General features: G+C 69.3%; 41 protein-coding genes and 3 pseudogenes (1 of these 44 running past the window's edge). 31 read left to right on the top strand and 13 right to left on the bottom strand.

Annotated features, from left to right (window positions below; all coding sequences use genetic code 11):
• Both AC068D_RS29415 and AC068D_RS29410 read left to right on the top strand, forming a co-directional pair.
• Positions 1-1,206: the 3' portion of a branched-chain amino acid ABC transporter substrate-binding protein gene (locus AC068D_RS29415; RefSeq protein ID WP_478826121.1), read on the top strand. It extends 21 nt beyond the left edge of the window; 1,206 of the gene's 1,227 nt are visible here — the last part of the coding sequence; the start codon falls outside the window, past its left edge; it ends in the stop codon at positions 1,204-1,206.
• 1,214 nt (positions 1,207-2,420) lie between these two features.
• Positions 2,421-3,275 carry a glutathione S-transferase C-terminal domain-containing protein gene (locus tag AC068D_RS29410; RefSeq protein ID WP_478826120.1) on the top strand — a complete coding sequence of 285 codons (855 nt, stop codon included), beginning with the start codon at positions 2,421-2,423 and terminating at the stop codon, positions 3,273-3,275.
• Positions 3,276-3,972: 697 nt separating this feature from the next.
• Here AC068D_RS29410 and AC068D_RS29405 read toward each other — a convergent pair.
• Positions 3,973-4,425 carry an SsgA family sporulation/cell division regulator gene (locus AC068D_RS29405; RefSeq protein WP_478826119.1) on the bottom strand — a complete coding sequence of 151 codons (453 nt, stop codon included), beginning with the start codon at positions 4,423-4,425 and terminating at the stop codon, positions 3,973-3,975.
• A gap of 560 nt (positions 4,426-4,985) precedes the next feature.
• Between AC068D_RS29405 and AC068D_RS29400 the strand changes: the two genes are divergently transcribed.
• Both AC068D_RS29400 and AC068D_RS29395 read left to right on the top strand, forming a co-directional pair.
• Positions 4,986-9,302 carry a HAMP domain-containing protein gene (locus AC068D_RS29400; protein WP_478826118.1) on the top strand — a complete coding sequence of 1,439 codons (4,317 nt, stop codon included), beginning with the start codon at positions 4,986-4,988 and terminating at the stop codon, positions 9,300-9,302.
• Positions 9,260-11,878, top strand: a complete 2,619-nt coding sequence (locus AC068D_RS29395; protein ID WP_478826117.1) for a SpoIIE family protein phosphatase — start codon at positions 9,260-9,262, stop codon at positions 11,876-11,878. The genes AC068D_RS29400 and AC068D_RS29395 overlap by 43 nt, the downstream gene beginning before the upstream one ends.
• A 157-nt stretch (positions 11,879-12,035) precedes the next feature.
• Here AC068D_RS29395 and AC068D_RS29390 read toward each other — a convergent pair whose 3' ends face one another.
• Positions 12,036-12,572, bottom strand: a complete 537-nt coding sequence (locus AC068D_RS29390) for a hypothetical protein (protein WP_478826116.1) — start codon at positions 12,570-12,572, stop codon at positions 12,036-12,038.
• 213 nt (positions 12,573-12,785) lie between these two features.
• Here AC068D_RS29390 and AC068D_RS29385 point away from each other — a divergent pair, with 213 nt between their 5' ends.
• Both AC068D_RS29385 and AC068D_RS29380 read left to right on the top strand, forming a co-directional pair.
• Positions 12,786-13,691, top strand: coding sequence for a LysR family transcriptional regulator (locus tag AC068D_RS29385; protein WP_478826115.1), 906 nt, complete (start codon positions 12,786-12,788; stop codon positions 13,689-13,691).
• Positions 13,692-14,056: 365 nt separating this feature from the next.
• Positions 14,057-15,052: a S8 family peptidase gene (locus tag AC068D_RS29380; protein WP_478826114.1), complete on the top strand. Its 996-nt coding sequence runs from the start codon at positions 14,057-14,059 to the stop codon at positions 15,050-15,052.
• Positions 15,053-15,188: 136 nt separating this feature from the next.
• On the opposite strand, the gene AC068D_RS29375 is transcribed toward AC068D_RS29380, so the two are convergent.
• Positions 15,189-16,181 carry a polyprenyl synthetase family protein gene (locus AC068D_RS29375; protein WP_478826113.1) on the bottom strand — a complete coding sequence of 331 codons (993 nt, stop codon included), beginning with the start codon at positions 16,179-16,181 and terminating at the stop codon, positions 15,189-15,191.
• A 558-nt stretch (positions 16,182-16,739) separates the two neighbouring features.
• Between AC068D_RS29375 and gdhA the strand changes: the two genes are divergently transcribed.
• Positions 16,740-18,080: an NADP-specific glutamate dehydrogenase gene (gdhA, locus tag AC068D_RS29370; RefSeq protein ID WP_478826134.1), complete on the top strand. Its 1,341-nt coding sequence runs from the start codon at positions 16,740-16,742 to the stop codon at positions 18,078-18,080.
• Positions 18,081-18,414: 334 nt separating this feature from the next.
• On the opposite strand, the gene AC068D_RS29365 is transcribed toward gdhA, so the two are convergent.
• Entirely contained in the window at positions 18,415-19,908 is a 1,494-nt protein-coding gene (locus AC068D_RS29365) for an ATP-binding protein (protein WP_478826112.1), read from the bottom strand.
• Positions 19,905-21,563 (bottom strand): NAD(P)/FAD-dependent oxidoreductase, encoded by a 1,659-nt coding sequence (locus AC068D_RS29360; RefSeq protein ID WP_478826111.1) that lies wholly within the window; start codon positions 21,561-21,563, stop codon positions 19,905-19,907. The genes AC068D_RS29365 and AC068D_RS29360 overlap by 4 nt, the downstream gene beginning before the upstream one ends.
• A gap of 182 nt (positions 21,564-21,745) precedes the next feature.
• On the opposite strand from AC068D_RS29360, the gene AC068D_RS29355 reads away from it, so the two are divergent.
• Together AC068D_RS29355 and AC068D_RS29350 are read left to right on the top strand one after the other, a co-directional pair.
• A complete protein-coding gene (locus AC068D_RS29355) occupies positions 21,746-22,039 on the top strand; it encodes an ArsR/SmtB family transcription factor (protein WP_478826110.1) in 294 nt (97 codons plus the stop codon).
• Complete coding sequence (locus AC068D_RS29350; protein WP_478826109.1) at positions 22,036-22,422, top strand: VOC family protein; 387 nt, start codon at positions 22,036-22,038, stop codon at positions 22,420-22,422. The genes AC068D_RS29355 and AC068D_RS29350 overlap by 4 nt, the downstream gene beginning before the upstream one ends.
• 1,026 nt (positions 22,423-23,448) lie before the next feature.
• Here AC068D_RS29350 and AC068D_RS29345 read toward each other — a convergent pair.
• Positions 23,449-23,685 carry a hypothetical protein gene (locus AC068D_RS29345; protein WP_478826108.1) on the bottom strand — a complete coding sequence of 79 codons (237 nt, stop codon included), beginning with the start codon at positions 23,683-23,685 and terminating at the stop codon, positions 23,449-23,451.
• A 355-nt stretch (positions 23,686-24,040) separates the two neighbouring features.
• On the opposite strand from AC068D_RS29345, the gene AC068D_RS29340 reads away from it, so the two are divergent.
• Positions 24,041-27,127, top strand: coding sequence for an AfsR/SARP family transcriptional regulator (locus AC068D_RS29340; protein ID WP_478826107.1), 3,087 nt, complete (start codon positions 24,041-24,043; stop codon positions 27,125-27,127).
• Between the two features lie 177 nt (positions 27,128-27,304).
• Here AC068D_RS29340 and AC068D_RS29335 read toward each other — a convergent pair whose 3' ends face one another.
• Positions 27,305-27,862, bottom strand: a complete 558-nt coding sequence (locus AC068D_RS29335) for a TetR/AcrR family transcriptional regulator (protein ID WP_478826106.1) — start codon at positions 27,860-27,862, stop codon at positions 27,305-27,307.
• Between the two features lie 287 nt (positions 27,863-28,149).
• Between AC068D_RS29335 and AC068D_RS29330 the strand changes: the two genes are divergently transcribed.
• The 12 genes from AC068D_RS29330 (at position 28,150) to AC068D_RS29275 (ending at position 42,881) form a co-directional block, all read left to right on the top strand.
• Positions 28,150-28,602, top strand: coding sequence for a DUF6463 family protein (locus AC068D_RS29330; RefSeq protein WP_478826105.1), 453 nt, complete (start codon positions 28,150-28,152; stop codon positions 28,600-28,602).
• Between the two features lie 840 nt (positions 28,603-29,442).
• Positions 29,443-30,720, top strand: a complete 1,278-nt coding sequence (locus AC068D_RS29325; RefSeq protein WP_478826104.1) for an MFS transporter — start codon at positions 29,443-29,445, stop codon at positions 30,718-30,720.
• Positions 30,721-30,873: 153 nt separating this feature from the next.
• A complete protein-coding gene (locus tag AC068D_RS29320) occupies positions 30,874-32,193 on the top strand; it encodes a lysine N(6)-hydroxylase/L-ornithine N(5)-oxygenase family protein (RefSeq protein WP_478826103.1) in 1,320 nt (439 codons plus the stop codon).
• Positions 32,190-33,248: an NAD(P)/FAD-dependent oxidoreductase gene (locus tag AC068D_RS29315; protein WP_478826102.1), complete on the top strand. Its 1,059-nt coding sequence runs from the start codon at positions 32,190-32,192 to the stop codon at positions 33,246-33,248. Before AC068D_RS29320 ends, AC068D_RS29315 begins: the two co-directional genes overlap by 4 nt.
• Positions 33,245-35,248: a class I tRNA ligase family protein gene (locus AC068D_RS29310; RefSeq protein WP_478826101.1), complete on the top strand. Its 2,004-nt coding sequence runs from the start codon at positions 33,245-33,247 to the stop codon at positions 35,246-35,248. Before AC068D_RS29315 ends, AC068D_RS29310 begins: the two co-directional genes overlap by 4 nt.
• Complete coding sequence (locus tag AC068D_RS29305; RefSeq protein ID WP_478826100.1) at positions 35,241-36,887, top strand: AMP-binding protein; 1,647 nt, start codon at positions 35,241-35,243, stop codon at positions 36,885-36,887. Before AC068D_RS29310 ends, AC068D_RS29305 begins: the two co-directional genes overlap by 8 nt.
• Positions 36,884-37,489, top strand: a complete 606-nt coding sequence (locus tag AC068D_RS29300; RefSeq protein WP_478826099.1) for a GNAT family N-acetyltransferase — start codon at positions 36,884-36,886, stop codon at positions 37,487-37,489. The genes AC068D_RS29305 and AC068D_RS29300 overlap by 4 nt, the downstream gene beginning before the upstream one ends.
• Before the next feature lie 14 nt (positions 37,490-37,503).
• Positions 37,504-38,229, top strand: coding sequence for an alpha/beta hydrolase (locus AC068D_RS29295; RefSeq protein WP_478826133.1), 726 nt, complete (start codon positions 37,504-37,506; stop codon positions 38,227-38,229).
• Positions 38,230-38,247: 18 nt separating this feature from the next.
• On the top strand, positions 38,248-39,198 hold the full coding sequence (locus tag AC068D_RS29290) for a cupin-like domain-containing protein (RefSeq protein ID WP_478826098.1): 951 nt from the start codon (positions 38,248-38,250) through the stop codon (positions 39,196-39,198).
• A 113-nt stretch (positions 39,199-39,311) separates the two neighbouring features.
• Positions 39,312-40,523 carry an ATP-grasp domain-containing protein gene (locus AC068D_RS29285; RefSeq protein WP_478826097.1) on the top strand — a complete coding sequence of 404 codons (1,212 nt, stop codon included), beginning with the start codon at positions 39,312-39,314 and terminating at the stop codon, positions 40,521-40,523.
• 128 nt (positions 40,524-40,651) lie between these two features.
• Complete coding sequence (locus tag AC068D_RS29280; protein WP_478826096.1) at positions 40,652-41,716, top strand: saccharopine dehydrogenase; 1,065 nt, start codon at positions 40,652-40,654, stop codon at positions 41,714-41,716.
• Positions 41,706-42,881 (top strand): saccharopine dehydrogenase family protein, encoded by a 1,176-nt coding sequence (locus tag AC068D_RS29275; protein WP_478826095.1) that lies wholly within the window; start codon positions 41,706-41,708, stop codon positions 42,879-42,881. Before AC068D_RS29280 ends, AC068D_RS29275 begins: the two co-directional genes overlap by 11 nt.
• A 296-nt stretch (positions 42,882-43,177) precedes the next feature.
• On the opposite strand, the gene AC068D_RS29270 is transcribed toward AC068D_RS29275, so the two are convergent.
• Positions 43,178-44,764 carry a hypothetical protein gene (locus tag AC068D_RS29270; RefSeq protein ID WP_478826094.1) on the bottom strand — a complete coding sequence of 529 codons (1,587 nt, stop codon included), beginning with the start codon at positions 44,762-44,764 and terminating at the stop codon, positions 43,178-43,180.
• A 320-nt stretch (positions 44,765-45,084) separates the two neighbouring features.
• Between AC068D_RS29270 and AC068D_RS29265 the strand changes: the two are divergent.
• A pseudogene (locus tag AC068D_RS29265) lies at positions 45,085-45,198 on the top strand (VOC family protein); the annotation flags it as partial.
• A 169-nt stretch (positions 45,199-45,367) separates the two neighbouring features.
• On the opposite strand, the gene AC068D_RS29260 reads toward AC068D_RS29265, so the two are convergent.
• Positions 45,368-45,631 (bottom strand): hypothetical protein, encoded by a 264-nt coding sequence (locus AC068D_RS29260; protein WP_478826093.1) that lies wholly within the window; start codon positions 45,629-45,631, stop codon positions 45,368-45,370.
• A 531-nt stretch (positions 45,632-46,162) separates the two neighbouring features.
• On the opposite strand from AC068D_RS29260, the gene AC068D_RS29255 reads away from it, so the two are divergent.
• Positions 46,163-48,154 carry an NAD-binding protein gene (locus AC068D_RS29255; protein WP_478826132.1) on the top strand — a complete coding sequence of 664 codons (1,992 nt, stop codon included), beginning with the start codon at positions 46,163-46,165 and terminating at the stop codon, positions 48,152-48,154.
• A 127-nt stretch (positions 48,155-48,281) separates the two neighbouring features.
• Here AC068D_RS29255 and AC068D_RS29250 read toward each other — a convergent pair whose 3' ends face one another.
• The 3 genes from AC068D_RS29250 to AC068D_RS29240 all read right to left on the bottom strand — a co-directional run bounded on the left by AC068D_RS29250 (position 48,282) and on the right by AC068D_RS29240 (position 50,893).
• Positions 48,282-49,064, bottom strand: coding sequence for an SDR family NAD(P)-dependent oxidoreductase (locus tag AC068D_RS29250; protein ID WP_478826092.1), 783 nt, complete (start codon positions 49,062-49,064; stop codon positions 48,282-48,284).
• 370 nt (positions 49,065-49,434) lie between these two features.
• A complete protein-coding gene (locus AC068D_RS29245) occupies positions 49,435-49,977 on the bottom strand; it encodes a hypothetical protein (protein ID WP_478826091.1) in 543 nt (180 codons plus the stop codon).
• Between the two features lie 268 nt (positions 49,978-50,245).
• The gene (locus AC068D_RS29240) at positions 50,246-50,893 is read right to left on the bottom strand and encodes a LysE family translocator (RefSeq protein WP_478826090.1); all 648 of its coding nucleotides are present in this window, start codon (positions 50,891-50,893) and stop codon (positions 50,246-50,248) included.
• Between the two features lie 100 nt (positions 50,894-50,993).
• Here AC068D_RS29240 and AC068D_RS29235 point away from each other — a divergent pair, with 100 nt between their 5' ends.
• The 6 genes and pseudogenes from AC068D_RS29235 (at position 50,994) to AC068D_RS29210 (ending at position 55,259) form a co-directional block, all read left to right on the top strand.
• The gene (locus AC068D_RS29235) at positions 50,994-51,647 is read left to right on the top strand and encodes an HAD family hydrolase (RefSeq protein ID WP_478826089.1); all 654 of its coding nucleotides are present in this window, start codon (positions 50,994-50,996) and stop codon (positions 51,645-51,647) included.
• Between the two features lie 324 nt (positions 51,648-51,971).
• Positions 51,972-52,511 (top strand): NUDIX domain-containing protein, encoded by a 540-nt coding sequence (locus AC068D_RS29230; protein ID WP_478826088.1) that lies wholly within the window; start codon positions 51,972-51,974, stop codon positions 52,509-52,511.
• A gap of 96 nt (positions 52,512-52,607) precedes the next feature.
• Positions 52,608-52,981, top strand: a pseudogene (locus tag AC068D_RS29225) (TSUP family transporter); the annotation flags it as partial.
• Between the two features lie 185 nt (positions 52,982-53,166).
• Positions 53,167-53,736 (top strand): DinB family protein, encoded by a 570-nt coding sequence (locus tag AC068D_RS29220; RefSeq protein ID WP_478826087.1) that lies wholly within the window; start codon positions 53,167-53,169, stop codon positions 53,734-53,736.
• A gap of 191 nt (positions 53,737-53,927) precedes the next feature.
• Positions 53,928-54,065, top strand: a pseudogene (locus AC068D_RS29215) (IS5/IS1182 family transposase); the annotation flags it as partial.
• Between the two features lie 147 nt (positions 54,066-54,212).
• Entirely contained in the window at positions 54,213-55,259 is a 1,047-nt protein-coding gene (locus tag AC068D_RS29210) for a hypothetical protein (protein WP_478826086.1), read from the top strand.
• Between the two features lie 106 nt (positions 55,260-55,365).
• On the opposite strand, the gene AC068D_RS29205 is transcribed toward AC068D_RS29210, so the two are convergent.
• The gene (locus AC068D_RS29205) at positions 55,366-55,857 is read right to left on the bottom strand and encodes a hypothetical protein (protein WP_478826085.1); all 492 of its coding nucleotides are present in this window, start codon (positions 55,855-55,857) and stop codon (positions 55,366-55,368) included.
• Positions 55,858-56,299: 442 nt separating this feature from the next.
• On the opposite strand from AC068D_RS29205, the gene AC068D_RS29200 reads away from it, so the two are divergent.
• Entirely contained in the window at positions 56,300-57,496 is a 1,197-nt protein-coding gene (locus AC068D_RS29200; RefSeq protein ID WP_478826084.1) for an AAA family ATPase, read from the top strand.
• The last annotated feature ends 175 nt before the right edge of the window (positions 57,497-57,671 follow it).

Below are 57,671 nucleotides of genomic sequence, written 5' to 3'. Positions count from 1 at the left end.
GCTGTAACCGCCGCGCTCGCTGCCGGAGCACTCTCGCTCACCGCGTGCGGCTCCCGTGATGCGGGCAAGACCAACGACGCCTCCGACGGCGGCTCCACCGTCGTCACCATCGGCTTCGATGCGCCGTTGACCGGCGACCTCTCCGCTCTCGGCCTCGGCATGAAGAACTCGGTCGACCTTGCCGTCAAGCAGGCGAACAAGAACAAGGAGGTGCCGGGCGTCACCTTCAAGATCTCGGCTCTCGACGACCAGGCGCAGCCTTCCTCCGGCCAGCAGAACGCCACCAAGCTCGTCGCCGACAAGAGCGTCCTCGGAGTCGTCGGCCCGCTGAACTCCTCCGTGGCCCAGTCCATGCAGAAGGTCTTCGACGCCGCGCAGGTGGCCGAGGTCTCCGTCAACACCAACCCGGCCCTCACTCAGGGTGACAAGTGGGACACGGGAGAGAAGGCCCGGCCGTTCAAGACGTACTTCCGGACCGCGACCACGGATGCCATCCAGGGACCGTTCGCCGCCGAGTACCTGTACAACACGGCCAAGAAGAAGAAGGTCTTCGTCGTCGACGACAAGAAGACCTACGGAGCCGGCCTGGCCGCGACCTTCTCCGCCCACTTCAAGAAGCTCGGCGGCACGGTCGTCGGCACCGACCACGTCAATCCGGAGACGAAGGACTTCAGCGCCGTCGCCACCAAGATCAAGAACTCGGGCGCCGACGTCGTCTACTACGGCGGTGAGTACCCGGCGGCGGGCCCGCTGAGCGCTCAGGTCAAGAAGTCGGGCGCCGCGATCCCGCTCATCGGCGGCGACGCGATCTACAGCGACGAGTACCTCAAGCTCACCGGCGCCCGTGGTGACGGTGACCTGGCCACGTCGGTCGGTGCGCCCGTCGAGGACCTGCCCTCTGCCAAGAAGTTCATCGAGGACTACAAGGCGGCCGGGTACAAGGAGGCGTACGGAGCCTACGGCGGCTTCTCCTACGACTCGGCCTGGGCCATCATCCAGGCGGTGAAGGCCGTGGCCAAGGACGGCAAGCTGCCCTCCGACGCCCGCGCCAAGGTCACCGAGGCTCTGCAGAAGGTCTCCTTCGACGGAGTGATGGGCAAGGTCTCCTTCGACGAGTACGGCGACGCCACCAACAAGCAGCTCACCGTCTACAAGGTCACGGGCGGTGCCTGGAAGGCGGAGACCACCGGCACGTTCGGCGGCTGAGTGACCGCGGGTCGCACGTCCTCCCTGGACAAGGCGCACCAGTAGCCGGCCGCTGTCCGGCGGTGACTCGCCCCAGGGCATGAGCCAACCGCTGATCATCTACCGCAGCAGCGGTACCCGAGGCCGGGTTGCTCCCCTCCGTACGGAGGGGAGCAACCCGGCCTCGTCGTGCTCGGTCCTCACGGAGGTCTCCGTACGATGTTGTGCCCGCGCCTCGCACCTCCGCGGCGAGAACAGGACCCACGGGCAGGTGGCCACGACATGGGTTTCCCTGTCTGCTCGGGCCGGGTGCCGGCCACGCACAACACGGCGATGCCGAGCACTGTGCGCCGTGACGGATGAACCGGCGGGATCGCGGTGGAGGGGCTACGAGCACCATCATCACTACCTCCGGGCCCACCACACACCGATCGGCGGACGGCGGGCGGCAGCAGTGTCGGCGGTGCGTCCGGCCACCCGTCCCGGCGGGCACGAACGGGCAGCCGCACCTCCGGGAAACCGGCCAGGCATAGTCCCGGTGATCCGGGGCACCAGCACGACATCCCCCCACGGGTGTACCGGCACCCGGGCCCCGGCAGCCATGTGCGGCTGCCGGGGCCCGGGGCGGCGCCCCTCCCCATGCGCAGCTGCCCACAGCCCCGGGCGATCGCAGGCGGCCTCAAGAGGACACCGCTTGACGGCTCCGCACGGCACCGGACTTGCCCGTTCCGCACGGCACCGGACCGGGAGCGATCCGCACCGCAGAGCGGGCTGAGGGACAACCTCGGCAGTACGCCGGTGCGCGCCGGCTTCCGTGGGCCGGCATGCGCCGTTCGCCTTCGTGGACGTCGTATGCACCGGGCACCGCTCGCACACGGGCCGTCGACCCCCGTCGTGACTCCGCCGAACAGGGAGTGAGGGCCCGTCCTCCAGGCGGTCTTGACGGCACCGCCGCGCGAATCGACACTCGGGACGGGAGAGCGAGCGAACGGACAGGACGTCATGAAGCCTTCAGCGGTGGCGGAAGCACACAGTGCTGTTCGGTCCTGCCTGCTCCTCACCTCCCGCCGTCACATCGATCTGCTCCGCGTCTGCAGCGCTGCGAGTCTCCGCTGAGGCCGGGGCGGCCGACAAGGCCGCCCCCGTGTCGCCGACTCCATCCGCACGCTGCAGAGACCGCTGCGCTGTGGCGTGCCGTCGTCCTACGTTGTGATCGAACAGACCCAGGGAGACGCATGTCCGCCCCATTCACGGCAGCCGCCCCGGCCTTCCACGGCCGGATCGGCTGCGACCCGAGCAGCGGTCACTACGCCGTTCCCCACCGGTACCGCCTCCATCTGTCGCTGACCTGCCCCAACTCGCTGCGGATCGCCGTCACCCACAGCCTCCTCGGCCTCGTCGACGTCCTGCCCGTCGTCACGCTCCCCGCGGTGCCCGACGGGCCGGGGGGCGGCTTCCTGGCCCTGCAGCCGCTGTACGAGGCGAGTTCACACCACCACCGCGGACCGGCGGTCGCGCCCGCGCTGAGTGACGGCTGGAGCGGCCGGATCGTCAGCACCCACACGCCCGGCATCCTGCGGGACATGGCCCTGAGGTTCGGTGCAGGCGGACCGGATCTGTATCCCTACGGCATGCAGGAGCGGCTCGACGCGGTCGGCCGGCTGTGCACCGAGCTCATCGACGAAGCGGCACAGAGCGCCGGCCGGCTCGGCATCGGGGGAGTGGCCCATGAGGAACCCCTCGGCGTCCTGCTGGACGCCCTCGGATCACTGGAACGCTGTCTGAGCGCTGAGCAGTATGTGCTCGGTGACGGGCCGACCGCGGCCGACGTGCAGGTCTGGATCACCCTCGTCCAGCTGGACACCGTGCACCGCTGGCACCTGGACGCCCAAGCGGTCCACCGGATCGCGGACCACCCGTCCCTGTGGTCCTACGCCCGCCGTCTCGCGGCCCACCCGGCGTTCGGATCCCACCTCGACCTCGACGGCGTCGCCCGCAGACACCATGCGCATTGTCGCGGGCACGAGGCAGCGGGCGCCGCGATGCAGATCGTGGACTGGGACGCCTGCACGGGTGGGAGTTCCGGCTGAGGCCTGCCCCGACCCCGGCGTGCGCCCGACGACGGCCATGGCATCTCGCCGCCTGTTCGGGGTGAGTCCGAACAAGGCGGTGAGGCGCGCCATCGCTTCACATGAATGGGACGGCAGCAACGGCGGTTGGGCCCCGTACGAGGATCAAGCCCTCGCCGCGCCCGACGATGCCGGCGTGTCGAACCCACCCGGGGTCCAGGTCTCCGGGCGCAACCATCTGCAGCTCTGCGTATGCCCGAAGTTCCACTCCCACACCGACCTGATCCAGTGAGCGTTTCCGGAAGCCTTCGCGACAGCACGTACATTCGGTGAACAATCAAGAGGACTGCCCTGACGTCCCGGTGGCCAGTGGGGGCCATCACGGCGAGCCCGGTCGCGGGCTCTCCGTCGAACAGCTGGTGCCCGCGGGCTTGTTGGGAACCTCGGCGACCGGCGCACCCGGTCATCGGAACAGGGAGCCCGCACGGACCGGATGACTGCGCATCCGCATGTCGGCGCGTACGCAGCCGGTCCGCTTCCGGACAGCGGAACTCAGCCGCGCCGGCGTCGCGATGCGGCGATCGTCCCGTCCCGGAGCAGCCGTGGGGGCACTCGCTACGGGGCTCGAGTGGTCACATGGCAGCCATCGCCCGTGCGGTCCTGCAGCGCGGCCGGCACCCGTTGTCAGCCCGCCCCGGCCCGGAACAAGGAGACCGGCTCATTCATCCGCCAGCAGGCGGTCGGTCAAGGCGTGCCAGTCGATGTGATCCGATTCCGAGCCGGCCGGGACCTGGAGGTACGTCCGGCGCAGCCAGGAGCGCAGTCCGGCACGGTCGATCTCGAACAGCGCATGGGCGTGTGCGGGGCCGAGACGGAGACGGACCCGACCGTCGCCCCCGCCGACGCGAATCGGCCAGACGAGCACATCACCCAGGCCCGACCGGGCCCTGGTCCCCGCGTCGAGCTGGTCGCGGCACAGATCCCAGGCCACCGAAACGTCGGGCGTGGGCTCAAAGGTGACCCGCACGGTGAACGGGTCGTCCGGGTCGTAGAAGAACGTCGCGGGGACCGGAACACCCGTGCCCGGGCTCCGGATCTGATGAACGGGAACCTCCCAGCACAGCCTCCCGTCGGCGGATCGGCCCCACGGGGAACGAGACCGCTTCGTCATGTGCACTACTCCTCTGATGACGGCTGGGCCTCGCGCCGCAGCACCCGGAGATCCGGATGACCGAAATCGCCGTCGCAAAACGCCGCCTTCGGCAGCCCACGCGGAGCGTGGGGGACTGACGTCCAGCGAAAGACCCTGTGGGCCCACTTCCGGAGGGATGAAGACCCCACATCGGGCCGACGCCGGTGCACCCTCACGGGGCGGCGCCGGGAGAGCTGCCGGTGCGGACGGCCACGAGGACGCGGGATGCGGCTCGGGCGTCATCGCCGTCCCTGTGGCGTAACCCGTCACCGGTTCGGCGATCCGATGCGGTTCAAGCCATGCGCATGCCTGCACAGGACACGACCCCGGCGCCCTCGCCCGCGGCATGCCCACCCGACGGGGGCACTGCCGCGGCCGGCGTTCGTTTCACCTCGGCACGCCGCGCCGGGGTACTCTGCAACTCAATTGCCGTACGACAACGGTCGTACGCGGGCCGAGACGTCGGGGGACGGCCCGCGCCGCGGGCCTGGGGGGTACCCGGCCTTCCGGTGGGTGCCGGCGAGCGAGCAGGGATGGTCATGGCTGAGACGACGGTCGAGAACTCGCGTGCGACGCCGCGGACACGCGCACGCGGCGCGGGCAAGGTGGGGGAACCGGAACTGCGGCAGCTGCTTGCCGGGCTCACCGCAGTCCGCGACGGTGACTTCGGCACCCGTCTGCCTGACGAGGCGGACGGTCTGCTCGGCGAGATCGCCACGGTGTTCAACGGCATGGTCGACCAGCTCTCGTTGTTCACCTCGGAGGTCACCCGGGTGGCCCGCGAGGTCGGCACCGAGGGAACCCTGGGCGGGCAGGCGGAGGTCCCGGGTGTGTCCGGCACCTGGGCGGACCTGACCGACTCGGTCAACGCGATGGCCGGCAACCTCACCACGCAGGTCCGTGACATCGCCCAGGTCGCCACGGCGGTCGCGAAGGGCGACCTGTCCCAGAAGATCGACGTGGACGCCCGGGGCGAGATCCTGGAGCTGAAGAAGACCATCAACACGATGGTCGACCAGCTGTCGTCGTTCGCCGACGAGGTGACGCGGGTGGCGCGTGAGGTCGGCACGGAGGGCAACCTCGGCGGGCAGGCCGATGTCAAGGGTGTCTCGGGTACGTGGCGGGACCTCACCGACTCCGTGAACTTCATGGCCGGCAATCTCACGGCCCAGGTCCGCAACATCGCCCAGGTGACGACCGCGGTGGCGCAGGGCGATCTGTCGCAGAAGATCACCGTAAACGCGCGGGGTGAGATCCTGGAGCTGAAGGAGACCATCAACACGATGGTCGACCAGCTGTCGTCGTTCGCCGACGAGGTGACGCGGGTGGCGCGTGAGGTCGGCACGGAGGGCGATCTTGGAGGGCAGGCCGATGTCAAGGGTGTCTCGGGTACGTGGCGGGACCTCACCGACTCCGTGAACTTCATGGCCGGCAATCTCACGGCCCAGGTGCGCTCCATCGCGCAGGTCGCCACCGCGGTGGCGCAGGGCGATCTGTCCCAGAAGATCACCGTCAACGCGCGGGGCGAGATCCTGGAGCTGAAGGACACCATCAACACGATGGTCGACCAGTTGTCCGCGTTTGCCGACGAGGTCACCCGTGTCGCCCGTGAGGTGGGCACCGAGGGCAACCTCGGCGGGCAGGCGACTGTGCGCGGCGCCTCCGGTACCTGGAAGGACCTCACCGACAACGTCAACGTGATGGCCTCCAACCTCACCGGCCAGGTGCGCTCCATCGCCCAGGTCGCCACCGCAGTTGCCCGCGGAGACCTCTCACGGAAGATCACGGTCGAGGCCAAGGGCGAGGTCGCGGCGCTTGCCGAGGTCATCAACACGATGGTGGACACGTTGTCCGCCTTCGCCGACGAGGTGACCCGTGTGGCCCGTGAGGTCGGCACGGAGGGCCGCCTCGGCGGCCAGGCACGGGTGCCGAACGTCGCCGGCACCTGGAAGGACCTCACCGAGAACGTCAACTCCATGGCGAACAACCTGACCGGGCAGGTGCGCAACATCGCCCTGGTCACCACGGCCGTGGCCAACGGAGACCTCTCCAAGAAGATCGACGTGGATGCCCGCGGCGAGATCCTGGAGCTGAAGACGACCATCAACACCATGGTCGACCAGCTCTCCTCCTTCGCGGCCGAGGTCACCCGTGTCGCCCGCGAAGTGGGCAGTGAGGGCCGCCTCGGAGGCCAGGCCGAAGTCGAGGGCGTGTCCGGCACCTGGAAGCGCCTCACCGAGAACGTGAACGAGCTCGCCGGCAATCTCACCCGTCAGGTACGGGCCATCGCCGAGGTCGCCAGCGCCGTCGCCGAGGGCGACCTGACACGGTCGATCACCGTCGATGCCTCCGGCGAGGTCGCCGAACTCAAGGACAACATCAACGCGATGGTGGGTTCGCTGCGCGAGACCACCCGCGCGAACCAGGAACAGGACTGGTTGAAGTCCAGCCTGGCCCTGATCTCGGGGCTGATGCAGGGCAAGCGCGACCTGGCCGTGGTTGCCGAACTCGTCATGGACGAACTGACCCCGCTGGTCGCCGCCCAGTACGGTGCGTTCTACCTGGCCGAGGACACACCGCAGGGCACCGAGCTCCGGCTCATCGGATCGTACGGGCGCCCCGCCGACGCCGCAGGGCACGGCCGCTTCAAGCTCGGTGAGTCCCTCGTCGGTCAGGCCGCGCGCAGCCGCCGCATCATTGCCGCCAACGATGTACCCGGAGACTACGTCACCATCTCCTCCGGGCTCGGCAGCACGACGCCGGGCAGCCTGATCGTGCTGCCCATCGTCGTGGACGAGCAGGTCCTCGGTGTCATCGAACTGGCTTCCTTCACCGCCTTCACCCCCGTCCACCGGGACTTCCTCGAGCAGCTCATGGAGACGGTCGGTGTCAACATCAACACCATCGTCGCCAACGCCCGCACCGACGAACTCCTCGGCGAGTCGCAGCGGCTTGCCGGTGAACTCCAGGCACGCTCCGAGGAACTGCAGGTCCAGCAGGACGAACTGCAGCGCTCCAACGCGGAACTGGAGGAGAAGGCAGCCCTGCTCGCCTCCCAGAACAGTGACATCGAGGCCAAGAACCTTCAGATCGAGCAGGCGCGCCAGGAGCTCGAGGACCGCGCCCAGCAGCTCTCGCTCGCGTCGAAGTACAAATCGGAATTCCTGGCCAACATGAGCCACGAGTTGCGGACGCCGCTCAACAGCCTGCTGATCCTGGCCCAGTTGCTGGCGCAGAACCCGACCCGCAATCTGACCGCCAAGCAGGTCGAATACGCGGGCATCATCCACTCGGCGGGCTCCGACCTGCTCCAGCTGATCAACGACATCCTCGACCTGTCCAAGGTCGAGGCCGGGAAGATGGACATCAACCCCGAGCCGGTCGAGCTGCGCCAGCTGCTCGACTACGTCGAAGCCACCTTCCGCCCCATGACCACCCAGAAGAACCTCGAGTTCACGATCAGCACGGCCCCCGGTGTTCCGGCCGACCTGCTCACCGACGACTCCCGGCTGCGGCAGGTCCTGCGGAATCTGGTCTCGAACGCGGTCAAGTTCACCGAACGGGGCAGTGTGGAGCTGCGCATCGAGCGCGCCGCCGACAATGAGCTGCCCGCCTCCGTCCACCGGGGCGGAGCCATCGTGGCCTTCCGCGTCAAGGACACCGGCATCGGCATCGCAGAACAGCAGCTCGAGGTCATCTTCGGCGCCTTCCAGCAGGCGGACGGAACGACCAGCCGCAAGTACGGTGGCACGGGCCTGGGCCTGTCCATCAGCCGTGAGATCGCCCAGCTGCTCGGCGGCGCCGTCACCGCTGCCAGCGCCCCTGGCCAGGGAAGTACGTTCACCCTGTACCTGCCGGTGGCCCGCGCCGACTTCCACGATCAGAACCACGGTGTACCCGTGCGCTCCTCCGTGGGAGTGGTACCGCCCGTCGACGAGCCGGCGGAGCGGCGGCGGGCGGCCGCCGGGAATCCCGGGCCACGCAAGGCGCGCCGATTGCTCGTCATCGAGGAGCGCCCGCGTGGGCTGCTGTCCCTCGTCGCCGAGAGCGCGGTGACCGAGCTCGCCGGAAGCGGCCGCGAGGAGATCGAGCTCATCGCGGCGGTCGGACCGCAGGAGGCGGCCGGCGCCTTGGCCGCGGAGCCGTTCCACTGCGTCGTCCTCGAACTGGACATGGCCAACAGCGAGGCGCTGCACTTCCTCGATGCGATGGACGGCGATGCCGCTCTGCGGACCGTGCCTGTGCTCGCGCACAACAACCGCCGCCTCGATGCGGCGCACGAGCGTACGTTGCAGTCGCGTGCACAACAGCGGCCACTGGAACTCCTGTCCAGTCTGGACGAACTGCGGGAGCGGATCGCTCTGCATCTGTCCGCCGAACAGCCGGGCGACGTGGTCCCCTTGGTACGGGGTGAGGAGACGCGACAGCAGGCGCCGCAGCCGGTGGACGACGGTCTCCAGGGCCGTACGGTGCTCGTCGTCGACGACGATGCCCGGAACCTCTACGCCCTGAGCGGCATCCTGGAGCTCCACGGCATCCAGGTCCTGCATGCGGAGAACGGCCGCAAGGGGATCGAGACGCTCGCCGCCCACCCGGACATCGATCTCATCCTGATGGACGTGATGATGCCCGAAATGGACGGTTACACGGCGACCACGGAGATCCGGCAGATGCCCGCACACGAAGGCCTGCCCATCATCACGGTCACCGCCAAGGCCATGCCCGGAGACCGGGAGAAGAGTCTCGCCGCCGGTGCGAGCGACTATGTGACCAAGCCGGTGGACGCCGACGACCTCATCGCATGCGTCCGCCGATGGCTCAACCCCCGCGGCACCGACGCCCAGGTGACGCCGTGACCTCGCTCGACAGCAGTGGCGACCAGCCCGGTCCCGCCCCACGCACCTCCCCGGACCAGGAGCTTCCGTTCACCGCTTCGGATGCCCCTTCCCCGGATGCCGTCGCTGCGGCGGGCCGCACGTCAGCACATGCCGCCGCAGGGCCGGCCGACGGCGCGGAAACGTCCAGGGACGGGACCGCCTCGTCCACGGGAGCCTCCCCGGGCAACGGCCCGGAGCCCGACGGAGGCGCGCAGCAGGTCTCGAGCGTCGGCCGTCTGGCCGCCACCGTGGAACGGCTGCGCGGGGAGGTGCAGGCGGCGCACGCCGCCGCCGACGGCCGGGCCCTCATCGAACTCGCCAAGGGCATCATGGTGGAGCGGCTGCGCTGCGGCCCCGCTCACGCGGCACGGCAGCTCGCCGAACTCGCGGACCGGGCCGGCCTGTCGCAGCTCGAACTGGCCGCGGACATCATCAACCAGGCCGCCCGTGATCATGTGGCCGAGGTCGTCGGCGACTTCGTCAGGAGGACGAACGGTGCCCCGGCCCAGGGTGCGGAAACCGACGCGTCCGTCGCAGTGCGCCTGCGTGCCGCCGAGAGTGCCGCATTGGCTGCGGGAGACACCCAGGCGGTGGCCGAGCCCCTCCTGGAACATGCGCTCGCCCCGCTCGGGGCCACAGCCGTGGCCGTGTGGGCCGCCGGCTCGGACGCCTCCCTCACCCTGTACGGCCACGCCGGATTCAGCGCCGACGAGGCAGGCAGGTGGCGATACGTACCGCCCGGCGTATCGACCGTCGCCCGTCAGGCCCTCAGCGAGCGCCGCACGGTCCGGATCCCGTCCCTCGCCGAAGCCGGCGTTCCCAGCATCGGGCACGCCCAGATGCCGGAAGGCGGACGAGTGGCGCTGCCCGCCGGCACCGGCGGCCGGGTGCACGGCGTTCTCGAGATCTGCTGGCCGGAGCCGCTTCAGCAGCAGGAACCGGCTGTCGTACGCCAGATCGAAGCGCTGGCCGAACTGTGCGCCCACACACTCGAAAGCCTCCCCGCCTCCGGCGCACACCCCCCGGCGCAACGCGAGCTGGCGGATGTCTCCGAGCTGGTGGACCTCGTCGACGGGCTGTACGACCCCGCTCTGGTGCTCACGCCCCACCTCGGTCCGGAGGGCCACCTCGCCGACTTCCGCATCCGCTACGCCAACTCCCGCTTCCTCGACCCGGCGGGACGCGGCCGCGGCGCGGTCAGTGGCTCCCTGCTGCTGGAGGCGTACCCCATGGCAGCCGGAGACAGCGAACTCTTCGAGAAGATCGAACGAGTCTACGCAACCGGCGAACCGTTCCGCGCTCAGCGCACGACGCTCACGGCACTCGTCGACCAGGTGCCGCTCGCTTCCGTCGCCGACCTCAGCATCAGCCGGCACGGGGACAGCGTGCTGCTCATCTGGCGCATCGAGGACGAGACCGCCCGACTTGCCAGCCTCCTCCAGCACGCGCAGCGCCTCGGACGCATCGGCGGTTTCGAGGAGAACGTGGTCACGGGGGACATCACCTGGAACGGGCAGCTCTTCACCCTCTACGGGCGGGCGGCCACCGACCATCCGGTGTCCTTGCAGGACCTGGCCGACCATGCGCACCCGGACGATGCCGTCGCCATCGGCCGTTTCCTCCAGACGGTGCTGCGTCATCGTCGTCCCACGTCGACGGCGTTCCGGCTCCAGCGCAACGACGGAGTCACCCGTCATATCCGGGTCATCGCGGAGCCCGTCCTCGACGCCGACGACCGGCTCCTCGCCGTACGCGGCGCCTACCAGGACATCTCCTCCCAGCACTGGACCGAGGTGGCGCTCGCGGCCACCCGTGACCAGCTCGCGCACACCGAACAGGAAGCGGCCGAGCGCAACCGGCTGGCGCTGCAGCTCCAGCAGGCGATCATGCCACCGACCCGGGCCCCGTTCGACGCCCCCGGCCTGCAGGTCGCCGTGCGCTACCGGCCCGCGGAGACGGAGTCGCTGGTCGGAGGCGACTGGTACGACGCCGTCGTCCTGCCGTCCAAACGCATTCTGCTCTGTGTCGGGGACATCGCCGGCCACGGCATGGAGGCGGCGACCGGAATGGTTGTCCTGCGCAACGCGCTGCGTGGTCTCGCCGTCACCGGCGCCGGCCCCGGCAAGCTGCTGTCGTGGCTCAACATCGTGGCGCACCACCTCACCGACCGGGTGACCGCCACCGCGGTGTGCGGCATTTACGACCCGGACACCCGAATCCTGCGGTGGGCCAGGGCGGGTCATCTCCCACCCGTGCTGGTGCGCGGGGAAAAGTCCGACACCCTGCCTCTGCTCCGAGGGATGCTGCTCGGTGCACTGGAGGAGACGGAATACCAGGAAGGCGAGGTCCAACTCAAGCCGGGCGACACGCTGTTGATGTACACCGACGGCCTCGTCGAGCGCAGGGACACGGCCGTCCAGGAATCCCTCAGCCAGCTGCTCGCCATGGCACAGGGGCCGGCGCTTTCGCTGGACCGCCGGCTCGACCGATTGCTCATGCACAGCAAGTCCGACACCGATGACGACACCTGTCTCATCGGCATCCAGGTGTCCTGAACACCGCTGTTCCCCGAAGTCCGGGGGGCGCCGAACTGCACCGCCTCCTCGTCCGGAGGCGGTGCGGATCCTCCTCGCAGCCGACTGAGGGCCGCATATCGGTGTGAGGGCGACGGCGGTGCGAAGGCGACGGCAGGGAGCGGCAGTTGGTCGCGCATCAAGGGACGGCGTTGCCGACGACCGCCGCCAACTCGTCGGCCGACTCGGAAGTCAGACGGTAGAAACCCTGAAGGCTGATCGAGCGCTCGAGACGGCCATCCACCACATACTTCAGACCGCGGGTCCGGCCTCGGCTGTTGCGCCAGGTCAGCCTCGCCAGAAGATCGCCGGGAATCGGCGCATCGAAGCGCACGGGCGTCGCGTCCACGTGCACCGCCATGGCGCCGCAGCCGCCGGCACCGAGCATCGACCAGTCGCCGTGCCCGGGGAAAGCCGGGTCCTGCCATGTCGCCGGGGCGGTGCCGCAGCAGTCGCGCCGCTCCATGTCGATCACCCGCATCCGGCTCACCACGAACACGGCGCACCGGTTGACGTGCAGTGCGTACACCTCGTCCCCCGCACGGGCACCCGACCAGGCGGGCAGGGAGGAATGGACGCCGCTGAAGGCGACCGGCGGCGTCTCGCCCACGCGGCCGGCCTTGCGCAGGGCACGGCACGTGTCATGGGTCCACAGGACGGAGAAGGCATCAGGCATGCCGTGATCCTATGAACGAGGACCGACAACCAGCCGTGGGACGGTGCTCCTGGAGCTTCCTGCCACCGGGCGACTGGGCGGGTGATGGGCTGCGTCCGCGGCCGGCTCGTCCGCCGGGCACCGCTTCCCTCGGCCTTCGACGTGCCCCTCTTCCGTTCGCTCCTCACCGGGGACCGGCTCGGCGTCCGACACCTGCGTCCGTAGCCTGGTCGCATGGATGTCGACACCCGTCTGCTGCGTTACTTCGTCGCCGTGGCGGAGGAGGGAAGCCTGACCCATGCCGCGCAACGGCTGTTCGTTTCCCAGCCGGTGCTGACCAAGCAGATCAAGCAGTTGGAGGCCCGGCTCGGAGCGACGTTGTTCACGCGGTCCCGGAAGGGCATGACCCTCACCGAACCGGGGCGGGTCCTGGCCGGGCGGGCAGTGGCCCTGCTGGACGAGTGGGACCGGACGCTGGAGGAGTTGAAAGCCGTGGAGAGGCGGGCTGCTCGCGTGCTGCGCGTCGGCTTCGTGGGCAGCGGCGCCAACGAGGTGACGCAGCGCATCGTGGCGGAGTTCTCCCGTCGTCGGCCGGGCTGGCGAGCCGAGTTGCGGCAGGCCGCCTGGTCGAACCCGTCCGCCGGACTGGCCGACGCAGACGCCGATGTCGCTCTGGTGCGGTTGCCTTTCCCCGGACAGGACGCGCTGCGCGTGGAGAGCCTGTTCGTCGAGCCCCGTTGCGTCGCGCTGGCCGAAGGGCACCCGTTGGCCGCGCGCGACGTGATCCCTTTCCGGGACTTGTGGGACGAGCCGTTCGTGGCAGCTCCGCCCGAAACCGGCTGGTGGCGGGACTACTGGCTGGCCGCTGATGAACGCGAGGGGCACCCGGTCCGCGTCGGCGCCGTCACCGATCAGCCGGACGAATGGCTCGGTGCTATCGCCAACGGATACGGCATCGCCCTCGCCCCCGAATCCGCCGCCCGCTTCTATGCCCGCCCCGGCGTTGTCTACCGTGCGGTCACCGGTGTCAGCCCCAGCCGGGTCGGGGTCGCCTGGCGCCCGGCAGACGACACCACCCCGGCGGTTCGGGACTTCGTCCGTTGCTGCCTGGACGTCGAGCCCACCCGCCCGCGTGTCTGATTCACGGTGACGGGATTGCGGCCGGGGGCGCTGTGGGTGCTCGCCAGGCCACCGTCCTCACCGGCCCCGCTTCGGGCGAGGAGTGGAGCGGGCGGCCCGTTGATCGGTCACACCTGGAGACCAGGCGTCGGTTCCGCAGATCCGGCAGGCAGACCCACGGGCGAGTACGCGACGCTCCGAGAACCCGCAGTACCGCCGAGGCAACCGGGCCCGACGGAAAACCGTCTTCCGGGTCACTCGGATCAAGTTCACCCAGAGGGGTCGATGTGAGGACCTGGCATCGCGTCGCCGCCGGCTTTTCGGCTGCCGCCGCGATCTGCGGATGTCTTGTCGCGGGCCGCGCAGCCTTCGCCCAAGGCGAGGTAATGACAGGGCAGGGCACGGCCGGAGCCGGTAAGCCACCGGCCCGGGCCACAGCGCCCGCCGTCGCGACGGCTGCCGCCCCTGCCCGGCCGGGCGGCAGCCCCGCCGTCAGCTGGAACCGTGACCGGATCGACCAGCGGACGCTGCCGTTGGACGGCCGGATGAAAACCCGCGCCACCGGCGAGGGTGTCACGGTCTACGTCATCGACACCGGACTCGACCTCGGCCACACCCAGTTCAGGAACCGGGCCTCTGCCGGCGCCGACTTCGTCGGCGCGAAGGACAGGGGCGACTGCGCCGACGGAGCGGGAATCGGCCACGGCACCTTCGTAGCGGGTGTCATCGCCGGGTCGACGGTGGGCATCGCGCCCAAGGCCGAGCTGGTGCGAGTGCAGGCCATTGCCTGTGCGGAAGGCGAGGGAGAGGGCGGTGGGGGACAACCGGACCAGGCGCAGACGCAGGACCGCATCGTCCGCGCGGTCGAATGGGTGACAGCCCATGCCAAGCGCCCGGCAGTGGTCAACTTGTCCCTCAACTTCCCCCGCCGGGTGGCGCGCATCGACGCGGCCGTCAAGAAGATGATCGACTCCGGTCTGCCCACCGTCGTCTCCGCCGGAAACGAGGTGACCGACGCGTGCGGTCGTTCGCCTGCGGGTGTACCCGGCGCCGTCGTGGTGGGTGCCTCGACCCGCAAGGACCGGGTCTGGAACGACGGCCGTTGGTCGGGCTCCGGCAAGGGCCGCTGCGTGGACCTCTACGCCCCGGGCGAGAACATCACGTCCGTCTACGCGGGCGGTGGCACCGGACGGTCGAGCGAGACCGCCACGTCGTGGGCCGCGCCCCATGCGACCGGTGTGATCGCCCTCTATCTGTCGAAGCATCCCCGCGCAAAGCCCTCCCAGGTTCACGACTGGATCGGCGCCCGGGCGACGAAGGGCGTACTGAAGGGGGTACCGGCGCGGACAGCCGACAGGCTGCTCCACACCGGCGGGCTCTGACCCGCCCCGTGCGGAGGGTGGCGCAGGTGAGGGCACTGCGCAGACCCGGCCCATGCAGAGGTTCCGGTCGTCGACCGTGCGCAGCACACTCACCCCGGTGCCGACAAGCAGGGACTTCAGGGGCTCTTTCGCGGCGCTAACGGGGACAGTTCCCGCCGTCGTCGAGGAGAATCCGCGACGACAGGTCGACCAGGTCCCGCAGCATCGACACGGAGGCGTCGTCACCGCCCAGACCGTCCAGCAGGCGGTGCGCCTCGTTGCGGCAGGTCTCGACACCCTGACGAAACCTGCGCACAACCCGCGGGGAGAGGAGCAGTTCCGCGAGCTCGGCTCGCGCCGTACCGGAAACCCGCGCTGCGGTGTGCAGCCCGCGGACACGCTCGCCCTCCGCGGGTGAGGACTCCTCCAGGGCGCACGCCAGCAGGTAGGTGACGGTGCCATTGACCATGTCCTCATGCCGGCCGGACAGGATGTCGTCCTGGTCGTTGCAGACCTGCCACAGGATGCCGAAGAGGCGCCCGAACTCTCGCCATCGGTCGACTCGTTCGCACGGTACTCCCGCCAGGGCCGCGGCCATCGCGGTCACCATGGCGAACGGCGCGCCCGACTTGCCCTGGTAGACGGCGACCACCGACCGTCGTGTCACGCCGCCGGCCTGACCCCGCATGTCGACCAACTGCCCCTCGGCCGCGTCGATGCCGGCCAGCACCACCTCGGCCGAGAGGGCCATGCGTATGTCGGAGGAGAGCGGCAGTGACTGGACCACGCGCAACGGGAGCAGCTGCCCGCCCACCACGGAGGCGAGCAGCCCCTCGTGGGGGCCGAGGTTGTCCGGCGCGGCCACACCTCCTCCGTCGGCCAGGTCGTCGAGGTGGCACGCTGCTGCCCACCACAGTTCGTGCACGGCGGCCACCGGTACGGCGGGCCGGGGATCGCCCGTCTCCGCGCCATGGACCAGCAGGGGCAGTCCACCCAAGGGGTACTCGAAGTCCCGTCGCCGCACGAGCTCCCCGACCGCTGTCCGTACCGCGCCCGACGGAGGGCCGAGCCGGCCCAGAGCTGCAGAGATCTCCGCGTCGATGTCCGGCTCGAACACCCTGTACAGGTCCAGGTACGCCGACGGGCTCACTCGTGGGCTCCTGGCAACGATGCGTTCACGATCACGTTTTCGATTCGATCATCTGTCGCATCGGTGGAACCAGGCCAGTTTTCAGCCTGGTCCGCCCCGCGTGGCCGGAAACGGCGCGGGCTGTCTCTCGGGCGGTGGACGGCGGTGCACCGCGGTGCACCGCGGTGGACGCCTGAAGACTTCTCGCCGTGTTGTGTCACCCGTCATCGGTGCACTGTCCCTCGGGTTCACCGCCTGATGGCGAGGTTGTGAACCTCCGCACCGGGCTGCCCGGGTTCACCGGGGCAGGGTGCTATCGGCGCCCCGGACGCACTGTGCCGGGGCCCTGCAGAGCGCGCATTCGTCGGGGATCGGCTGCCGACGCCTGCATGCTGTTCCGAACGGTGTGCGGGGTGTCGTGCCGTAACCCGGCTGTGGGTGATCGCGTTCGCCACCTGAGTCCTTACCCACGGCCCATCCGTACTCCGTGTGCAGCAGTACCTCATGTCCCGGCCGTTCGACCAGAAGAGGAACGAGACCTCGATGCCGTCGCTCTCCGTACCGTCACAGGCTCGCAGCATGCCGTCCGCCCTGGAATCCCTCCACGCGGAAGTACTGCGGCGCAATCCCGGCGAACCCGAGTTCCAGCAGGCGCTCGGTGAGGTGCTGGAATCACTTGGTCCGGTGCTGATCGCCCGCCCGGAGTATCTGGAGGCCGGTCTGCTCGAGCGGCTCGTGGAACCGGAACGGCAGATCATCTTCCGTGTCCCCTGGCAGGACGACTCCGGTGCCACGCACGTCAACCGGGGATTCCGGGTCGAGTTCAACAGTGCGCTGGGGCCGTACAAGGGAGGGCTCCGGTTCCACCCCTCGGTCAATCTGGGAATCGTGAAGTTCCTCGGCTTCGAGCAGATCTTCAAGAACGCACTGACCGAGCTCGGGATCGGCGGCGGCAAGGGCGGCAGCGACTTCGACCCGCGCGGCCGCTCGGATGCCGAAGTGATGCGGTTCTGCCAGTCGTTCATGACCGAACTGCACCGGCATCTCGGCGAGCACACCGACGTCCCGGCCGGGGACATCGGTGTCGGCAGCCGCGAGATCGGCTACCTCTTCGGCCAGTACCGGCGCATCACCAACCGCTGGGAGGCGGGTGTCCTGACGGGCAAGGGTCTCGGATGGGGAGGGTCCCGGATCCGGGCCGAGGCGACCGGTTACGGCAACGTCCTGTTCGCCGCCGAGATGCTGAGGAGACGGGGCGAAGACCTGGAGGGCCGGCAGGTGATCGTGTCCGGATCCGGCAATGTGGCCATCTACTCGATCGAGAAGGCACAGGCACTCGGCGCCCATGTGCTGACCGCATCGGACTCCAGCGGCTTCGTGGTGGACGAGAAGGGGATCGACGTCGGGCTCCTCAAGCAGATCAAGGAGGTCGAACGCGGGCGTGTCAGCGACTATGCGGAGCGCCGCGGGTCCTCGGCGCGGTACGTCCACGGCGGCCGGGTATGGGACGTTCCGGCCGATGTGGCCCTCCCCTCGGCGACGCAGAACGAACTGGACGCCGACGCCGCGCTGACGCTCGTCCGCAACGGGGTGAAGGCCGTCTCCGAGGGAGCGAACATGCCCACCACACCCGAGGCCGTGCGCATCCTCCACGAGGCCGGCGTGCCGTTCGGCCCGGGCAAGGCCGCGAACGCGGGCGGGGTGGCGACCAGCGCGCTCGAGATGCAGCAGAACGCCGTACGGGACCGCTGGAGCTTCGCCGACGTCGAAGCACGGCTGACCGGCATCATGCGGCGCATCCACGACATCACCTACGAGACCGCCGAACGGTACGACGCCCCGGGGAACTACGTGGTGGGAGCGAACATCGCCGGCTTCGAGCGGGTGGCCGACGCGATGAACGCCCAGGGTCTCATCTGACCTCAGCAGGCCCGAGGACCCCCGTCGCCGCACGCCGGCCGGCCGTCGATGCAGGGGCCGCCTCGAAAGGAGGCGGCAGGGCGCCGCGCCGGCCCGGCCGAGGTGGCGGGGGCGGCTGTCAGCGGGCGGGCCGGCAGTGATGCGGACAGCCGCAGGCCCGATTCGCCTTGCACACCACGGAACATCCTCGACCCGGCCCGTCGACCTCCCTCGACGGGCCGGGCGTCCGGGGTGCTGTACGGACCCTCGGCTTGTCCATCAACCATGGGCGGATCGCACCGGCCCACGAACCCCCTCACGGCTGCGGCCCGTTCGTCGGGCCGGGTGTCCGGTCTCAGCCGGGCACCCGGTGGGAGTTGTTGTCGTGGTCGGAGCCGATGGGCGCGTCCTGCTCCTGGGGCGGCGGGCTGAGGGGCAGACAGACTTCGAACCTCGTGTCACCGGGGTGCGATTGCACCCGGATGTCACCGCGGTGCTTGTTGACGACGATCCGGTAGGAGATGTCGAGCCCGAGGCCGGTTCCCTCACCGACCTGCTTGGTCGTGAAGAACGGCTCGAAGATCCGCGGGCGGATCTCGGGCGGGATGCCGTGCCCGGTGTCGCGCACCTCGACAATGATGCGGTCGACGTCGCGCCGGGTCACGAGGGTGAGGGTTCCGGCTCCGTCCATCGCCCCGAGCGCATTGTCGATGAGGTTCGTCCACACCTGGTTGAGCTCGGCGCCGTACGCCGGGATCGGGGGCAGGCCGCGGTCGTAGTGCTTGACCACCTTCACGCCGGACGGGATCTTCGCCTGCAGCATCACCAGTGTGGCGTCGAGGAGTTCATGGACATCGACGGGCTGCTGGGCTGCACGGTCGAGCTGCGAGTACTGGCGTGCGGCGTCCACCAGGCCCGAGATGCGGGTGACCGCGTCCTCGATCTCTCCCATCAGCAGCTCGGTGTCGATGGCGTAGGCGAGCCAGCGCACCGCTGCTTCCCGGTGCTCCTCACCCACCGCCGCTGTGGCCTCGGACAGCCATGGCGCGTCGAGCCCGCCGGCAACGAGTGTGGGTGCGAGGTCCCATCCCCGGCCGATGCCGTGGTCCTCGAGCCAGTCGGCGACTTCGTCCTCGGCGTCGGAAGCCTCGATGGCCGAGAGCGTGCGGTCGGCGTTGGCGCGTGTGATGGCCGCGTCCTGCATGGCAACCAGTTGGTGCAAACGCGTGCCGTCGAGGCGGTCGTCCGCGAGAAGCGCCAGCTTGTGGCGCATGCCCGTCACCCGGCTCCGCAAGGTGTCGGTGGCGCGTACGGCAGCCGCTGCGGGGTTGTTGAGCTCATGGGTGAGACCCGCGGCCAGGGAGCCGAGAGCGACCAGGCGCTCGCGTTCGCCGAGGATCGCGTTGCTGGCGCGGGTGCCGAAGAAGAGGCCTTCGAGCAGATGGAGGGCCATGGGGAACCACTTGCGGATGGCGTGGGCGAACTCGTCCGCGGGCACGACGAAAAACTCGGCGTCGGTGATGGCCATCAGTGTGTTGGGGTAGACCTGGTCCACGCGGTCTCCGAGGTAGGCCTGCGTCGCACCGGCGTAGACGCCGACCTGGTCCGTGCGGCTGACTTCGATGTCGTCGCCGTGGAGCCGGCGCAGAACGGCCACCGTGCCGCCGAGGAGGACGAAGAAGCAGGTCGCCGGCTCACCCTCGGAGTAGACGGGAGCCCCGGCCTGCCGGGTCTCGACCCGGCCGCGCTCGGCGAGCCATTCCAGCTGAGTGCTGTCCAGGGACTCGAAGAGGAACAATGTGCGCAGGTCGGCGGGCGCGAGCGTGAGGGGCTCGCTCTGAGGGTTCATTGCGCCTCCAGGTATCGGTGTACCAAGGAGATGGCCATCGCGCCCTCCCCGACAGCGGAGGCGACGCGTTTGACCGAATCGGCGCGGACGTCTCCGGCCGCGAACACACCGGGCACGCTGGTTTCGAGGTGGTACGGATCCCGGGACAGCGGCCACCCGGCAGGGCGGGTGCCGCCGGTCAGAAGGTCGGGGCCGGTCAGGACGAATCCCCGGGCGTCGCGGGCGATCACGCCGTCAAGCCATTGGGTGGGCGGTTCGGCCCCGATGAAGACGAACAGATGCGATGCGTCGACCGTGGTGAGGGTGTCTGTCCTGTTGTCACGCAGGACCAGACGTTGAAGGTGGTTCCTGCCCTCGCTGCCCGTGACTTCCGTGTGCGGGTGGATCGCGACATTGGCAATGGCCTCGATCTGTTGCACCAGGTAGTGGGACATGGACTGGGTCAGGCCGGCCCCCCGGACCAGAAGATGGACATGGTCGGCGTAGCGGGAGAAGTACACCGCGGCCTGGCCCGCGGAGTTCGCCCCACCGACGATGTACACGTCCTGATTCCGGCAACTGGCAGCCTCGAACGAAGCGGCGCCGTAGTAGACGCCCGCTCCGGTGAACTCGTCCAGTCCCGGACCGTCCAGCCGCCGGTACGAAACCCCGGTGGCGAGCACCACCGTATGGGCGCCGATCGTCGTGTCGTCGCTGAACCGCAGTACACGGCCTGCTCCCGCGGCCTCCAGGGAGACCACCTCACGTGCGGTGAGGATCTCGGCGCCGAAGCGCATGGCCTGTCGGCGGGCGCGGTCCGCCAGCTGGGCCCCCGACACCCCGTCGGGAAACCCGAGATAGTTCTCGATCCGGCTGCTCTGGCCGGCCTGCCCACCCGTCGCGCTGCGTTCCACCAGTACCGTGCGCAGGCCCTCGGAGGCTGCATAGACGGCGGCACCGAGCCCGGCCGGGCCTGCACCGATCACGACCACGTCGTAGAAGTCGGCGGCGGGAGTGGTGGTCAGTCCCACGTGCGCGGCCAGTTCGGCCTCGCTCGGCGCCTGCAGGGTCTTGCCGTCGGCCGTGATCACCAGTGGCACGTCGGACGCGGTGAGCCCGGCGGCTTCCAGCAACCGCATGCCCTCGGGCTCGTCCGCGGCGAGCCAGCGATACGGGACGAGGTTGCGGGCGAGGAACTCCCGTACCGCGAAGGACGGTGCCGACCATCGGTGGCCGACGATGCGGGTCTCGCCCGCTTCCTCATGAGGCTGGGAAGCCCACAGTTCCAGCAGCCCGTCCAGGACCGGGTAGAGGTTCTCCTCCGGCGGGCTCCACGGCTTGAGCAGGTAGTGATCAAGGTCGACGAGGTTGATGGCGTCGATGGCCGCGCCCGTGTCGGCGTACGCAGTCAGCAGCACACGCCTGGCCAGGGGGAAGAGGTCCATGGCCGCCTCGAGGAACTGCACTCCGTTCATCGTCGGCATCCGGTAGTCGGCGATCATCACGGCAAGCGGCTCGCCGCGCAGCTTGACCTCCCGCAGAGCCTCCAGGGCCTCCGCGCCGGAAGGCGCGCGGAGCACCCGGTACCGGTCGCCGTACCGGCGCCGCAGATCGCGGGCGATGGCTCGAGACACGCCCGGATCGTCGTCGACGGTCAGGATTGTCGGCTTGGCCATGCCCTCCATCATGCTCTCCGCCGCGCACGCATGCGACGAGGCCCAGGAGGCGGCGGCCGGGGCCCCACCGACGGGCCGGTGTTCGCCAGGGCGCCCCGGGACTGTCCCCGCGATCATGCCCGGCGCAGACACATGGGACATCCGACTTGATAGGCAAGCCGGTGCTTGCCTATGGTGTGCGTGTGGAAGGCGACGTCTTCAAGGCCCTGGCCGACCCGACCCGCAGAAAGATCCTCGACGAGCTGACCGAGCGGAACGGTCAGACCCTCTTCGAGATCTGCGCGCGGCTTGCGACCAAGCACGGTCTGGGATCATCCCGCCAGGCGATCAGCCAGCACCTCACCGTGCTGGAATCCGCGGGCCTGATCCGGACTCGGCGCGAGGGCCGCTACAAGTTCCACGACCTCACCACCGAACCGCTTGAGCGCATCGCTGCCCGGTGGCTCAAGCCCGATGCACCGGAGACCGGACCATGAGGATCCACCTGTCGAGCGTCTGTGTCGACGACCAGGACAAGGCCCTGCGCTTCTACACGGAGGTGCTGGGGTTCGTGAAGAAGACCGAAGTCCCGCTCGGCGAGTACCGGTGGCTGACCGTGGTCTCGCCCGAGGACCCCGAGGGCACCGAGCTTGTGCTGGAGCCGGACAGCCACCCTGCGGTCAAGCCGTACAAGGAGGCGCTGGTCAAGGACGGCATCCCGTTCACCTCCTTCGCCGTCGACGACGTGCACGCGGAGTACGCCCGCCTGCGCGAGCTGGGGGTGCAGTTCACACAGGAGCCGGTCGAGATGGGACCGGTCACGACAGCGGTGCTGGACGACACCTGTGGCAATCTCATCCAGATCGCCCACACCAACTGAGCCCTCGGGTGCGGTGGCCGGCCGGGATCTGCCTCCACCGCCGTGCCCCGAGCCGGATCACCGACGCCGGGTGGCGACGGTCCCGAGGCGGACGTGGCAGCGCTCGACGTAGCGGGTGGCCACCGAGCGGAGCCGCTCGGGCTTGTCCGCCGCGCGTTCCGCGATGGTGCGCCGCTTGTGCCGGGCGGCTTCTGCCGTCCGCCACCAGGTGCCGCTCGGTCGGCAACCTGCCGCGGGAACGGTCCGGGGCCTCGCCTGCCGGACGGTTTCCGGCAGCCACCGCAGCCGAGGTGCACCTGCACATGAACTGATTTTCCCGCGGCCCCCTTTGAAGGGGCAGGTGGCGCTGGCGGCGGAGATGACGGGTCGGGGGTGCGGAGCCGGCTCCTGAAGGCGGCGCCGCCGGCGATGGTTTCGAGGCTCGCGACGGTCGTGGAAGTCGCCGTGGCCGGAACCGGGCGGCTCCGGACTGCGCCAGGCTGCTGAATGTTCCGACCGTGACTGTGGTGCTACGCATCGTTGTCGACGGCAGGTCGACGGCAGGTCGACGGCAGGTCGATGGCGGGGGTGCCCTGTCCTGCGGATTGCCGGGGACACGTCCGAGGGTGGGGGAGGCCCTTGAGTGTTCAGCTCCCACGGACGGAGCCACGATCGCACCGCGGAGGCGGAGCCACCCCCGGTGGGTGGGAACACCAGGTCCACAGCGACGGAGCCGATGCCGGCCTCACCTTCGCCTGCCGCTTGCTGCCTCCTCCTGCGGCGCCCGCAGGCCGATGAGCAGGACGCACGGCTGGGTCGCATCGATCCGCTGTGGGCGACGGTGAACGGCGCGAACCATGAGCGGGACATCGCGCCCGCGCGCGACTCGCGGTACCCGTCGGCCGTCGCCGGAGCCGGGGACGGCTCCCGTGCAGGACAGCGGTCCGGCGGGGAAAGCCGATCTGGCCGTCGGCCCACGGCCGCAGCCGATGCCGGCCGCCGGCCAAGGAGCGGGACCAGCACGGACCTTCGTCGGCATTCCCGCCCCTACACCGGCTTCGGCTGGGGTTCCACCACAGGAGCGGGCCCGCCCGGAGAGAGGACGGCCTCGCAACGATCGCGAACGTAGTCGTTGTGAGTCGCGATGACGACGGCACATCCCGTGTCACTCATCCCACGGAGGATGTCGACCACCCTGGCGGTGTTGGCCGGGTCCAGGGCGCCGGTGGGCTCGTCGGCCAGCACGAGGGCGGGCTGCTTGACGATGAGCCGGGCGATGGCCACCCGCTGCGACCTGGACGACGGCGGCCGGCGCTGGGGTGGCCGTGCCGACGACAAGGGCACCAGCCGCGATCGCGAGCTTCATGCTGCGCTTGACTCGCACCATCAACTCCTCTCTCCTCAACGGACATGACCGAAAGCTCGCACCAGCGGGGAGTGCGACGGGACATCCCTGCCTCCGTCGCCCCCGCTCCCCGGTGACGCATCCGGTCGGAACACTCGCCGGACCTCACGGGCCAGGCGCTGCAACCACGATGCGCGGCCGACCTTCCACAATCCTTCGAATTGCCTTGAATCTGCTGGTAGAGCCGGTTGTCGGAGAGCTAGCGTTCTTGCCGGAGGGGGTGGCCGAGTGAACATGGAATTCGGCTTACTGGGGAGCGTCGAAGCACGCGTCGGGACTCGTCCGGTCGATCTGGGCCACTCCCGTCAGCGTTGCGTACTGGCGGTGCTGCTGGTGGACGCCAACCGCGAGGTGACGGCCGATCAGCTCGTCGAGCGGGCGTGGGGGGAGCATCCGCCCCAGCGGGCCCGCGGCACGCTCTACAGCTGCCTGTCCCGGCTCCGCAAGGCGCTGGCCGTCGCCCGGGACAACGTACGCGTCGATCACCGGCCCGGTGGCTATGTACTCACCGTCGACCCGATCGCCGTGGACCTGCACCGGTTCCGGACGCTGGTGGAGCAGGCCCGCTCGGCCGATGACGACGATGCCGCCACACTGTATGACCGGGCCTTGCGGTTGTGGCGCGGGGACGCACTCGCCGGTCTGGACACGCCGTGGGTCAACACGCTGTGCGAGACGCTCCACCAAGAACGCCTCGGAGCTGAACTGGATCACTTCGACGTCCAGTTGCGCCAGGGCCGCCACCTGGAGCTGCTGGCCGGGATGGCTTCCCGTGCCGGGCAGCAGCCACTGGACGAGCGATTGGCCGGTCAGCTCATGCTGGCGATGTACCGCAGCGGCCGCGCCGCCGGTGCCCTGACCCACTACCAGCGGCTCCGGGTGCGATTGGCGGAGGAGCTCGGCACCGACCCGGGCCCTGCGCTGCAGCGGCTCCACCAACAGATCCTCGCCGCCGATCCGGAGCTCGCCATGCAGGCCCCGCGCTCCGCAACAGGTTCCGGAGCATGCCTCCCGCACGACGCGGCATCAGTTGCGGACACCGCCCCGGCGGCTTCGGACCTGCCGAACTCCACCAGCCGCAGCGGTCACGCGGACCAGGACGGGGCGAACGGACGGCAGCTCGTCCCCTGTCTGCTTCCCGCCGACCTGCCCCTGATCGTCGGCAGGGCGGACGAGACGGCCGAAGCCCTTCGGCTCCTCGGCCAGGAGAACGCCGGGCCGGAAACCCTGTTGATCACCGGACCGGCCGGCGTCGGCAAGACGGCCTTTGCCGTGCGTACCGGACATCTGCTCGCCTCCCGGTTCCCGGACGGGCAGCTCTATGCGGATCTGAGCGGTTTCGGTGACGAGCCGGCCCAGCCGTTCGCCGTCCTGGGCGCGTTTCTGCGCGCGCTCGGTGTACGGGGCGGGGCGGTGCCCCCGGACCTGACCAGCCGCGTCCATCTCTACCGCTCCTTGCTGGCCCAGCGGCAGACGCTCATCGTCCTGGACAATGCCGCCGATGCGATGCAGGTGACCGACCTGCTGCCCAGCGGCGGGCGCTGCGCCGCCGTCGTCACCAGCCGCACCACACTGGCGGACCTGAGCGGTCGCCGTCTTCCCCTGGGAGTTCTGGACACCGCAGCAGGGTTCGCCCTGTTGCGAGAGATGCTGGGTCCGGAGCGGATCGCCGCGGAGCCCGACTCGGCCCGGTCCATCGTGGAGACCTGCGAGGGCCTTCCCCTTGCGGTGTGGGTTGCCGGAGCGCGACTGGCCGCACGACCGCACTGGCCGCTGGCCAAGGTCGCCCGTGCGCTGGCCGACGAACAGCGCAAGCTGGACGAGCTGGCCGTCGGCCACATCGCCGTACGGGCCAGCCTCGAGCTGACCTACCGTGGCATGGCCCCCGTGGCGCAGCACGCCCTGCGCCTGCTCGCCCTGTTGCCCGGACAGGGCTTCGCTTCCTGGGCACTGGCCGCGTTGCTGGACGCAGGTCTGTCCCGGGCGGAAGCCGTGCTCGACGACCTGGTCGAGGTCCATCTGGTGGAGATCGGGTCGGTGGGCGTCACCGGGTTCCGTTACCGGCTGCACGACCTGGTGCGGGTCCTGGGACGGGAGCGGGCGGAACAGGAGATCTCGCCGAAGGCTCGCAGTGCCGCACTGTCCCGGCTGCTCGGTGCGAGCCTGCATCTCGCCGACCAGGCCGCAGAGACGCTCAGTGTCGACTTCCAGGGCATCTCACAGACCGACCTGGCATCCTGGCAGCTCTCCCCGGCGGACACGGGCCAGCTCCTTGCGGACCCGTTGGCCTGGTTCAACGACGAGCGTCAGTTCCTCATCGACGTGGCGGACCGAGCACTCGACAGAGCAGATGTCGCGCCGGCAGCAGGGCTGGCCACCGCGCTGACGACACTCTTCCAGGTCGGCAGCCACTTCGACGACTGGGAACGGCTCCAGGACCGGGCACTGAAGGCGGCCCTGCACGTCGGGGACAGGTGCAGCGCTGCCAAGGTCCATCGCTGCCTCGGTGAACTCACCACTGTTCTCGACCGGTATCCGGAGGCCCTGGACCACTTCGAGCAGGCCCTGTTGCTCGCCGAGGGGCAGGGCCCTGCCTACCGGGCCAGTGCCATGGCCGGACTCGGGTACGTCCATCGACTGCTCGGTCAGTACTCCTCGGCTGTGCGCCATTTCGAAGATGCCGCCGAGCTGGCCCGATCGGCCGGAAACGTCAACTGCCTGGTCTACTCGGCCAACGGGATCGGTGTCATCGATCTCGAGCAGGGGCGTGTGGAGGCGGCGGTGCGCCGGTTCACGGAGTGCCTGGAGTCGAGCCGAGCGGCGTGCTACCGGCCCGGCGAGGCTCAGGCACTGCGATGCCTGGGCCAGAGCCATCGCGAGCTCGGTGCCTACTCGGCCGCCGCCGACTGCTTCCGGCGAGCAGCATCGATCAGTGACGAGCTCGGCGACCGGCTCGCCGCCACACACGCCACCTGCTGGCTCGGGGACGTCCTGGTGCGACAGGGGGCGGCTGGAGAGGGGCGCCGACTGCTGGCACGGAGCCTTTGGACCTACCGCGAGTTCGGCAACCTGTGGGGCGAGGCGGCGACGCTGTACGCACTTGCGGAGGCGCAACTCGCAGCCGGCCGCCCGGCGCCGGCCCGTCGACGCGCCGAAGCCTCCGTCAGGCTGTTCCGGCAGATCGGCTCCCGGACCTGGCTGGCCGTCGGCCTCGACACCCTGGCCAAGGCATGCGCCTTGGCCGGAGAGCCCGTGGCCGCGGCCCGGGCACACGAGGAGGCCGCGCAGATACGGGCAGTCGGGGACAGCGCCGGTCGATGACCGGGAGCCCGGGGGTGGTGGCCGCCCCGGAGCCGGATACGGTTCGCAGTACCTCCGGGTGGCCGAGGGCGGGGTGGTGCACGCACCGGGCCGGGGGCGGGAGGGGCTCGCCGCCGACCGAGGTTCCGACGTGGCCTCGCCGATCGAGCCGGCAGCCTGGTCGTCGGCCTCGCGTGCTCACGGTTGGGGTCGCAGGAGAAGTTCGCCCGCCAGGTGGATGGCCTCGCGTGTGGTGCGCCCGGGGTGGTCTGCGGCGATGAAGTGGCGGCCGATCGCGAGCGCGAAGGTCAGAGTGCTTCGTGCCTCGACTTCGTCGGGGTCCGTGATGAAGCCGCCGAACATGGCACGAAGGAATTCCATCCGGGCGTTGTCGATCCGCCGCAGCCGCGTCGCGACCGACGGGTCATGACGAGCCCACTCACGGACCGCGAGATCGATCCGGTGCAGGTCGTCCGAGAACGTCAGTTGGCCTGCGCGCCGGACCCTTTCGGCCGGGTCCCCGCCTTCGGACTCGACCTGCTCGAGGATGTCGTTGGTGCAACGACGTTCCCACTCGTCGAGCATCTCGGCGAGCAACGCGGGGCGACCGTCGAAGTACCCGTAGAAGCCGCCCTTCGTCACCCCGATCTCGGCGGCCAACGCCTCTACCCGGACAGCGTCCGGACCGCCCCGGGCGAGGGCGTCGAGTCCCGCTTCGATCCAGCGGCTTCGTGGGGTGCGAGCGATCGGAGGCACCTGCTCACCTGTTCTCAGGGGTGTCGGGTCGTGAAGGTATACGGTACCGTACAGATAAGGTATACGGCTGCGTACAGAACGAGAGGTCCAAGCGTGGCGCGACTCGCGAAGTCCACCTGCACAGAGCATTCGTGGGGCATCCATGAACTCTCCTCCGACTTCGGGGTCGAGGACATGGCTCCATCGCGCCCTTCCGGCGGTTCGTCGTCCGCCCGGCCCTGGCCCGGCAGCGGGAACGAGCCTGGTGCGACCACGACGATCTGCTGCGCGGGGACCGGGGGTCGACGATGAACGCCGGTAAGCGACTGCTGCGTTGGGCGAGCGGGATCATGCTCGTGCTGGGGGCGGGGCATCTCTTGTTGTTGACGCTCTTCGCCTGGGAGGACATCACCGGCTGGGCGGATCGGGGGGTGTGGGCAGCCGTCCCGCTCGCGTTGGCGGACCGGGGTGCCGATCAAACGGTGGACCTTCAGAATCAGGTCGCCTTCTGGGCCGGTCCGGGAAGCTTTGCCGTGCCCCTGATTCTCCTCGGCTGCCTGACATGGCACCTCGCCGGACGCGGCGTGGCCGTGCCCGCCGGGATCGGCTGGGGCCTCGCGGCGTGGTGTCTCGTCGGCGGCGTCCTGCTCGTGCCGTCCCCGTACTTCGCGGGCGTCGTCTCCGGCGCACTCATCATCCTGGCGGCCCGCCGCGAAGTCCGGTCGCGGACAGCCCACGACCGGGGGAACGGCCCGGCGTGATGTCCCCCGTCCGCGAAGGCTGCCGACCGGTCCCGCCGGGCCAGGCCAGGAGTCCGGAGGCCCGCCGGGCAGGCTGACGCCGGCACCGTGCTGCAGGGGTGCCCGTTCGGGCACGGGCGGCGCGCCGTTGCGGTGATGCGCTCGGGTCCTCGTCGGCAGACGGACCCTGGCGACACGGACGACCGCGTCCTCGGACATGGTCGTCGTACGTCGCGCAGCGCCCGCCGACGGCGTCCGCTGGCGCCGGAGGCATGGCGTGACGGCATCCGAGTCCGTTCCGTGCCGGCCGGAAGTGACCGCCGGTGACGCTGAGGGCGGTGCGCTGTGGGGCTGTTGGTGGCGTGCTGCGGGTGTGGGGTGGCGTCGGGGATGCTTGTGCCTGCGCCGGCAGATTTTGGTGGAGTGTTGGTGGAGTTTTGGTGGCGGGGTGCGGTTTCATGGTGGTCGGGCGGGTCTGACGGGTTTCCGTGGTGGGGCGGGATCCGTTGGTGATGTCGGAAGTGTGAGCGGGCGTATTTGTGCGGGTGGATCGGTTGCGTGACGCGTGGATGCTCGCGTTTGCCCGTTGATTGTTGAATCGTCACTGGGGTGGCGCTCAATTAGGTTGTGGGTGTCGGTCGGTGACGCTAGAGTCGATATGATCTTCGGAGCGGCGGGCAGCCTGTTTTCCGGGGTCACAGGGGATGTAAGGACGCAGTAAGTTCGGGAGTCGATCCGGTCTCTGTCTTCTGGGGCCTGGGGTCGGCTCGACGGGGGGACAGTTCACAGTGATGGAAGACTGCTTAGCGCTCGAAATCGCCTGCGCGTCAGGCTCGACCGGGCACGTTCGGCGGTAGCCGCGTGATCGGGAATGTCTTACGGGGGACGGCAGCGAATCGCAGTGCTGCCGGGCTGTTATTGGTGGGGCTCATCGATGCGATGGGAACCGGACTCTATCTGGCTGGATCAGCACTTTTCTTCACCAAGATCGTCGGTCTCAGTGCCGCGCAGGTGGGGTTAGGGCTTTCCGTTGCCGGCGTGCTGGGGATTCTGGGGCCCATTCCCTTCGGCCGGCTGGCCGACAGATGGAGCCCCCGTCTCGTGCTCCTGCTGCTCCACCTGTGCTGTGCGGTGGGTTTCGCCGCCTACGTCTTTGTGGACAGCTTCCTCTCCTTTCTCGTCGTCGCCGGTCTGCTGGGGGTCGCCGAGCAGTCGGCCCGGCCCATGAGCCAGGCGCTGGTCGAGCAGGTGGTCGACGAAGAGCACCGCAGTCAGATGGCGGCGAAGCTTCGCGTCGTCTACAACGTCGGCTATGCGGGCGGTGCGCTGCTCGCCGCTCTTGCCATCCAGGTGGGAACGCGGTCCTCGTTCCTCACCATCATGATCGGTGACGCCGTCTCGTTCGTTCTCTCCGCAACGCTGCTGGCCTTTCTGCGGCTCCGGCCCGTTGACCGGCAGCGCAATGCCAAGGGCACCTCCTCGACCAGGTTCCCTGCGCTGCGCGACGGGTGGTACGCGGCGGCCGCCGGGGTCAACGCACTGCTGTTGCTCCATATGGCGCTGCTCAGCGTGGGAGTCCCGTTGTGGATCACCACCCATACGAGTGCGCCGGACTCGCTGGTGGCCGTCTTCCTCGTGGTCAACACCCTGTTGGCCGTCCTGTTCCAGGTCCGTGTGGCACGAGGTACGGAGAAGGTGACCGAAGGGGTTACGGCGATGCGCCGAGCCAGCGTCGCGCTCGCCCTGTGCTGCGTGTGCTTCGCCGCAGCCGCGTATCTCGACTCCGCGGTGGGTGTGGTGGTCACGCTGCTGATGGGCATCCTTCTGCTCACTTTCGGTGAACTTCTCCAGTCGGCCGGGCAGTGGAGCCTGTCCTTCGGGTTGGCACCCATGCGATCGCGAGTGGAGTACCTCTCCACCTTCCACCTCGGGTCCAGCGCCCAGGTGGCGATCGGCCCCGTCCTGATGACCGTGGGCGTCATCGGCAACGGCACGGCGGGCTGGGCGGTACTTGCTGCGGTCTTCCTCGCAGCGGGCCTCGTGGTCCGGCCGGTGGTGTCGGCGGCGGCGCGGCGACCACAGCTCATCGACCCCAGACCGAGCGAGCCGAGCGCCGTGGAACTGGACGCCCGCTCCTAGCGACGCACGTTCTCCATTGTTTCATCGGTCGTCCGGCGGCGACCGATGCCCCGGCATCACGGACGCGCATATTGAGCCGGTCCGTGTGCGGAGCGTTCCCGAAGTCACTCCTTTACAGCCCAGCAAGTTCATGTCCTCAGGGGGTACAAGAGCATGCGCAGTAAGAATGACGTCCGACACTACGGTTGTGTCGGTGTGGGCGTGGGGCCGGCGAATCTGAGCCTTGCTTCTCTGCTCCACGGCGACTCAGGGGTGCCGAATCTCTTCCTCGACCAGAAGGAATCGTTCACGTGGCATGACGGGCAGCAGTTGCCCGCCACGACACTCCAAGTGTCGATGATCAAGGACCTCGTGAGTCTCGCGGAACCCACGAACAAGTTCTCCTTCCTGTCCTATCTGCACGCCAGCGGCCGGATTTACCACTTCATCAACGCCCAGTTCGATGCCATGCCCCGCCAGGAGTTCCGCAACTACCTGCAGTGGGCAAGTGAGCAGAACGAGAATGTCGTCTTCGGTGAGAAAGTGCGCTCCGTCGATTTCGACGGGACCTTTGTCGTCGAGACGGACCGCCGAACGCTGACCGCCGACAATGTCTCGATCGGTATCGGCACGTCGCCATGGGTGCCGCCCGTCGCCACCGGCCTGCTCGGCGACGATCAGTTCCACGTCAGCGACGTCGTGGACAAGGCGCGGAACCTCGGTGACAAGCGCGTGTGTGTGGTGGGCGGTGGCCAGTCGGGCGCGGAGGCGTTCCTGGACCTCATCTCCCGGCCGCAGGGAGACAGGCCGAGGCGGGTCTCCTGGATCACGCGTCGTCGCAACTACTTCCCGATCGACGATTCACCGTTCACCAACGACTTCTACATGCCCGGCTATTCGGACTACTTCGCCGGGCTGGACAGGGCGACCCGGGAGCAGCTCAACTCCGAGCTCGTGCTGACGAGTGACGGAATTTCGGAGGCGACGCTGCGGGAGGTGTACCAGCGTGTCTACGTGCACCGGTTCGTCGAGGGGAACCGGGATCTCGTCGCGCTGTACCCGAACAGCGACGTCACGGAGGTCGCCCGGGGCGCTGCCGGCGGCTGGTCCGTGGGCGTCAGCAACAGTGACCATCCCGGTGCGGTTCCGAATGTGGAGGCCGACGTCATCATCTGGGCCACCGGCTTCCGTCCGGCGGCGATGAGCTGCCTCGAGCCGATCGCCCACCGCCTTGAGCGGGAGGGTGACGAGTACAGGATCGACGACACCTTTGCGGTGCAGTGGGACGGCCCGGCCGACCGCAACATCTTCGTGCACAACGCAGCCCAGCGTCAGCGCGGCCCGGCGGACCGGAATCTCAGCCTCATCGCCTGGCGGAGCCGGCGCATTGCCGACCGCATCCGCGGGCTGCGCAGCGACGAACAACTGGAGTCCTTCATCGAGTGGTCGCTCAAGCACGGAGCGCCCGACATGATGCAGGGAGCACGCGGATGACGAACGTGGACATCGCCGTGGTGGGCGGCGGCATCATAGGCTGCCTCGTCGCCCGCGAGGTCGTCGCTCGCGCACCGCAGTGCCGTGTCGCGGTCCTCGACCGGGACATCGTGGGATCCGGTGCCAGCAGGCGATCGGCCGGACTGCACTTCCCGCGCGGGGCGACCGAGCGTGTGCGTGACATGGCGGCCTTCAGCCAGCGTGCATACGAGCAGTTGAAGAGCAGCGATCCGACGCTGCCCATCCACCCCCTGGGCATGCACGTCCTCTCCGCCGACCCCGCCGGCCTCGAGCACACGTACCTCGGCGGTGCCGGACTGGCGCCGACCGCACAGGTGCCCGGGAACAGGGTCGTGGTGCCGCCGGGCACGGGAGTGTGGACCGGCCGGGGCTGCCAGCACGCCGAGGTCGGCGCCCTGACGGAGGCGCTGACAGGTGGGCTGCGCGACCGGGTCCGGTTCCAGGAAGGAACGAGAGTCGTCGCGATCGAGCCCGGTGCGTCGCAGGTGACACTGAGGCTGTCCACCGGCGCGACACTGAGCGCCTCCAAGGTCGTGCTGGCGCCCGGACCGTGGCTCGAGGATCCGGCGTGGCGGTCGTTGGTGCACCCGCTCGGTGCGCGGGTGAAGAAGGTCGTCGCCCTGCACATCGACCAGGTGCCCGAGGCACACGACGGAGCGATCGTCTTCGAGGACGAGGATGCGTTCCTGCTGCCGTTGCACCGTCGCGGCCACTGGCTCTTCAGTTACACCTGCCAGGAATGGGACGTGGAGCCCGACGGACTGACCGAGGGGCTGTCGGGGACCAACCTGACGGAAGCGCTCGCATGTCTGAACGCATACGCGCCCGGACTGGCAGAACACGCCACGTCGGGCCGTGTCTTCTGCGACGCCTACAGTCCCACGCGCGAACCGCTCGTACGGCCACTGGACGACCACGGGCGCCTCGTCTTCGCGGGCGCCGCCAACGGATCCGGCTACCGGCTCGCCCCGGCGATCGCCGCCGAGACCGCAGAACTCCTGCACATCTCCTCGGGACAAAGGAACGCAGCGTGAGGACAAGTCACTTCAGCCCCGACGAGCTGTCAGCAGCCTTCGGTATCGACATGAGCTCGATCAGCGGGTTCGGCCCGGGAGCCGGTTGGGGCCGCGTCGTCCCCGGCGGTCGGAGCGACGCGCACCAGCACGACGAGATCGAGGTCTTCGTCGTCGTCCAGGGCACGGGCAACCTCGTCGTGGACGGCGAGCGTATCCCCGCAGGTCCCGGTACGGTCGCCATGTTCGAGCCGTTCGAAACCCATGTCATCGAGAACACGGGCACGGAGGACCTGGTGTTCTTCGACCTGTACTGGCGTGATCCGGCGCGTGCGGTCCTGGCGGCCGGCGCCGGGGCCGCGGACCGCCGGCGATTCGGGAACCGGCCGGTGTTCGTCTTCTCCACCCCGCCCACACCCAACGGCGACCTGCACCTCGGCCACCTGTCCGGCCCCTACCTCGGGGCCGACGCGTTCGTGCGCTTCCAGCGCATGAACGGTGTGGAGGCATGGCACCTCACCGGTAGCGACGACTATCAGAGCTACGTCGCCGACCGGGCCTGCCGTGACGGTCAGGAGCCGGGCGAGACCGCTGCCCACTTCTCGGCCGAGATCGCCGCCACGCTCGAGTTGATGGACATCCGACCCGACCAGTACACCGTCACCAACGCCGACGCGAGCTATCCGGACGGGCTGAGGTCCTTCTTCTCCCGCGTGGTGGACTCCCCGTCCGTGGGTCTGGACAGCACGCCCGCGCTCTTCGACGCGGAGACGGGCGAATACCTCTACGAGGTGGCCGTCTCGGGCGGCTGCCCGGGCTGCGCAGAGCCGACCAACGGCAACATCTGCGAGGAGTGCGGCGAGCCGAACGTCTGCGTGGACCTCAACGACCCGCGGACCCGGCGCTCGGGAGAGCCGCCGCGTCGCGGTGAACTCGACCGCTACTGCCTGCCGCTCCACGACTTCCGCGAGGACGTCGCCGTGCACCACAACCTGGGCCGCGTTCCTGCGAGGCTGCGGGAGCTCGCCCACCGCGTGTTCTCCCGCCCCCGGGTCGATGTGCCGCTGACCCACACCTCCGACTGGGGCGTGTCGCCCGCGGAGCCCGGCACGGACGGACAGGTCATCTGGGTATGGCCGGAGATGGCCTACGGATTCCTGCACGGGATCGAGGCACTGGGCCGGGGCATGGACCGGGACTGGCGGGCCGGCGCACCGCAGCAGGACTGGAAGATCGTGCACTTCTTCGGATATGACAACAGCTTCTACCACTCGCTGCTCTACCCGGTGCTCTACAAACTGGCTTTCCCCGGCTGGGAACCCGACATCGACTACCACGTCAACGAGTTCTACCTGCTGGAGAACAAGAAGTTCTCCACCAGCCGCAGGCACGCCGTGTGGGGCAAGGACATCCTGCACGCCGACAGCGTGGACGCGGTGCGGTTCTTCCTTTCCCGAACCCGGCCGGAGGGCCGCCGGACGAACTTCGCTCCTGCCGTCTACGACGAGGTGCTCAAGGACACCCTGGTCGGCACCTGGCAGCGCTGGCTGAACGACCTCGGTGCGCGGGTCGACGCGTGGTACGACGGACAGGCCCCCGACGCCGGGGTGTGGACGCCCGAGAGCACTGCGTTCCTCGACCGGCTCACCGTCAGGCTGACGGGCATCACCCGGAGTCTCGGCCAGGACGGCTTCTCCCTCAACCGTGCGGCGGAGGAACTGGACGGCATCGTCGGGGACGTCATCCGGTTCACCGAGCGCGAGTACGCCGTGGCCGGCATCGAACTCTGGAAGGACGAAACGCGGACCGCGGTCGCACTGGAACTCGCGGCGGCCAGACTGCTGGCCCGGTGCGCGACCCCGGTCATGCCCCGGTTCGCGGAGCGGCTCGCGACGGCACTCGGAATGTCAGAGCCGCCCGTCTGGCCGGACACGGTGGACCTGCTGCCCGCAGGAACCAAGGTCGGCCTCGCCGATGCGGTCTTCTTCCGCTCGGACACGAAGGAGGCGGCCGATGCCTGACCTGACGGCCGGGGAGGACGCCGACGGCATGCCCGTAACCGATGTTGTCAACATGCTGGCCATCGGGACGTGTACCGACACCCGGCACCATCTGTACTACCGCAGCGGTGACGAAGTGCACTCGCTCACCCTGGCCGAGCTCGATGCACGGGCGCTGAGCGTGGCACGGCACCTGCACGACCTCGGCGTGCGGGCGAAGGACCGGGTCGGTGTCCTCGCCCCCAACAGCCTCGAGTGGGTCGTGCTGGACCTCGCCGTGATCAAGCTGGGTGCCGTCACCGCCGGATTCGAATACGGCCGCTTCGATCCGGAGGAGATCGTTCGGGACTACGGTCTGACCCTGCTCTTCACCCAGGGGGTGTGGAGCGACGGCGCGGTGCGTGACATCGAGTCGGTCACGGCATGGGCAGCGGACCGTCCGGGGGAGCCGTCCCCCGCGTTCCACGAGGGGTACGACCCGGCGGACATCCTGGCCGTCAAGTTCACCTCCGGCAGCACCGGTGTCCCCAAGGGACTCGAAGCCACCGTGGCCGGCGTGAACAGTTCCCTGCACGAGGTGCAGAGGATGTTCTCCCATGGCGACGGCGACAATCTCCTGGTCTTCCTCGGGAACCACCTCCTCCAGCAGCGCTACTGGATCTACTCCGCGCTGGTCCACGGACACGACGTCACGCTCGCCCGGATCGACGACGCCCTCGACACGGCACGCCGGACGGCACCCACGGTCGTCATGGGGGTACCAGGGTTCTACGAGGAGGTCCGGGCCCGCCTCGAGGCCACGGACCTGCCCCCGGAGGCGGAAAAGCGACGACATCTCATCCAGGAGGAGTTCGGTGGCCGGATCCGATACCTGTGGACCGGCTCGGCCCCGGCCGGGCGCTCTCTGCTGGAGTTCTTCAACGAGGCCGGGGTGCCGCTCTATCAGGGCTACGGGCTGAACGAGACCTGCATCGTGGCGAAGAACCACCCCGGTGCCTCCCGGCTGGGCAGCGTGGGAAAGGTCCTTCCGAACAAGACGGTCCGGTTCGACAAGGACGGCATTCTGATCGTCGGAAGCCGTCATCCGGTCAACCACCGCTACACATGGTGCGCCCCGGGTGCCAGCGAGCGGATGTTCCTTCCCACCGGCGAGGTGAGGACGCACGACGTCGGTCATCTCGACGAGGACGGATTCCTCTACATCCACGGGCGCGTGGACGACATCCTCACCCTCGCCAGTGGCTACAACGTGCTGGCGCCGCTGATCGAGGAGATGCTGCGCGGGCATGCCGACGTCCACGACTGTGTGCTGTTCGGCAACGGCAGGGAGTTCCTGTCGGCCATCATCTCGCCGACGTCTCCCGATCCGGACCGCGCCTCGTTGAGCCGCCACGTGGCCGCCCTCAACGAGGGGCTGCTGACCGAGCAACACGTCCATGCCCTGGTGATCGCGCCTGAACGCTTCTCGATCGAGAACGGCCTGCTGACAGGCCAGTTCAAACCCAAGCGCCAGGCCATCCACGAACGCTTCGAGCGGGAACTGTCCGACATGTACCGGGAACCCGCCGGTTCCGCGACGGGTCCGGCCGCCGACGGACCGCTGGTCGTCGTCGCGGCATCCCGCACCGAAGCAGCAAGAACGCAAAGGAGCACAAAGTGAGCTGGGACAATCTGTCGGACGTGGTCCTGACCAACGAACGGGTCGAGCTGCGTCGTGTCCGTGTCACGGACCGTGCCGGATTCGAGCGCATCGTCTACGACGAGGACATCTGGCGGTACTTCGTGACGCGCATCGAGAAGCCGGCCGACCTCGACCACTTCCTCGAGAGCGCGATCAAGGACACGCTCAGCGGCGTGCGCAATGTGTTCGCCATCATCGACCGGCGGAGCGGACGCATCGTCGGCAGCAGTGCCTACGGCAACCTGGCCCAGGCGGACCGCCGACTGGAGATCGGCTGGTCCTGGGTGGCCACCGACATGCGCGGCACCGGGGTCAACAGGGCTGCGAAGCTCGCCCTTCTCGACCACGCCTTCGACGTCCTCGAGTGCGAGCGGGTGGAATTCAAGACGGATGTGCTGAACACCGTCGCCCGGGCGGGCCTGGCCGCCCTGGGAGCCCACGAGGAGGGCGTGCTCCGCAGCTTCAACTACATGCCCGGCGGACGCCGGCGCGATGTCGTCTACTACAGCATCCTGCGCGACGAGTGGCCCGCGCTTCGCAAGGAGCGGTTCGCCGCAGTCACCGCAGAGACGGGGGTCTGACCATGTCCGTGACCATGACAGGGGGCAGTGACGTGGCCCCACGCATCGAGGACGTGTTCTTCGATGTCGCCGAGCACCGGCTGGCCGCCACCAAGGTCTACGCGTCCGATGGCTCGGCACCCGCCGTCGTCCATCTGCACGGCCTGGGTCCGACCGCGACCCGGCACGGTGTCCGCTATCTGCTGGACGACCTGGTCGACCACGGGCACTCGTCGTTGACCTTCGAGTTCTCGGGCAACGGCGACAGCACGGGTGAGATGGACAAGGCGACCCTGCGTCGGCGCAGGGACGAGTCCTTGGCGGCAGCCGCCCTGCTGGGCGGGGAACAGCGTCCCGTCGTCATGGGCACCAGCATGGGTGCTCATCTCGCCGGCTGGACCGTGCCGCAGTTGAGGCCGCGGGCCCTGGTGCTGTTCTGTCCCGCGGCCTATCCGGAGCATGCCGCCGATCTCACGTTCGGTGAAGGCATTCCCCGGCCCGGCAACCACGCCGACTCGCCGGCCTTCGCCGGCCTTCGGGAGTTCGACGGAGATCTGCTGATCATCGGTGCGAAGAACGACCAGGTGGTGCCCGCGCCGACGATCGACGGCTATCTGGCCAACGCCCGGAAGGCCAGGTCACAACGTGTGATCTGGCTCGACTGCGACCACTTCATCCACCGGTGGCTGCCCGATCAGCAAGCACCGAAGGGCGAAGTGCTGGAGGCCCTTCGCGATGTCGTGGCCGCGGGGATCCGTTAATACCAAGGGGAGGAATTCATGCACGTCGAGCCCAATATTCTGCGGCGGCACGATCTGGACAGCCTCGCGGCGGTCGAGCGCGCCTTCCACACCGGTCCGCTCTCCGAGGCGGTGACGTCCGCCCCGCAGATGGAGCGGCGCAGCGGGCTGACTCTCGAGGAGTTCGAGCGCGAGTACCGGCGCCGGATGCGACCCGTGGTGCTGGAGGGCTTCGCCGCCGACTGGCCCTCGGTGCACAACTGGTCCTTCGACCACCTCGCCGAGCGCTGTGGCTCGGTCCGTGTGATCGTGGACAGCTACAACAGCAAGGCGGCCCGTGAGGCGACCCTCGCCGAGTTCGTGCAGATGCTGAAGGACAACGAGGGCGACGGCGCGACACCGATCTACCTCCAGGAGTGGTACTACCAGACCACCGCTCCCGAGCTGGCCGCCGACATGCCCGAACTGGACATCGCCCAGTACGACTTCCGCCGGAACCTGTACGGAGAGGCCGCGTCGACCAACCACCAGCTGTGGCTGGGCCAGAAGGGCGGCATCACCCGGCTCCACCAGGACTCGTACATGGTCGACGTGATGCACGCGCAGATCGTCGGTGACAAGCTCTGGTACGTCATGGGGCCCAACGCAGAGCTCCTCGCCGACACCGACGGGGACTGGGCGAAGCTCTGCGAGGCACCCGGGACGGAGCTGATGCAGTGTGTGCTGAAGCCGGGGGACGTTCTCTACCTGCCGGCGAACTGGTACCACCGCATCGAGCTGCTGACCAACTCCATCGGTCTGGGCCGCAAGTGCCTTGACGAGGCGAACCTCCGGATGCACATCCGCCAGCGGATGGCTGAGCTCCTTGCCCTGGCCCTCAACCCGGACGAGGTCAAGCAGACGCACCCCGAGCTCTTCGACGTGGTGCTGATGCGCAGCCGTGCGTGGGCGAACCGCATGGGCATCGACCTGTCCAGGCTGCGGCCGTAGCCACCACGGCCGGGCGCAACACGCCCGGCCGGCAGGCAGTCCAACGAGCCGGGCCCCGTCCCACGGCGGAGCCCGGCTCTTCATCTCGTCGCGTACGCAGGAGTTCGAGGGCAATGACGCAGAAGCACGTACTGCTGGTCGGAGGACCGGGCAGCGAACTGGACAAGCTGGACAAGCTCGGTGTGCGCTACTCCATGATGCAGATCCCCGAGCGGGTCGGCGAACGGCAGTACGCGAACGCGGCCCACTACGCCGTGCTGGACTACCGAAACCTCGACGAGGTCCTGGCCGTTGCACGAGCCTGGCACTCGATCGACCCCTTCGACGCGGTGGCGTCGTTCACCGAGTACGGTCTGTACCCGGCCTCCCGGTGCGCCCGGGAACTGGGTGTCCCCGGGGACAATCTGACCGCCGTGGAACTGACCCGGGACAAGACCAGGACGCGGGAACTGCTCGACCGGCACGGCCTCAGCCCCGTACGCCACCGACTCTGCGCCGATCTCGACGACGCCCGCCGGTTCATGGAGGACCTCGGCGGCGTCGCCGTCGTGCTCAAACCGCACGACGGCGGGCTCAGCGAGGGCGTCTTCCTGGCCGAAACCCGGGAGCAGCTCGCCGAAAGGTGGGAGTGGACGCGCAAGGCCACGGACGGTCCGGTCCTCGCCGAGGAGTTCCTGACCGGCCCGGAATTCAGCATCGAGTCGATCTCGGTGGACGGACGGCATGAGATCGCCGCCATCACGGAGAAGGTCACCACGGAGCTGCCGCGCTTCGTCGAGACCGGGCACCAGGTACCCGCCAGGCTGGACGAGGCGTCACGCACGGCGATCGAGGGTCTCGTCATCCGCTTCCTCACGCTCATCGAGCAGAAGGACGGCCCGGTGCACACGGAGCTGCGTCTCACCGACGCCGGCCCGAAGCTGATCGAAGCGCAGACCCGGGTCGGCGGCGACCAGATCTGGGAGTTGTGCGAAATGGTCAGTGGTGTCGACCTGATGGCGGAGACATTCGCAGCCCTGCTCGGCCTGCCCCGTCCCGACCGCACGCCGGTGGCCGCCGCGGCTGCGATCCGCTTCTTCTCGTACGAAGACGTCCGGGTCCTCGGCGTCGACGGCGTCACCGACGCCGGGAAGGCCGACGGTGTCGTCAGACTCCAGTGCACACTGGAGACAGGGCAGACGATCGGCGCTCTCACGTCGTCCACGGCGCGCCAGGGCTACATCCTGTGCACCGGCGGCAGCACCGATGAGGCGGCGGCCAATGCGGAGCGGGCACACGACCTCGTCCGCGTCACGACGGAGCAGCTCTTCACGATGCCGGCCTGACATGGTGTGACCTCCGGGGGATCGTGGCCGTTCGCAGGACCGGGCGAGGAGCCGCAGGTCGCCGTGGATGCCCGCGGTCCTCCGGCTCACCCGCGATGACCGTCGACAGACAGGAAGGAACCACACCGATGCCGGACCTCCCACAGCTGTGGATGCGGCACGAGTCGCGCCGGAGCGAGCGCCGCGCGCCCCTCGTGCCCGAGCACGCCGCCCGCCTGGTGAGCCAGGGGGTGCGGATCACGGTGGAGGAGTCGCCCCAACGCGTGTTCCCCCTGGCCGACTACGTCCGGGCGGGTTGTCGCATCGCGCCGCCCGGAAGCTGGGTGGACGCGCCCGAGGACCACTACGTCCTTGGTCTGAAAGAACTGCCGGACGAGCCGCGCTCCCTCAGGCACCGGCACATCTACTTCGGCCACGCCTACAAGGGACAGTCGGGAGCCGACGAGCTCCTGAGCCGGTTCGCTGCAGGCGGAGGCGTGCTGCTGGACCTGGAGTACCTCACCGACGACGCCGGGCGCCGACTGGCAGCGTTCGGGTACTGGGCGGGCTACGTGGGCGCGGCGCTCGCGGTGCTGCACCGGCGCGGCGAGCTGCGCACGCCCCTGCGCCCGCTGGAGCGGGCCGAGCTGGATGCCCTCCTGGGCGCCCGGAGCGGAGGCGACGCGCTGGTGATCGGAGCCCTGGGGCGCAGCGGTCGGGGGGCGTGTGACGCCTTGGAGGCCGCCGGCATCAAGCCGGTCCGCTGGGACCTCGCCGAGACGCGGAACCTGGACCGGGATGCTCTGCTCGGGCACGACATCCTGATCAACACCGTGTTGGTGACCAGTCCGGTGCCACCGTTCCTCACGACTGCCGACCTCGACGACCCGCGCTGCCGTCTCTCCGTCGTCGCGGACGTGACGTGCGATGTGACGTCCGAGTGCAACGTCCTGCCGGTCTACGACGAGATCACCGACTGGGACCGGCCCGCCCGGCGGCTGCGGGGCGGAGAACACCCCGTCGACGTCATCGCCATCGACAACCTGCCTTCACTGCTGCCGGTCGAGGCCAGCGAGGCCTTCTCGGCCGAACTCCACCCCCAACTGATGCGCCTGGGCGACGAGGGCTCGCCCTGGACGCGCTGCCGGCACACGTTCGAGAGGGCGGTCCGTGCGCAGGGCGCGCCCGATGAGGAGACCCATGATGACGAGTAAGGCACCGGCCGCCGCGAGCGGTACCGTCCACTGGGTGGGCACCGGCCTGTCCACCGGCCGCACCGGCCTCGCCCTGTTGTGGGAACGAGCCGAACGCGTGGTGTTGTGGGACCGCACCGCCGAGCGGGCCGCCCACAGACTGGCGTCCCTGGGCCTGGAGGGCCGCGCCGACGTGCGGGCCCTGGAACCCGGTGCGCTGGAGGCCGAGGTGCGGGCGGGGGACGTGGTCGTCTCCATGCTGCCCGCCGCCGAGCACCCCCGTCTGCTGGAGCTGGCCGCGGCCCGCCGGGCCCACTTCGCCTGCACCAGCTATGTGTCCGAAGCGCTGGACAAGCAGGCCGCTCACGCGGCCGATGACGGTCTGGTGGTCCTGGCGGAGGCCGGACTGGACCCGGGTATCGACCATCTGATGGCGCACCTGCTGGTCGAGCGGGCCCGGCAGGAAGCCGGCGAGGACGCGAGCGTGACCTTCACCTCGTACTGCGGGGGCCTCCCGGCCGAGCCGAACGACTTCCGATACCGGTTCAGCTGGGCGCCGTACGGGGTGCTGGCCGCCCTCGGTTCGCCGGCACGGTACATCGACGGAGGTGTCGAGTGCACGGCACCGCATCCGTGGGAGGCAACCCGGCCCTTGGTCCTGGAAGGGGAGGACTTCGAGGTCTACCCCAATCGCGACAGCGTGCCCTTCATTGCGCAGTACGGTTTCCCGGCCGGCTGGCGGCCGACGACGTTCATCCGCGGGACGCTCCGCAACGCGGGCTGGCGCGCGGCCTGGACGGACGTTTTCGACACCGTACGGACCCAAGACGAGGCCCGCGTCAGGGCCCTCGCCGCGAAGCTGGCCGAGCAGTACCCGACGGGCGAGAACGATCGCGACCGTGTGGTGCTCACGGTTGCTCTGGAACTCCATGGGCCGGCGCGCGAGACCCTGTGGCGCGGGTCGGACGTGCTCGACCTGACGGGCGACGAGACGGAGAGCGCCATGGCGAAGTGCGTCTCCCTGCCGCTCGCCTTCGGGGTGACCCGCATCCTGGACGGCGCGCTACCGGCAGGTCTGAACCGCGCTGCCGAATCGGCCGATGAGGCCGCCCGCTGGCTGGGCTTCCTGAGCGCCCACGGGTTGCAGACGCGTGGTCTCCCCGCTGACGGGCCGTCCGTGTCCTGACGATCCGGACGGCCCGGACGACGCTGCGAGGTGTGCATCCCGCGGGATGCACACCTCGCAGCGGGCCAATCGTTCTCCTCACTCCCGAGCGGTACGGCCGCCTTGCGACCGTCGGCTCGCCCGTCCGCCGGTGCGCTGACAGCGCCTGGTACCTCCGTCATTGGCGTGGATCCCGAGCAGGCATCCCATGAAGGTCACGGGAGGCCCCGCGGCGGCCCGCCCGGGCGGCATGCCTCAGACAGGGGCTTGGGGTCGTGCGGTGGGTGGCCGGCGGGGCTGCCCGGGATGGTGGGATATCAGCCGAAGCAGTGGGGGACGGGGTTGGTGCTGCCCTGGCAGTTGGTGGGGACGTTGTCGATGATGCGGACCTTGCCGTTGGTGACGACAGTGCCCTGGTTCTGGACGCCGCCGGCGGGCTCGTCGGAGGTGTTGTCCTTCACCTTGGTGTCGGTGAGGGTGACGAGCCTGCCGGTGTTGACGAAGATGCCTCCCCCGGTGCTGCCGTTGCCCACGGCCCGGTTGCCGAGGATTTTCGTGCCGCGGATCGCGAGCTCGATTCCAGAGGCGAAGATACCGCCGCCGTGGGCTGCGGTGCCGGTGGTGACATTGTCGGTGATCTTGCTGTTCTGGATCACCGCGGGCACCTGGAGGAAGATGCCGCCGCCTCCGCCCGAGGCCGACACGTTGTCGCTGATGGTGCTCTTGCGCACGGAGAGGGTGCCCCCGAGGTGACCGATGCCGCCGCCGAACGACGCGGCGAAGTTGTGGGTGATCTTGCTCTTCTCAACCTCGACTGCGCCGCTGAGGTTGGCGATTCCGCTGGTCAGGGCGGTTTGGTTATGGCTGATCAGGCTCTTGACGATCTTTGTGGAACCGCCGGCGTTGAGGATGGTGCCGACACCGTCGACGGCGTCGCCGAAGTTGCTGGTGATCTCGGTGGTGGTGATCTCGAGCCTGCCCCCGTTGTTGACGACGGCGGAGCCGTCGTTGCCCGAGTTCTTGCTGAGGGTGCTGTTGCGGATGCTGGTGGTGCCTGCGTTGAGGATGCCGCCGGCGACCCCGACGTTCAGGTTGTCGACGGTGTTGTCGGTGAGGGTGACGTGGTCGAGGTCGAGCCGTCCTGCGGCGTCGACGTTGATGGCCCCGCCGCTCGGATCGGTGGCCGCTGTCTTGCCTCGGGTGAGGGTGAGGTGGCGGAGCTTCAGGTCGCCGCCTGAGCCGACTTCGAAGATGCGGAACTGGGCGGCGTTGGCGGCGCGGGCGATGGTTGCGCCGTTGCCGAGGATGGTGATGGGCTGGACGATCCTGGGCAGGCCGTTTCCGTCGACGTTGGCGGTCAGCGCGTAGGTGCACTTCTCCGCCAGGCGCAGGGTCCCCCCGCTGTTGTCGTTCGCGTCGGCGATCGCCAGGATCAGTTCATTCGGATCGCAGCCCACATCCGTGACCTTGTCATGGTCCCGGTCGTGGCGGTGCTTCTTCCTGTCGTGATCGTCGTGATCGTCGTGACGGTCGTGCTCCTCGTCGTCCTCTTTCCTGCCCTCGCCGCCCTTGGAGCTGGAGTTGCCGCCTTCCGCCCGGTTGCCGTTCGACCCGGGGTTTCCGGAGTGCTCGGGCCGGTAGTCGCCGTCCCCGCCGTCTTCCATTCCGTCAGGTGCGGGGGCCGCGTCGGCCACGGGGTCGGCCTTGGCCTTTCCGCTGTCCGCGATGGAGGAGGCGGAGCTCGTCCCATCCGTTCCGGAGTTGGTGACGGCCACGACGCCGGTGGTTCCCGCGATGGTGGCGAGTCCGGCTGCGGTGAGAACGGCGATCTTCCAGTGACGGCTCAGCGCCGCGGTCTTCGGAGGGGGCGGCGTCTCCGCATCCGTGCCCTGTGATTCAGACATCCGACGTAGCTCTCCTTCTGTGTGACCAGCCGTCACGCCCCTGTCTTCCGGAAAGGGCGAAAGAGAACACATGGAATCACAGGAAAAGGTGTAAATAGGACAATTGGTGAGGTGTGGGAGTGTCGACCGCGTCCCAGACGCGCGCCCCCTGGATGGTGTCCCCTGGGTTTTCGCGCGGCTCTGCACCATGAGGCGCGGGCGACTGGCTGGTGCACCCGGAAGGCGCCCAGACGGCCTGGAGAACCGGAAGACGGTGAGGGCTCCCGAGCCTCGTTCAGGGCTCGTCGTGTGCGCCGATGCCCATCAGCGCCGTCGTGCAGGTGGGCGACCACCGCCGTGCCGACGGGTCCGCCCGGGCCACTCTCATCGATACCGAGGGCGACGAGTTCTGCGTCGAGCGCAGCGCCGCCGAGCGGGTCGCCGATGAGTCCTGAGCAACCGTCGACCCACGCGGGACTAGCGGAACCCCCCGGCGGGCCGCGCCGGTGTCCAGCGACTCCCGCAAGCAGGTTGACGGGCGCCTGCCGGCGCCAGGACGCCGACACCCGCCCGGAACGCATCACGAGCTCAACGCGTGGCCCCGTCCGCCCCGTCCCGTGACGGCTACGGGCCGGGCGGTTGCCGGCCCACGACGATCGCGACGAGCAGGCCCACGAGAAGGACCCATGCCACCGAGCCGAAGTCTGCCGATTGCAGGCCCGCGGCGCCGAGCAGGATCGCCGACGCCAGCCCCGCTCCCCAGGCCCGACTGTCGCGGGCGAAGGCCCACTCGCGGCGGGCGCTGCCCGGTTGCCGCAGCTCGAGGACGGCGGTTCTGATCACCAGCGTGGCGGTCACGATCACCACGGTCATCACGGATGTGTCCATGGCCGCCCTCGTCGGCGCTCGTCGATGGTGGCGAGGAGTCGCTCGGCGTGCCCATTGATCGGTAGATGCCGGGGATGCCGTCGGCGTCCTCGTCGCGGGTCTCTTCCCCGTACAGGTGACACTAGATGCGGTTGCATCGCTTGACCAGCGTCGCGGCCAAGGCGGCAGCCTTCGGCGATCCGACGAGGGCGGCGGCTTTGATCTCCTGCCGGGGCCGGGTGGGCCGAGCCGCGGGGCCGGGCCGGGCTCGCTGTGAGGCAGGGGTCGGACTGCACATCCCGCAGCGGCCAGCTCTCGTCGCGGCCGCGCGCAGAGCGGTGGTGGTCCCGGCCCTGCATGGACCGTGTCGTGCCGAGAGCAGACAGCGCCCGCCCGGGACACCCGCCCGCGGGGTTTCGTGGTTCATCGGCTGCCGAGCGGCCCCTCGCCGGTGGTCGGGCTCCGTCGATACCAGGTGAGCCATGCTCGCCGATATCGGGAAAAGGCAAGCAGTTGGCCGTGCAGGGGTGCAACTGGCCCTGTCCGCAAGAGATTCTTGGGCGCGTGTCCTCACTACTTCCTCAGCAGCCCCAGCGTGTCGTACCGGCCGGACAGATGATCGTCTGCGGTGACGACGCCTTGGCCACTCGGCTCGCAGCAGAGTTGCACGATGTGTACGGGGAGCGTGTGACGTTGATCGTCCCGCCGTCCCGCTCCTCCACGAGCAGGCCGGCCGTCGCCACGAACCGCATGCGCGCCGCCTCCTTGCTCGGACGGGTCTCTGCCGCGATGAACCGGCCGGGCAGCGGTGACGAAGTCGGCTCCAGCGGTGAGTTCCTCCTGCCCATCAGCGAGCTTGAGGCCACCGGACCGACGGAGGAGACGCTCGGCCGGGCCGGCGTCGAGCACGCCGAGGCTCTGGCCCTCGTGTACGACGACGACGAGACGAACATCCGGGCCGCGCTGGCCGCGCGTCGGCTCAACCCGCGTCTGCGCCTGGTGATCCGGCTGTACAACCGCAAGCTGGGCCAGCATCTGGAGAACCTGCTCGACCAGGCGGCCGTGGTCGCGATGCCGGATCTGGACACGGCCGACCTGGACGCCTCCACCACCGTGCTGTCCGACGCCGACACTGCCGCCCCCGCGCTGGCGGCTACAGCCGTGACGGGTACGAGCAAGGTCGTCCAGGCCGACGGACTGCTGCTGCGTGCCATGGAGCGGCCACCGCCGGGACGGGGCGAGGCTTCCGATCCGGGCCTGTGCACGCTTGCTCTGCTGTCGTCCACCACCAACGACCCGGCAGGCGCCGAGGGTTCCGACAGCAGCGGCCCCCAGGGCCCTGTGCTGCTGCCCGACGACACCACGGTCGCCGCAGCGACCGGGCGGGGGACCGTGGTGCTGCAGGCGGTGTCCTACGCGGGGCCGCCCGTGTCACCCCGCCTCATGGCCGGGCGGGGTGCACCGCTGAGGGAGATCTTCTCGCGGCGGCTTCGCTGGTCCCTCGCGGGTGCGGCAGCGGCCGTGGTCGCCCTGGCCGTCGCCTCGTGGCTCACCACCGGCGACCACCCTCTGCACGCCGGCTACATCACGCTCCTCGACCTGTTCGGAATCGGCGACCCGGCGGTCGGTGAACCCACCGCCCGCCAGGTGCTGCAGCTGCTGGCAGGGCTGGTGGGTCTCGCCCTGCTGCCGGTGCTCGTCGCCGGATCGCTGGAGGCACTCGGTGCCTTCCGGGGTGCGAACACACTGCGTCGTCCGCCACGTGGACTGTCGGGACACGTCGTGTTGCTGGGACTCGGCAAGGTGGGTACTCGGGTGCTGGCCCGACTGCGTGAACTCGACATTCCGGTGGTGTGTGTCGAAGAGGACCCGGAGGCGCGTGGGATCCCGCTCGCTCGCCATCTGCGGGTGCCGGTGGTGCTGGGCGATGTCACACAGGAGGGCGTGCTGGAAGCCGCCAAGATTCACCGTGCCCATGCCCTGCTGGCCCTGACCAGCGCAGACACCACGAACCTGGAGGCCGCGCTGTACGCCCGCACGGTCAAGGCGGATCTGCGGGTGGCACTTCGGCTCTACGACGACGACTTCGCCACCGCTGTGTACCGCACCCTTCGGGCCGCGCACCCCGACGCACTCACCCGCAGCCGCAGCGTCTCCACGCTCGCCGCCCCGGCGTTCGCCGGGGCGATGATGGGCCGCCAGATCCTCGGAGCCGTCCCCGTCGAGCGCAAGGTGCTGTTGTTCGCCGCGATCGACGTCGCCGGGCATCCACAGTTCGAGGGCCGCACCGTCGCCGAGGCATTCCACGCCGGAGCCTGGCGCGTCATCGCTCTCGACACCTCGGAGCCCGGCGAGCGCCGGCCGGATCTCGCCGCGGCCAGACCTGAGAGCAGCGGCGGGAGCTCCAGCGGGTTGCTGTGGAATCTCCATCCCGGCTACGTCCTGCGCGCCGAGGACCGGGTCGTTCTCGCCGCCACGCGCCGCGGGCTGGCCGAACTCCTGGGCCGGCGAACCGGCACCCGCGCCGGAGACCGCCAGGACTGAGACGGCCGGCTCCGGAGTTGCTGCGCCGGCCGGTCCGGCAGACGCGCTCCGACGACGGCCGTCTGAAGGGTGCTGCGGTGAACGGGGGCGGGCGCCGGTGGCAACGGCACGGCGGGCATCGCCGCCGTCAGATCTGCCGCAGAGCTCCACCGTCGACGCTCCACTCGGATCCGGTGATCTGTCCGGCGAGTGGGGAGAGCAGATATGCCACGACAGGGGCCACATCGTCGGGCTGCCCGATCCGGCCGCTCGGCAGGCGCCGTTCCTCGCGGATGAAACGGTCGACGGCCTCGTCCGCCGGCAGCCCGAACCGCTCACCCAGTTGCTCGGCGAAACCACCCGGGGCGTCGAAGAGCGCGGTCCGCGTGGGCCCGGGCAACACGACGTTCGAGCGCACTCGTGAGCCGAACTCCGCAGCGAGGGTCTTCGAGACCGAAAGCAGCGCCGTCTTCGTGGCCGCGTAGTCGACGATGCCGGGGTCGGGCAAGCGGGCAGCCTCGCTCGCGATGTGCACGACGGACGCGGCGTCGGACTTCAGAAGGACGGGCAGTGCCGCACGGGTCATCCGTACCGCAGCATGGAAGTTGAGATCGAACGTCGCCTTCCATTCCTCGTCGGAGACCTGGAGGAAGCCGCTACGGGACTTCAGCGCTCCCGCGTTGTTGACCAGGCCGTCCAGTCGGCCGTGGCGGGTGGCCACACAGTCGACGACGTACTCGGCGGCCTCCGGGTCGGTCAAGTCGGCGGTGATGGACTCGCTGCGTTCGCCGAGGTTCTCGGTGCTCCACGGTTTGCGGGCAACACCGACGATGGTGGCCCCCTCGGCGGCCAGCAATTGGGCGACGGCGGCACCGATCCCGGACGACGCACCGGTGACGAGGTACACGCGGTCTTCGAGACGCAGATCCATCGGCTAGTCCTTGGAAGGGGAGCGGCAGGACACCGCCGGACGGCGATTCCGGTGCCCCGGTCGTTCCGGAGGGGGCTCCGCCCGCGACGTGACCTTCTGGGCCTTGCCATGACCTTGGGAGGTGCGAGCGAGGACTGCGGTGCCTCCTGTCCAAGAGGGCGGCCGGGCCGCACCGCACGTGGGACGCTACCGGCCATCGCCGACCCCACTGCCTGCGCGACCGCTTCGCTACAGGGCGCGCCGTGAAAACGTCACCCGTTTGCGGGGCGTGCATGGATCCGCCCGCTGTCGGCCATGGCCCGTCACATCGCGACGACCTCTGTGTCTGCCGCTGTGACCGGGCACGTGGCCGACGTGGCAGAGGGCCACGTCACTGCGCCACCGGCAGATGCCGGGCGGCTGTGGAGGCGAGGTGGTGGCGGGTGACCCGGGCGACCTCGTGCCAGAACGGCTTGGCGGTCAGGTAGGCACCGAGTGCGGACAGGCAGCCGAGTGAGACGTCCACGCTGAGTCGCCCCTGCTCGGCCCAGTAGACGTCCTGCAGGTCCAGAAGCAGGGCGAACTCGTCGGTGATCAGGGCGGTTCCGCACCCGTAGGCGGCAGCGACTGCGGGATGACCCACGGCTTCCTCGTCGCCGCGCACGGCGATCAGGCCGATGCCGGCGAGAGTGGCGATGCCGAAGTTGTAGTGGTGAAGATGCTCGCCGCCGGCGGAGAGGTTCCCCCAAGGCAGCCACCCGCCCCGGATGCCGTGCGTGATGACACGCACCGTACCGAAGGTCACGCCGAAGGAGACCCATGTCACCAGCAGCGACCGCTGCGTGGGCGTGAGATGCAGATCCGCCGCCCGGTGCCATCGCCCGACGAGTCCGGGCCGGGCGGCGCCGCGTTCGTTTGGCGTCCCAGTTCTCATCACTGACCTTTCACGACCTTTCACGCGGTGCTGGCTGATGTCGTCGGTTCCGGCAGGGTGCGTATGCGGTTTCCGGCACCGCCGTGCCTCGCCGACGTCGGGCGTGGGAATCGGAACCTGCAACTCGCCGGCGTACTCGAGCCCCGGGGTGGCTCCGTCTGCTACGGGTGGGCCAGGGCATGTCTGCCGGAAGACTGCCACGCGGAACGGGGCATGGGCGGGCCACACACCGCGCGCTGGGGCATTGGTGCACGGTCGGCCCCGGTGTTCAGACACCGACGGCCAGGCGGATGCCGAATCCAACGATGACCACGCCGGTGATGCGATCGAGCAGTCGACGTGAGGAGGGGCGCTGCAGGATGGCGCTCAGCGCTGTGGCGCAGGCGATCAGCGCTGTCGACCACAGCACGCCGGTCAGAACGTGCACGGCAGTCAGCAGGGTTCCGGCGGCGACGTGGGGCGAGCCCTCGGGGATGAACTGTGGGAGTACGGCTATGTAGAAGGCGCCCACCTTCGGGTTGAGCAGGTTCGTCAGCGCGCCCTGGCGCCAGCCGCCGCCGAACGTGTTCCCGCCGTCCGCATGGTCCTCCGGTCGGGTGCCGCCATGTGCCGTACCCGGCCGAGGCTGCAGCGCCGACACCAGGAGGCGGCTGCCCATCCACACCAGACAGGCGGCTCCCGCCCAGCGAAGTGTCGCGTAGGCAAGGTGTGATGCGGAGAGCACGGCCGTCACACCGAGCGAGGAGAGCACGCCCCAGACCAGGACACCGGACTGGATGCCGAGGACCACGCCCCACGCTCTTCTGTGTTGGCCGAGTGCGCTGGTGCGCAGGATGAGGGTGGTGTCGAGGCCGGGGGTCACGGTGAGCAGACCCGCGATGAGAGCGAAGGATCCCAGTGCTGTGGCAGTGATCATGACCGAGGACTCTAGTGTCGAGAGCGCTCAATGTCCTCAATCCTGCCCGAGATCGGGCAGGATTGAGGACATTGTCGAGCGCTTCTCATATGGTGCGTCCGTGACCAACCCGATTGAGCTCGTGATCTTCGACTGCGACGGTGTCCTGGTCGACAGTGAGCGCGTAGCCGTACGTGTCGACGCCGTGGTTCTGGCCGACCTCGGATGGAGGCTCGCCGAATCCGAGATCGTCGACCGGTTCGTGGGCCGAACGTCGGAGTCGATGAGGAACGAGATCGAGACCCATCTCGGGCACGGCCTTCCACCGGACTGGGAGGAAGATCTCGAAGCCCGTTACCGCGAGGCCTTCCTGGACGCGCTGACGCCCGTGGACGGCATCGCCGAAGCACTGGACGCCCTTGCCCACCTGCCCGTCTGCGTCGCCTCCAGCGGGAGCCACGAGAAGATGCGATTCACTCTGGGACTCACCGGTCTTCTCTCCCTCTTCGAGGGCCGTATGTTCAGCGCCACCGAGGTCGAGCGGGGCAAGCCGGCCCCCGACCTGTTCCTCCACGCCGCGGAACGGATGGGCGTCGCTCCTGACCGATGCGTGGTGGTGGAGGACAGCCAGTACGGCGTGCAGGCAGCCCGCGCGGCGGGCATACGCGCCTTCGGATACGCCGGGGGCCTGACCCCCGCGCAGTGGCTCGAAGGACCCGACACCGTCGTCTTCGACGACATGCTCAGGCTCCCGGCGATCCTGAACGCGGGCTGAACAGGGCCCAGTCAGACCTGGACGACCGGGCGCACCCCGGCCATTCGACCGCACCGCGACCCGATGCCGACGGTTCGCGCCCGAGAGAAGTGGCGCGATCCGCGGGTACAACTGTCGGTACGTTCCGGGTCTGCCGCGCCATCTCCGCGGCACGCGGACGGGCCGGTCGCCGCCTTGAACGCCGGTGCGTCACCGGCTCGTTCCAGAGATTGATACGGAGAATCAGGGAACACGCGGCCGTCACTGGCTGCGCGAGCAGCACGGCAGGCTCTTCCCCGCCCGGAACCCAAGTCCGCTGCATCCGCACGATCGGAAGGATCTCCGTTGCCCCGCCCCGCCACATGGCTTCCACGCCACGAGTACATCGCCCAGGTGCCGAAGGCCATCGTGTACGCCTCGATGTACTTCACCGACGAACACGACAGACCGCTGTGCCTGCGCTCTCCGAACCGGGGCGAGGTGTGGCAGCTGCCCGGCGGCGTCATGGACGAGGGCGAGACACCGTTCCAGACCGCAGCCCGGGAGACCGAGGAAGAAACCGGCCTCATCGTCACCGGTCCCCGCCCTCTGCTGCTCACACACTTCGCCACCATCGACAAGGCATGGACGGTGCCCCGTATCGGTTTCGTCTTCGACGGCGGCGCCCTCACAGCGCACCAGCTCGACAGCATCGAACTCGACCCGGACGAGCATGACGGATGGGCCTTGCGCACCCTCCTGGAGTGGGAGCGGTCCATGATCCCCGCGAACTACGCCCGCCTTGCCGCCGTGCACAGTGCACGGCGCGGCAACCGGGACCGCTACCTCGAAACCCACGACGACGACGCCACCCCACCCAACCACCCGCCTCTCACAGCGAACTGAATGCCGTTCAGTCGGCCGCAGGCGCCATCGGCGACCTGCGGGCCCGCACATGGCATCCCGCTGGGGGAGGGGGGCGGCCTGACACGCACCCTGCTGAAGCGGACGCAGCACCGGCCTCGCCTGCTGACCGGTCCGGCGCTCATCGTGGCGGTCGTGGGCGGCATTCACAGCATCGGCAGCGCCTCGATCCTCGGTCCAATCCTCGTCGGCCGCGGCGTCCCCGTGGCCAACGTCGCCCCGGCGGCGCTCGCCTCCACCTTCGCCACCTCAGTGGTCGATGCCGTCACCTACGCCCTGCTGTCGCCGGCACACAAAGGCAGCATCGCCCCCGACCCTGGTTCCTCGGCCTCGGCTGCGGCGCGGACGGCCACATCGGCGGCTACCTCGGAGCCCGCCTCCAGCCGCACCTGCCCGAGACCTTTCGTGGTCTTCTCCTCGGCACCCTCTGTGCGATCAACGCCCTGCGCTGACTGCTCGATCAACCTTCGCCGTCACGGAACGACCAGTGATCAAACATCGGTGGCATATGCTCGGCATACGCTCCACGATCGATGGCACAGGACACACGTCGCCGAAACCGGCGTCGCCACACTCTGCTGTGACAATGTCCTCGAAGTGAAAACTCAGTAGCCAGCCTGGTCCGTCACAGACGACCATGCGAGGCATGAGTGATCAACCCGCGCGATGGAGCCCCGCAACCATCTACCCCGACATGTGGGCCGATCCGGACGACGACCCCCGCAACAAGGACGGGGCCAGTTCGGAGGGAGAGCTTGCAACGCTGCAGGACTGCCTGACGGACTATCGCCTGACCTTGCGAATGAAGTGCGAGGGCCTGGATGCGGAGCAGCTGGCCCGTCGGTCGGTTCCGCCGTCGACGATGTCGCTGCTCGGTCTGGTTCGGCACCTCGCCGAGGTGGAACGGGACTGGCGCAACTGGATCAGCGACGGTGACCCGCTGCCGAAGCTGTACCGAGAGAAGGACGCGGACTTCCACGAAGCGGTCGCCGAGCAGGCCGTGGTCGATGCGGCGTTCTCCGATCTGGCGCGCGAGCAGGCCGCCACCGACGCCGCGCTGGCCGAGCACCCGGATCTGGGCGAGCGTGTGGGGAAGGACGAGATCGCAGTCAGGGAGCTGATGGTGCACAGGATCGACGAGTACGCCCGTCACTGCGGGCATGCCGACCTGTTGCGCGAGTGCATCGACGGAAGGGTGGGCCAGTAACGGGAGCGGGATCCGCTCCCGCCCCCACCAGGCACGTCACCTCGAAGTGAAAGGCCCAGCCGGGTGTTCACGGCGCTGATGGCCCAGGCCGACGCCGACAAGGAGCTTGACTGGGTCGTCTCGGTGCACTCCACGATCGTGCACGCTCATCAGCACGCCGCCGGGCCCCGCAATAGGGAGCCCCGGCGGCCGAGCCGCACGACCACGCCATCGGTCGGTCGCGTGGGGGACTTACAACGAAGATCCATCTTGCCGCCGACGGCCGCTGTCGTCCCCTCGCGTTCGTCCTGACCGGCGGCCAAGCGGGCGACGCACCCACCTTGCTGGACGTCATGGCGGCCGCGACCATCTGCCTGGCCGGACGCCATATCGCCGGCATCCTCCTCTGGTCTGCCTGCTGACTCAGGAAAGCTGTGTGGTGTCAGCCGACGTGGTTCGGTACACCCATTGTCAGATGCTGCTGGCAGCATCACCGTATGAACGCCATCTTTACCACCCCACCGCGACCGTTCGACGTGACCGTGCTCTTCCCTCAACTGGCCCCGCTGGCGCGCACGGCGACCCGGCTGCACCCGCGGCCGGGGTCGCCGACCGTGCATGACAGCTCCGTGGGCGGGCCGCTCTTGTGGCCTGCCGACGAGCCGTGGCCGTACTGCGATGAGCCGCACAACAGGCACGCGTCGCTGAGGATCCTCTCCCCGAACGACATCCGGCTCCTCCGCCGGGATCGCGCCACAGCGGCCGAGCGGCTGCGGCATGCCCCTCAGGCACCCGAGTGGACCCCCGAGGAACTGGAGACCTGGGAGCGGATCAGCGCGGGCCGCCCGTGGTTCGACGGCGCGATCCCCCTCCTCCCCGTCGCCCAGCTCTACGCCCGCGACGTCCCCTTCCCCTGCCCGCCCGACGCGGACCTCCTCCAGGTCCTGTGGTGCCCCTTCGACCACGAGATGGCCCACCCGAAGACCGCCCTCTTCTGGCGCTCCTCCGCCACCGTCACCGACGTCCTCGACGCACCGCCCGAGCCGCCGATCGTCCAGTCCGCGGACTACCTCCCGGAGCCGTGCCTGTTCTCACCGGAGCAGGTCACCGAGTACCCCCACCCCTCGGAACTGAGCGAGGAGCTTCGGGACCAGTTGGACGACGATAGCCGCTGGGAGACGATCGACCCCGCGCGGTACAGCGCGTACGCGGACGACCCGGGCGAGCTCTACCTGTGCAACCTCTCCACCGCCCCCGGCTGGAAGACCGGCGGCTGGACCTGCTGGAGCCCCACCGACCCCAAGCCCCGCTCCTGCCCCGAGTGCGGCACCGAGGCGGTCCCGCTCCTCACCATCGCCTCCTGGGAATGGGATGGCGGCAGCGGGACCTGGATCGCCGAGGAGGAACGGACGACCCCGGCCCCGCCTCCCCTGGGTGCCCGGGACGGCAACTTCACCTTGATCGACATCGTCGGAGGCCACAACCTCCAACTCCACGTCTGCCCCGCCTCCCCGGACCATCCCCACTTCGAACTGATCCAGTGAGCCACTGCGGAAGTCCTCCGGCCAGGCAGTGCGCCACGATCGGCACCGCAATCGTCACTTCGGCCAACAGCGTTGTCCCACTACCGGATGATCCAAACGAAAGACCCTAGGCGTGAGGGACGACCTCGCCGCCTGCGGTGTGCTCCCGCGTCGGTGCCCGGGAACCCGGGCGCAGCGCGAACAGACACCAGATGGTCGTGGCCGCCAGTGCGGCGGCGGCCATTGCGACCAGCAGGGGGGCCTCCGGTCGCCATCCGAGTGACACCCTGGTCCCGAAAATGACGAGTGTTGCGGCGACCCGGCCCGGTGCGTAGACCGGCACCCGTGCCGCTGCCGCCCGCAGCGCGCCGGCCGCCATTAGGCCGATGACAGCCCAGACTGCCAGGTAGGGCCAGATCGGCCCGGGGGCAATGCTCGGCAACCCGTACTCCTCGGGACCGATCTTGGACAGAGCCGTGACCCACCCGCCACCCACACCGAGTGCGGCGATGCCCAGCACCCACACCGTGTGGCGCCACAGAGGGCCGGGCCTGACGGCCTCCTCGCTGTCGTCGTAGTCGTTGCAGCCATCGGGACCGGAAGGGGAGGAGAATTCCATCACGCCCGGAGAGACGCCGATCGGCCGCCGTGGGTTGTCAGTGTCCGTACGAGAGTGCTCCACCCCGGCGGCCATCCGTCCGCTACGTCTTCCCCGGGATGGAGGACCCTGGACGCGGACCGCTTGCCGGTGGTGGCGTGCTCCCCGCACAGGGAACCGGCGATGAGCCATCGCGCTCGAGCGGGTCGAGAAGCGGCTCGGACTGGTGAGACACCGCCTGGTCCGCAAGTTCCGGGCTGCTGGATGTCCTTCCTCGTCGGTCGCGGCTCGGCGCCGAGGGATGCCCAGGGCCGAGTAAACGTGTCCGGTGTCGCGCGCGTCCTCTTGTGTGACCGTGCTCCGGTATCGGAGCGACATACAAGGAATCGCGGGCTGGTTCCTCTCGGGCAACGGGCCCGTTCCGGTGTCCGCGATCCCCGGCTCCCGAAGGAACGCCCGAGAAGTGATCACCACCCTGGCGATCGAGAACTACCGTTCGCTGCGCAAATTGATCGTTCCGCTCGGCCGGCTCACCGTGGTGACCGGCGCGAACGGCACCGGCAAGTCCAGCCTCTACCGTGCTCTGCGCCTGCTTGCCGACGCGGCTCGCGGCGGTGCGGTGGCCGCACTGGCCCGTGAGGGCGGACTGCCCTCCACTCTCTGGGCCGGTCCCGAGAACGTCAGCAGATCGGTCCGCGAGGGCCGCCATCCCGTCCAGGGAACGCTACGTACGGGCCCGGTCGGTCTCCGTCTGGGCTTCGCCGGCGACGACTTCGGATACGCCGTCGACCTGGGTCACCCGATCCCCGTGATCAATGGCACGTCCCCGTCGCTGTTCAACCTCGACCCGGAGATCAAACGCGAAGCGACCTGGGCGGGTCCGGTACTGCGCACGGCCGCACTCCTGTCCGACCGGTCCGGGCCTGCTGTCCGGACACGCACCGCAGACGGCAAGTGGCACCACAGCACGGGCGAGCTGCGCCCCTACGACTCGATGCTCAGCGAGTTCGCCGACCCCCAACTGGCGCCCGACCTGTTGAGCATGCGCGAACGCATCCGATCCTGGCGCTTCTACGACCACGTGCGCACCGACGCCGAAGCCCCTGCCCGCTCCGCCCGCATCGGCACGCGGACCCCCGTCCTGTCCGGCGACGGTTCGGACCTGCCGGCGGCTTGGCAGACCATCCGGGAGACCGGCGACGACGAGGCCCTGGACCGGGCCGTCGACGCGGCCTTCCCCGGTAGCCGGGTCACCATCGTTTCTCGCGACGGCCGCTTCGAACTGGAACTGCACCAGCACGGGCTCCTGCGTCCCCTGGGGGCGGCTGAGCTCTCCGACGGCACGTTGCGCTACCTGCTCTGGGTCGCGGCGCTGCTCACCCCTCGCCCGCCGGCACTGATGGTCCTCAACGAGCCGGAGACCAGCCTGCACCCCGACCTGCTCGAACCCTTGGCGGACCTGATCCTGACGGTGAGCCGGAACACCCAGACCGTCGTGGTGACGCATGCCCGACCTCTGGCGGACGCACTGTTCGCGGGCAGCCGTCGGCACAGGGCGGACCTGCAGCACATCGAGCTGGTCAAGGAGTTCGGCGAGACAAGGGTCGCCGGCCGGGAGAGCCTCCTGGACGAGCCGCTCTGGTACTGGCCGAAGCGCTAAGGGGCTGTGACCGGCCGGCTCCACCGACTCGCGACGCCTGCACGGCAGTCCCCCAGCTGCCGCTGGGAGGCACCCCCACGCTGCGTTGTCGTATCACCCGAGTACATCCAGTACGAGGGCGATGCTCGCGCCTTGCGATGCGTCCCCTCGGCCCCAAGGGGCCGGGGGAGACCCC

The organism is Streptomyces sp. NPDC043861 (genome assembly GCF_056435905.1).
Note: the sequence above shows the minus strand (reverse complement) of the source record. Positions and strands in the feature narration are given on the sequence as shown.

Bases quoted from the DNA above. Each gene is read 5' to 3' on its own strand.
- gdhA (WP_478826134.1), top strand. From the start codon at position 16,740: ATGCCGTCCGCCCTGGAATCCCTCCACGCGGAAGTACTGCGGCGCAAT.
- AC068D_RS29340 (WP_478826107.1), top strand. From the start codon at position 24,041: ATGGAATTCGGCTTACTGGGGAGCGTCGAAGCACGCGTCGGGACTCGT.
- AC068D_RS29305 (WP_478826100.1), top strand. From the start codon at position 35,241: ATGCCTGACCTGACGGCCGGGGAGGACGCCGACGGCATGCCCGTAACC.
- AC068D_RS29250 (WP_478826092.1), bottom strand. From the start codon at position 49,064: ATGGATCTGCGTCTCGAAGACCGCGTGTACCTCGTCACCGGTGCGTCG.
- AC068D_RS29245 (WP_478826091.1), bottom strand. From the start codon at position 49,977: ATGAGAACTGGGACGCCAAACGAACGCGGCGCCGCCCGGCCCGGACTC.
- AC068D_RS29350 (WP_478826109.1), top strand. From the start codon at position 22,036: ATGAGGATCCACCTGTCGAGCGTCTGTGTCGACGACCAGGACAAGGCC.
- AC068D_RS29395 (WP_478826117.1), top strand. From the start codon at position 9,260: ATGGCTCAACCCCCGCGGCACCGACGCCCAGGTGACGCCGTGACCTCG.
- AC068D_RS29365 (WP_478826112.1), bottom strand. From the start codon at position 19,908: ATGAACCCTCAGAGCGAGCCCCTCACGCTCGCGCCCGCCGACCTGCGC.
- AC068D_RS29220 (WP_478826087.1), top strand. From the start codon at position 53,167: ATGCGAGGCATGAGTGATCAACCCGCGCGATGGAGCCCCGCAACCATC.
- AC068D_RS29330 (WP_478826105.1), top strand. From the start codon at position 28,150: ATGAACGCCGGTAAGCGACTGCTGCGTTGGGCGAGCGGGATCATGCTC.
- AC068D_RS29390 (WP_478826116.1), bottom strand. From the start codon at position 12,572: ATGCCTGATGCCTTCTCCGTCCTGTGGACCCATGACACGTGCCGTGCC.
- AC068D_RS29260 (WP_478826093.1), bottom strand. From the start codon at position 45,631: ATGGACACATCCGTGATGACCGTGGTGATCGTGACCGCCACGCTGGTG.
- AC068D_RS29405 (WP_478826119.1), bottom strand. From the start codon at position 4,425: ATGACGAAGCGGTCTCGTTCCCCGTGGGGCCGATCCGCCGACGGGAGG.
- AC068D_RS29240 (WP_478826090.1), bottom strand. From the start codon at position 50,893: ATGATCACTGCCACAGCACTGGGATCCTTCGCTCTCATCGCGGGTCTG.
- AC068D_RS29270 (WP_478826094.1), bottom strand. From the start codon at position 44,764: ATGTCTGAATCACAGGGCACGGATGCGGAGACGCCGCCCCCTCCGAAG.
- AC068D_RS29210 (WP_478826086.1), top strand. From the start codon at position 54,213: ATGAACGCCATCTTTACCACCCCACCGCGACCGTTCGACGTGACCGTG.
- AC068D_RS29290 (WP_478826098.1), top strand. From the start codon at position 38,248: ATGCACGTCGAGCCCAATATTCTGCGGCGGCACGATCTGGACAGCCTC.
- AC068D_RS29295 (WP_478826133.1), top strand. From the start codon at position 37,504: ATGACAGGGGGCAGTGACGTGGCCCCACGCATCGAGGACGTGTTCTTC.
- AC068D_RS29280 (WP_478826096.1), top strand. From the start codon at position 40,652: ATGCCGGACCTCCCACAGCTGTGGATGCGGCACGAGTCGCGCCGGAGC.
- AC068D_RS29315 (WP_478826102.1), top strand. From the start codon at position 32,190: ATGACGAACGTGGACATCGCCGTGGTGGGCGGCGGCATCATAGGCTGC.
- AC068D_RS29380 (WP_478826114.1), top strand. From the start codon at position 14,057: ATGACAGGGCAGGGCACGGCCGGAGCCGGTAAGCCACCGGCCCGGGCC.
- AC068D_RS29205 (WP_478826085.1), bottom strand. From the start codon at position 55,857: ATGGAATTCTCCTCCCCTTCCGGTCCCGATGGCTGCAACGACTACGAC.
- AC068D_RS29360 (WP_478826111.1), bottom strand. From the start codon at position 21,563: ATGGCCAAGCCGACAATCCTGACCGTCGACGACGATCCGGGCGTGTCT.
- AC068D_RS29385 (WP_478826115.1), top strand. From the start codon at position 12,786: ATGGATGTCGACACCCGTCTGCTGCGTTACTTCGTCGCCGTGGCGGAG.
- AC068D_RS29285 (WP_478826097.1), top strand. From the start codon at position 39,312: ATGACGCAGAAGCACGTACTGCTGGTCGGAGGACCGGGCAGCGAACTG.
- AC068D_RS29400 (WP_478826118.1), top strand. From the start codon at position 4,986: ATGGCTGAGACGACGGTCGAGAACTCGCGTGCGACGCCGCGGACACGC.
- AC068D_RS29410 (WP_478826120.1), top strand. From the start codon at position 2,421: ATGTCCGCCCCATTCACGGCAGCCGCCCCGGCCTTCCACGGCCGGATC.
- AC068D_RS29320 (WP_478826103.1), top strand. From the start codon at position 30,874: ATGCGCAGTAAGAATGACGTCCGACACTACGGTTGTGTCGGTGTGGGC.
- AC068D_RS29275 (WP_478826095.1), top strand. From the start codon at position 41,706: ATGACGAGTAAGGCACCGGCCGCCGCGAGCGGTACCGTCCACTGGGTG.